The organism is Zestosphaera sp. (assembly GCA_038843015.1).
GTDB lineage: Archaea > Thermoproteota > Thermoprotei_A > Sulfolobales > NBVN01 > Zestomicrobium.
In genome coordinates this window covers 1-57,671 of the sequence record JAWBSH010000003.1, presented here as the reverse complement: position 1 = coordinate 57,671, position 57,671 = coordinate 1, and the positions used below count along the sequence as shown (strand labels likewise).

Here is a 57,671-nt window from a genome sequence, read left to right as displayed (position 1 = left end):
CCTCAACAATGTCTCAACACCTTCCTCAATAAAATACCTCAAGAATTAAGAGAACTCCTTGGAGCGCCAGTAACCCTGAGTGAGGTGCTCGTTAGCGGAGAGTGCTTGCCTCTCACAGGCATAGTAGTTCACGGCACCACACCGACAGGCGAGCAAGGAACGTATGTCGAGGTTTATAAGGGCTTCTTACCCCCTCTACCTTCCTTTACCCCCGCACAGTGCGTCATTAGTCTTGAGGGAAGCATAGTAGGTTGCAGATATCTACTTCAGAAGAAGTATGTGGGCACCTCATGCGTCGAGCAAGACCTGCACGACCAAATTACTAGAGAAGAGCTTAGTGATCACGTAATGAGAGTGTTTGAGTCATTAAGTAGTGAGGGTCTGTGGCTATACTTGGTTGACTGCAGGAAGAAAATAACTCTCGTCAAGATTCGTGAGAAACTCACTTAATTTAATATGTTAGTGAGGAACAAAAAACACCTGACTCAAGCTCACGTTGAAATGACTGGTATGGTGCCGAACCTATCTATGTGTACTTCCTTATTATCGAAGGACGGTATAACCCTAACACCAACAGGTTTTTTCTTCACCTCGTACGCTGCTAGCACGTCCTTCAAGACGTGCTCAACTGTTTCTACACCTCCTGGCAAAGCTACCATGTCAACTCCTACTAGGCAGTAAGCAGTCAAGAACGTTAAATGAGGCAATCTTAGAGAGCCCTCCCTAACTAACTTCATGAGGTTGTTATCTTCTCCTACAGGCAGCATTACTTCGTTAAACCCTATAGACTTAACTTCTCTGCTTAGTTCCTGAAGCAAATTATTCAATTTCTTTATCCCCCAAGCACTGCCGGCGTTAGGGAAAGGAACGCCGCTTAAGTGTTCTATTATTGGTACTACGGACTCATCCATCCAGGGAGAAAGAGAAACGTCTATTCCTAAATACGGTATCCCAATATTCTTAAACGCAGAATCCAGTATCTTGTCTAATCTCTTAAGACTCTCACCTACTTCACTGTAAGCATTCTCAAGAGTCTTGTGCGCTCTAAGAGATCTCAGGAAGTCGTTCACGTACCTCAAAGCGACAGAAGCTCCATACCTCCTAGAAGTTGAGAGAGGGTAGTAGGGAGTTTCTACGTAATCACCTATGGTGAAGCCTAGTCTAGTAGCTGCGTCAGCGCCTAACTCGCTAACTATACTCACGAGTAGTTCTGAAGCTTTAGGTATTTCGTCGGAGCTTGAGATTAGGAGGGTCGCGAACGCGTTACTACATTCCAAGATCTTTCTTAAAGACTCCCTACTCACGTCACTAACTCTAGAATGATATGCAGAGAACAAGTACCTACTACCACACAACTTCTTAATCACGTCTTGAGAGACCTCGTTAGGCAACGTAACTCTGACAGTCCATGGAGTAAAGCCAATACCAGCTAAAGCTTTCTCACTCAATTCTAGGTCTTTTCTTAACTCGTTCAAGTCTTGAACCTCGTCATACATTAAGGTTAAGGCACGTATTATCAACGCTCATCAACCTCCTCTTTACTGGTGCGGGGGGTGGGATTCGAACCCACGCAGGCCTACGCCAGCGGGTCTCCCGCTCTTGCTGCCGGAGGACTTGAGCCCGCCCCCTTTGACCTGGCTCGGGCACCCCCGCACCAAGTAAGAATTAAGAAACAAATCAAATAAACTTTTACTACCGAGAATACAGTCTCTCAATAGCTACTTTAAAACGATACTTTCAGTGACCTCTCTCTAAGGAAAAATTCTACTCCTCAGCTTATCTAAACCTACAGAGAATTACTTAGTAGTGAACTAAATGAAGACTGTTACCGTCAGGCTACCTGAAGAATTGATTGAGTGCATAGACATCTACTCTCTAAGGAGTGGTAAAAATAGGTCTGAAATTATAAGAGACGCTCTAAATCACTACATAAACCCTAACAACAAAAACAAAAGTAGGAGGTCTAGACCAAGAAAAGTCTGCCTATACTAGAATACGGTAGTTACTCACAACTGTTTAATTACGTTGTTTTAGATACTCATTCCCTCTCTCTATAGAAGCTTCTGCGAAAATGACGTGAGTACGCCAAGCTACTCATGCGTCAGTCGGGGGTTCTCTCTTCATTAATTCTGTAGCACCTAGCTTTCCTCATCCACAAAAATAAACTAACACTACTTTAAAATACTTACCTTAACTTAAAGTTATTTCTTCTATGAACTCACGTATTCTTTTAACTCCCTCTACTATCCTCTCTTCGCTTACCGCATAACTAAACCTAATAAAATCTTTGCCGAATTCTTTAGGGAAAGCTGTTCCAGGAAGCACTACAACGTGTTTTTTCTCCATTAAGTTAGTCACGAAAGTCTCTACGTCTAATCCAGTAGCTTCCAAGATTTTCGAGATTCTCGGAAATAGGTAGAAAGCCCCCTTACCACACCACACTTCAAATCCTTTAACTTGCCTTAACTCTCTACATATGGTCTTCCTCCTTCTATCAAATAACGACACCATTTCCTGAACGGAGCTCCAGTCACTTTTTAAAGCCTTAATACCGACTTTCTGAGCTATTGAGGGGGGACAAGACCAAGTATTCACTGCTAGCTTAGTTAGTGCTTTAGTGACTTCCCGCCTAGCAACTAGGTAACCCAGCCTCCACCCAGTCATCGAGAAAGTCTTGGAAAACCCGTTACAGTAGAGTACGTGGTCTCTCCAATCAGGGAAGCTCATGAAAGACTTGAAGTCAGCGTCTTCGTAGAGGAAGTTATCGTATATTTCGTCAGCTATCACGAGTAAGTTATAGTCTCTAGCTAAGTCCATGATTTCCTCGATCTCCTTACTACTAAAGACTGCTCCAGTAGGATTGTGCGGGTTAACTATAGCTATGCCTTTAGTCTTGCTCGTTATCAGCTCATGTATCAAGTCCACGTCTAGAGAGAACCCAGACTCCTCACCTAACCACCTTAATGGGGCGTAAACAGGCCTAGCGTTGAGGAACTTAGGCAATTCAGAATAAACAGGGTAAGTAGGGTCTGTCACAATGATTTCATCGCCAGGTCTCACGTAAGCAGCCATAGCCAAGTATGCCGCACCCTTAGTACCTATAGTTATCACGACTTCTTCAGGTTTTACGTCACTTCCATAACGCGTGTTGAGGTATTCTGCCACCGTGTCTCTCAACTCCTTAATGCCTTCTGTCTCCGTATATCCTGTGAACCTCTCGTCAAGAGCTTTCTTACCCTCATCTACTAAGAACTGAGGTGTAGGTACGTCTGGCTGACCAACCCCAAAAGATATCACGTCAAAACCTTTAGATGCTAACTCACGGGCACGCGAGATGTACTGGAAAGCCTTCTCTCCAGACAATTCGTCCAAGACTACATTATAATCGAGGGTAGGCTTTCTCACCGTTCTCAACCGATAATATCTTAAGCGCAGGAATTAAAGCCGTTGAGACTTGCTTCAGGCAGAATCTTTTAAGACTTGATAATTAACGTATTAATTGGGTTAGGCTCTATGACTGAGAAGATAGTCAAGAAGATTGGCTTAATAGGTAAAGGTTCCTTATCAGTAGTCATACCTAAGAAGTGGGCAGATTCTATAGGCGTAAGACCTGGAGACGAGATCGGTCTAATCTTTGATGGCTCTAAAATAACTATAGTGCCGCATACTCAGGAGGAGCCAGAAAACATCAACATATTAATCGAGATTGAAGAACCAGACCTAGCTCTAAGAAAACTCATAGCATCATATGTTGAGGGAGTCACTAGAGTCAAAGTGAGAGCTGAGTATACTGAACTACTCAAAATTTCTGAAAAACTTAGAGAAAGCATCTCTATGTTCATGCTCAGGGCAGACCCGAACTCAAGAATACACGAGATAATATTCGATGACGTGAAGACAGACATAACCTCCACCCTAAAACTTATAGAGTCTATAACTACTGAAATACTAGAAAGCCTCGTCAACAGAGATTACGAGAAAGCCACAATGTACCACAGAGAGTTTATGAGAATTTACCTGCACTTCTTAAGAAGCCTGAAACTCAATTTAGCCGAGAATAGCGTCGAGCCTTATGAAGCCATAGACCTGCTACTCTCTATAGAGTATGTGAAAGAATTAGTTAACACGTTCATCAACGCCCGAGAACTTACTTCTTCAGAGGTTAAATGCGTTGAGAAGCTCATTGAATTGACTGAAGGATCTATAAATGCTTTACTAGTGCAAGACATAGACACGGCAGTCAATACGGCTAGTAACGTACTCAAGCTACTTAAAAACGTGGACGTAGAGTCTGATTTCTGTGAGAGGTGTTCATACCTGATATCAAAGATTTCAGAACTTGTTCTAGGACGTTGTATAAGAAATAAAGCGTGTAGATGTAAGCACTTCTACCCTAAAGTGTAGAAAACCAGTAGCTGAAAACCTAGATTGCCTTTTAAGACGGAAGCAACAGAAATAAGAACACTATAAGGAGTCCCCCTCAAGCAGACCCTCTTAATTAAATTTACTTACCTGAAAGTATGTTTAATTAAATTCTCCTTATATAGAATGTGTCCCCAGTATAAGTTGGAGGTTAGGCATGCGTGCTGTGAGTGAACAAAAGACTCGTCTGTTATCACGCGCCGACATTACGTTAGATTCTGAGAGGTACCTTAGTACAGTAGACAGAGTCATTCATAAGTATGGCGTTGATAGAAGTAAGTTAATTAACATGCTTCAAGAAATACAGAGAGAGTTTCATTATTTGCCTAGACAGTCTCTTGAAGCACTATCTAACAAGCTAGGTATACCACTGTCTGAAATTCTTAACGTAGCTACTTTCTATCATCAGTTTAGGCTAGAACCCCTCGGAACATACGTAATTCACGTGTGTTTTGGCACAGCATGCTATCTTAAGGGGTCTCCGGAGATCTACGAATCTATAAAGAAAGCACTCAACTTGAAAGAGAGAGAAAACACTACAAGAGACGGCGCGATAACCGTAGAGAAAGCTAGGTGTTTCGGTTGTTGTAGTCTGGCTCCGGTAATAATGGTCACCTCGTCAGACGAGAGTGAGAGGTACGTGCACGGCAGGCTAAACATAGCTGAGAGCAAGAAAGTAGCTCTAGGTTATAGGACGAGAGCGCTGTCAAATATAGACAAGGCTTAGAAGTGATGAAGGTCTTGACGGTTGACGCAGGTCTTCAAAGAGCTGATGTGCTTACTGTTAAGGTACCTCTAGCTAGTTGCACTCTAGCAGCCGGCGCTAGCAGAGTGCTTGAGTCTGTTAAGAAAACTTTAGAGAAGTTAGGTCTTGAAGCTACAATTAAGAAAGTTGGGTGCATGGGTCTCTGTTACTTGGATCCATGGATAGAACTAGAAATGAGGGGGGCTCCGCCAGCTATATATGCTAACGTTAAGCCAGAAGAAGTTGAGAAGATAGTGAGAGAATATGTCAAGGGGAATTTGAGTAGTGCTTTGGTAATCAGAGGAGGAACTCACGACTTCAAGAATGTACCGACGCTTGATTCTCTCCCTGAGTGGAAACTTCAGGTCAGGTTCGTTTCCAGGAATTGTGGTCTAGTAGATCCTGAGTCAATAGAAGATTACATAAGAACTGGCGGTTACTCAGGTCTTAAGAAGGCACTTAAGCTAAGCAGAGAAGACGTGATTGAAGTAGTGAGAAAGTCCGGTCTTAGGGGTCGTGGAGGGGCTGGCTTCCCCACTTGGTATAAGTGGAGAGTAGCGTACGAGCAGAAGAGTGATGTCAAGTACGTGATCTGTAATGGTGATGAGGGAGACCCGGGAGCGTTCATGAATAGGTTGCTGGCCGAGTCAGACCCTCATAGAGTTTTAGAAGGGTTAATCATAGCAGGATACGCTATAGGGGCTTCTAGAGGCTACATATTCGTGAGGGCTGAGAAGCCTCTAATGGCTGAGAGGCTAGAGATGGCTGCTAGCCAAGCCAGAGACTATGGCTTCCTAGGCGAGAAGATACTAGGCACTGACTTCAGTTTTGATGTGGAGGTTTATAGGAGTGCCGGCGCTTTCGTATGCGGTGAGGAGACTGCTCTTATAGCAGCGATAGAAGGTAGGTCAAGACCTAGACAGAGACCCCCGTACCCAGCAACAAGCGGTTTGTGGGGTAAGCCTACAGTCATAAATAATGTCGAGACACTAGCTCACGTAGCGACTATCTTCCAGGTCGGTTTAGAGGAATTCACTAAGTATGGTACTGAGAAATCTAAAGGAACTAAAATGTTTTGCGTGACTGGGTCGGTCAAGAAGACCGGCGTGTATGAGGTCCCTATAGGCACTAAGATCAAGACATTAGTATATGAGTTGGCTGGAGGGCCACCAGACGGGAGAGCTATTAAGGCAGTCCAAATAGGTGGTCCAAGCGGCGGGTGCATACCGGCTGACTTGCTAGACCTAGAACTAGATTATGAAACTCTGCAGTCTTATGGCGCTATAATGGGTTCCGGAGGATTAGTCATAATAGACGACTCTAATTGCATGGTTGATGTAGCTAAATACTTCACTTCCTTCACTTTAGCGGAATCCTGCGGTAAGTGCTTACCCTGCAGAATAGGAATGAAGGTCATTAGTGAAGTGCTTGAGAAGATTACGTCAGGGGACGCGTCCTTAGAAGACCTTGAGGTCTTGAAAGAGCTTGGAGAAAGCATTGCGAAATCATCTCTATGCGCATTAGGGGGAACAGCACCTAACCCCATACTATCTACGCTAAGATATTTCAGAAGCGAGTACGAAGACCACGTAATTAAGAAGAAGTGCCCTGCTAAAGTATGTTCTAAGCTAGTGAGGTATGAGATAGACCCCTCTAAATGTAGAGGGTGTACGCAATGTGCTAAGAACTGCCCTGCAAACGCGATCAGCGGTTCCCCCGGCAAAACACACGTAATAAACTATAATCGCTGCATCAAGTGTGGTCAGTGCTTAATAGCTTGCCCCTTCGGGGCCGTGACGAAGGTGTGATTTCTATGGTTAAGATTTACGTGAATAATTACGAAGTTGACGTACCTCCCGGCACCCTAGTTATTGATGCCATAGAGAAAGCTGGGTATGAAGTCCCTACCCTATGTTACCTTAAAGGACTTTTTAACGAGGCTACTTGCAGAATATGTGTCGTGAAAGTTAACGGGAGGGTTGTGCCAGCATGTAAGTTCCCTGTATCTGAAAACGCTAAAATCATAGTCGATGATAGTGATTTAAGAAAATTAAGGAAGATCAACTTAGAATTACTTCTAGCTACGCACGAAATTAAGTGCTGGTCTTGCGTGAGGAAAGGAGCGTGTGAGTTGCTTGACCTCAGTAAAAAACTAGGAGTAGAAGGTATTCCGGTATGTAGTGAGTGCTCACTACGTGAGCACTCTTGCTTGGTGCTGAAGGGTATTCCGTGTCTAGGTCCGTTAACGGTGGCTGGCTGCGAGGCTGAATGCCCTAGGAGGGGTTCTCCATGTATTGGGTGCAGAGGCTATATTGTAAGTGAGGACGTATGGGCCTGGGCTCTTAAAAACCTCTATAACGGCAACATAGACTTAAGTGAACTTAAGTCATTAGTAAGTTTCTTCTGGACTTACTTACCGCAAAATCTTCGGAGACTTATAGAGGAGGTGAGTAGCAATAACTACTAAATTCTTCTCTTCAGAGATTGTTAGAGTTGCTGGAGAATCAGAAGTCGTCATCGAGATCGAGGGAGAGAATGTTAGAGTAGAGTACAACAGCTTAGCTAGTCCCAGGTCCTTCGAATCATTAGTTGAGGGACGCAAATACTGGGAAGTACCTTACGTAGTTTCTAGAGTGTGCGGGGTCTGCAGTCACGCCCACTTCTGGGCATCTAACCTGGCGATTGAGTCAGCCCTGGGAATTAAGGTAGACGAAACTACGGCAACACTCAGGGACGCATGTAATAAGCTACAGATTCTCCAGAATCACATAATGCATCTCGGCTTCCTGGTCCTACCGGATTATGAGCACTTAGTCAGGAGCGATAAGTACGTGAGTACGTTGCTCAGGGTAAACAGAGTAGTCACCGAAGCTTTGAATTTGTTGGGAGGCAGACTAACTAACCCGAATACCTACCTACCAGGGGGTTTCACTATAGACGTAAAGCCCACGGTAATTGAGAAAATCTTAAGTCTCTTGAGGAGCTTGAATAATGATTTGAGAGAACTAGCTAACGTGGTTTTAAGTGTTGAATTGCCTGAACTCACAGATCCCTCTCCAGAATACGCTTCCTTAAGAGAGTCTCCAAACGTGACAGTGCCTGTGGGAGGACCTTACGTCATAGACACACTCAGAAACACTTACGTTATTCACGGAAATTATCGTGAAATCTTCGTCGAGCAATACCTAGACTCATCAACAAGCAAGAAGTGCTTAATGTCAGGTAAGAAAGTCTTCTATACTGGTGCTAGAGCTAGGCTACTCAATTATCTAAGAAGAGGTAGACTCAACACAACTAACGAGCTTAGGTACTTAATAACTAATTATGAGGCGTTCTTCAAGGAGAACCCCTTCTCTAACATATATGCTAAGATAATCGAGTCACTACTCATATACGAGAGCTTGTTGCAGGCTCTAACTTCTCTAGAAATGGAAAAGATTAAGAGAGTAAAACATGACAACAACTTTAGAGGCGGTTTCGGGGTCGGAGTCATCGAGGCTCCCAGGGGTCTTCTAATACACTACTACGAGTTAAGTCCTGAGTTGAGAGTAGTTAAGGCAGACATAATAACGCCTACCGTAATGTTCTCGAAACACCTGGAAGTTAGTAGTGAGGCCTTAATAAGGGGCTTAATAGATAATGAGAGAGATTATGATGACACCTTAGTTAAGAAGCTTGTTGAGGCGCTGATTAGAGCCTACGACCCGTGTATCCCGTGTGCGGTACACGTAATTAAGAAGAGGTGAGTTGAGTGCCTCTCAAGCTAGCCGTAGTGCCTCTCGCAGGTTGTGACGGGTGTCAGTATAATCTCTTAAGTGAGGGATTCTTAGACTTCTTGAAGAAACTCGACGTTGAGTTGGTTTTCTGGCCATTACTGGGTCTAAAGAAACAAGTAGAAGCATATGATGTTGCGTTAATTGAAGGCTCCGTAGTGTCAAGCAGAGACCTAGAAATACTCTCCAGGACAAGAATGAAATCTAAGATTTTGATAGCTGTGGGTGCTTGCGCGATACTGGGAGGCGTTCAGGCAGGCATAAAAAAGCCGGGAGCTGAAGCAAGCTTCTCTAAACCAGTAAGTCACTACGTCAAGGTAGATTATCACGTTAGGGGGTGTCCAATAAACACTAGCGAGTTAATTAAGTTACTGAAAGAGCTGGCTGACGGTAACTTAATCAGCGTTAGTAGTAGAAGGTTTAGCAAAGTCGGTAGAGATAGCTTTAGAATTGACGGCTCACTTATTGAGATAGACACTTCTAAGTGTGTTGTTTGTGGTAGATGTGTTGAAGCGTGTTCGTTAGTAGGCGCTAGAGTGTTAAACTATGTTTTCAAAGGAGTGCAAACAACGATTTCTACACCATATCAAGAACCACTAGAAAATGCTGGGTGTATTAATTGCGGACTCTGTTTTGCTTACTGTCCCGTGGGAGCCATAAGCCTTAAGACTAAAACAAAAGATTTGTTAGATAAGGTCCGTGAGGGTTTCTTGAGAATAGCTTATATAGAGCCTGAAGCACTAGCATCACTTATGGAGTCAGACAATCTCGAGTTAGAGCAGGTAATTTCTGCTCTCAAGATTATTGGGTTTTCAAGGGTGTTCGTATACTCAAGTCTGTGTGAAGTTAAAAACAATGCAGAAAATGATGTTCTGGCTAGATCACCCGTGGAGTACTCAATACTTAGTAAGCACGTCCCTGAATATCGTGTCCGTTTACTCACGCCGAGAATACCTCAAGACGCTGTCTACATAACTCAGTGTCTCTCATGGAGAAATATAGTAAATTCACTAACTACGCGCGAACTTCAGTCACTCATAAGAGAACTAGGCGTGGAGAGGTTAGGTGCAGAGAGACCTGACGAAATACTAGATTTTAGGGAAGGTGTAGTAGTAGTTAGCGAACTTAAGAATCTAAAACAGATTCTTTCAGATCGTGCTAAACATGCTGAGAAAGTAGTTTTTGAGGCGTGTCCAGGGGGCTGCCTCTTAGGTGGGGGACAGCCGGTTAGTAAGAATAGAGATTTAACGAAGGTGTGGGTGAACAGGAGAGACTTGCTTGAAAGACTGTACACTAAGAAGGACTGAGACTCTGAAAGTCTACTGATTGTCTAGGTCTTTAAGGATTTTCGATCCTTTTTGTGTCAATCTATATATAGACTTGCCTCTAGAATAGCCTTTCTCAACATATCCCAATTCTCTAAGCCTCTCTAACCTCCTCCAAACAACAGACTTGTTTAGTCTTACTGCCTTGCTCAAGTCTGATAGAGTAGCCTCGCCACTACTCAACGTTTTAAGAATCGCCTTGTCACGTTCGTCAAAACCATGCTCTAGTAGAGGCTCTATTTCAGACGTTTTCTCAAGTCTTCTCCTTATAATAAAGTATCCTAGCAAAGCCGTTACCGCCACACCTACCAAAATGAAAATAAGAGTATCGAATGCTCCGGCCTCGCTAGAGGGGGGAGTTGTTTGAGAGCTGAGTGTTTCGGTGGGGAGCTCTGTCCGAGGGAGTAGTAGGAAACTAACTTCATACGTGCCTGCGCTATCATAACTAAGAACTAAATAAAACTGCTTACCTGTTGAGTCGCTAACTGTAGTTATTTGTGGTGAGCCACTAAAGTATAAGAGAGCAGAATTAGGTGGTAGTATTACGTCGGCAGGACCTAACGGATTTATAAGTACGTTAACCTGAACTTCAGTGAATACGCTCCCTACTACTGCCTCATACTCTATAGTCACGCTACTCAGGTTACTGACATCAACAACTATCTTCCCGTCAGGACTTAATATGTAAGGCAGGGGCATCCCACTATCGGAGAAAGCCATAATTGTCTCGTTCACGTATCCTCTCTCAAGTTTAAGTTCTAGAAACTCTTTCCCAGACACGTTACACACCACCTTGACATGAGCGTGTCCGTCAGGATAGAGAATGTACGTATATCTTAGACCGTCAGAAGCTTTTAAAGCTAGGCCTCCAAACAACAACAAACCAATTGTTAAGATAATTAAGCAATGTCTTCCACCAAGCAATCGTAAACCCTCCTCACACTATAAGAATTCTCAGAAAATCAGTATAAATATTTAATCACACTAATTAACCGGGGTTTGGGTTTCATGTTGTTTGTTATTTATCCTTGGCTTCACAGACCTCGAGACGACCTCGACTCACAGCCCCTTACTGAGTTCATTGCTGTGGGGGACCCCACATCCTGGCGTTGAATGTCCTGCCCGCCCAAGTCTTCACTACTTACTCACATTGTAGGCAGGCTCAACCCACAATAAAGTATCAACTCTTGCAAGCCTTCAAGAAACCCGAAACAGCTATATTCTGCAGTGAGGAGTTCTGGGGGATCGTTGAGAGGCGGATGGTTGGGAGGCTGGATACGAAGAAACGTGAAAGCTTATGAGCAGTCATCTGCTGAGAAACGATGTGGCCTCAAACCCTTATTTTGGGGACTCTTGTCTCCCGGGACTGGAAGGGGGTCAGTTGTCAGGAAGTGTTTTTAAGTGTGGTTAGAAAATATGTTGGTGTATAGTGTTGTCCGCACACAGGATTTTGAGAGATAGTGAGAGAACTATAGTGCTCGCAGTAAATTACCCGCCTCCAGACATAGTTAGATTAGATGCGTTACTTGACAGAATCTATGATTATGTGTCCGGCGTTAAGATTGGCTTGCCTTATATGCTTAGGTACGGCCTCAAAAACATAAGTAACTTGATTAGCAGTCGTAGAGATAAGTACTACTTCATTGCGGACCTGAAGCTAGCTGATATCGCCGACGTCATGTTACCAGTTGTAGATGAGCTTTCTGTGGCGGGCTTTCAGGGTGTTGTGTCTCACGCTTTTGTTGGGTATAAGGGGGCCCTAGAACCTCTCTCTTCGCGAGTTAAGGAGTTGGGGATGGAACTATTCCTTCAGGTGTCTCTACCTCATGAGGGAGCTGGGGAAGTTATTGACCAGTCTTACCATTTAATTAAGAATGTAGTGAATTTGACTGACGCTTCAGGACTAATAATACCTGCTAGTAAGGGCTTCATGATTAGGGAGATTAGGTCTAGCTTTGGAAAGAGGCACGTGATTCTAGCTTCAGGTATATTGAGGATGGGTGCGAAACCTGGTGAGGGCATCTGTTCTGGCGCTGACGCGGAAGTAGTTGGGAGGGCAATAACTCTCTCAACGAATCCTGAGAGTGCTACTAGGGAGATAATTTCGTCTCAGAGGGTGTACGTAGAGAGCAGGAGAGGTGAGTGCGTGTCGCTACGAGAGTATCCTTTATAACTTAGCAAAACAACTTGAAATAGAGGTAATAAGATGGTAACTAAGGTGAAAGTATTAAAAGAGTATGAGAGTAAGGATAAGCACTTACTCATTGGCTTGCCGGGAATGGGCAGAGTCGGTTATGCCTCAGTAAACTACATACTAGAGAAGATAGGGGGCGACTTAGTTGCTGAGCTCTACTCAACAACGTTTCCTTCGCAACTAGTCGTTAATAGGAGGGGAATTTCAACGCTTTTTACGGGTCGCTTATATGAAGTCAATAATTTTCTAGTGTTTACTGGAGAGACACAGCCTCAAAACCCGGACGGACAGCATGAGATATGTGTTGAGTTGTTAAACCACATAATGAGTAGGGGGAAGCCCGCCTCACTCATCGCTACTGCTGCTTACGTGGTTCCTGAATACAGCGACTCAAGGAGGGTTTTCATAGCAGGAAATGATGAGGGCTTGTTAGCTGAGTTAAGTAGTTTAGGCGGTAATATTCTTGAGGAAGGAGTCATAACAGGAGTTAACGGCATAATAGTTGGGTGGGCTTCCTATTATGGCATTAGGAGTGCTGTCATGTTAGGCGAGACTTGGTCAACTATAGTAGAGTTTAATGAAGTTGACTTCAGGGCTGTTAAGTCCGTCGTAGACTTGCTTAAGAACTACCTAAAAATCAGAGTATCTACTGAGGACTTGTTAAGTCACGCGGAGGTAGTTGAGTCGAGAATTAAAGCAACGCTCTCGCAAGTGAGTAAGCTTATGGGTAAAGGCGCTGAGAGGAGAGAGTCTAGAGAGATAATGTAAGACTCTTAAACTTACTTAACGTATGTCCTCAGTTATAAGAGTTTAGTTCAAAGTATTTTAGGTGAGTCTTTCATGAGGGTCTGCGCCGGTACTAAGAATCCTTCGAAGCTAGAAGGCATAAAACAGGCCTTCAGAGAAGCATTCAATATTGGAGACATAGAGTTAGTTAGTGTCGAGTCTAGAGACTTAAGACCTCAACCTGTAGGTCTTAACGAGATTCTTGAAGGAGCTTTAAGGAGAGTTCATACTTCATTATCGCGCAAGGACTGTGACTTCTACGTAGGTGTTGAGGCGGGAATAATAGAAGTAATGCCTAATACTTATGTGGACGTGCAGGTAACTATAGTCAGAGACTTAAGAGGGCGTCAAGCGATAGGCTTCTCACCCGGATTTCAAATACCAGATAAGTTAATGAGGTTAATTGTGAGGAATGAGGTTAGAGAATTAGAAGAAGCTGTTGCTAAAACTTACAACATCGAAGATATTGGTGAACGTGAGGGAGTTATCCACTTACTCTCTAAGGGATTATTAAACAGGACTCACTTGACTCGACTATCTGTTTTGATGGCTTTGCTGAGATGGGTGAATGAAGAGGCATACAATAATAGCTTAGAATCTCTTGAAGCTTGAGACGCGCGAGAATTTTGAGAAACTTAGGAGTCGTGAGTGTGGCTAAAGTCTTTTATATGGTTATGAAGTACAGAGTTGTTATGTGAGTAAAATGTTAGAAAGTAAGTTACCCCTTTTGTGGTTGTTAAGGATAATTAAAGAAAACGAGAACTTGAGTGGCTTGCTGGAGCTTCATAAGATAGTCTATAAATTGCAGAGCGAGAGAGGAGTTAGGTTCGGTTACGACTTCGTGAAGTATTCTTTCGGCCCCTACTCTAAAGACTTAGAGAATGACCTAACGCTATTGGCTCAAGTAGGGCTAATTGTAGTGGAGAATAAAGAGAAAGAAACGCGAGTAAGACTAAGTAGTAAGGGTCTAGCCCTACTATCTTCTCTAGATAACGCACGTAGTAGTAATGCTATGAAATAATATTTAAGGGAACTTGCTGAGAATTGCTAGTCGTTTATGGGCTTGTAACTCATATCTTATTGTTGTTCTGTTCTCAGCTAGTTTTCTTAAGTAGTTAAGGCGTACCTCCTTAATACTTCGTAAAGTCTCTCAGGATTTTTCGTGTAGAATCTAAGCTTAACAGATGTTTTGCTACTGGAAGTCTGAATCAGGTCTACGTACATTCTTTTCGTGTTGTACTCTACTCTATATTGGTCAGTTTTTAGAGGGAATTTCAAAGTGATTCCGGCCCCCACGATCCCCTTATCGTAGACCTCATATTCTGAGACGACTTGCACGAAAGATTTGACAGCTCTCCTCCCAGCTAGATTCATGATTTGAACGAGGCCATAAGGCACTTCATAGCCTATCAGATATGCTAAAAACCTATGTTCGGTTGCTTCTATAGCTAGTGTTCTGATGAAGTCGAAATACCACCAGTACCATATCATAAATACTGGGAATATCGCTAGATTGAGTAGCGAGACTTTAAGCATAGGCTTCAGCTCAGAAACTAGTTCTGTGTCCTTGCCTTGAAGTTCTAATACGTCATTTCTTGATGCTTTGAAGAGTAGTCTGCCAGTCTTAACCTCGCTCGGTGATATACCGCTACCTATTCTCGACTTTCTTACACTCCAGCTAGTGAAGAGTATCGCTACTATGAAGAACACTATGAAGGTGTACTGATAGTATTGAGGGTAGAACACGTTTATTATGGCTAGACTGAGGATAAGTACTTGAGAGTATACGAGCGAGAAAACTAGTTGTTTCTTACTTTGGTAGTATGCCACTGCACTCACCCTAAGGAAACTTAATTACGTGGTAATAAATTACTATGTTAGGTTGAGTGAGGTGAATAGGTTAGGACTGATTGCTTTGCTAGATAAGATGGTTTCACAGTCTGAGATTATTGAGAGGTCTGGTGTGAAGTACGTGCTCAAAAGCTTCACAGGAGAGAAGTCGTCATTCAAGTGGTTTCCTCTAAGCACTTTCTTAAGTTTTGTTTACCCCTTCACGTACGACCCTGCCGAGAGGCTGGAGAGAGAACTTGCTTTCTTCAGTAAGGAATGGAGATTCTTTAAGACACCTAAGATAGTTGAAGTTGATAAAGAGAACCATAAAATATTGCGTGAGTACGTGGAGGGCAGGATGCTAGATATAGACATTGATGCAAATAACTTAGGTAGAGTTTTAGGAGAGATCCATAGAGAAGGGTGGGCTTTAGGAGACGTCAAACTAACTAATTTTCTGGTAGGCACTAACGACTTAATTTACGTTATAGACGCGGAACAGGCACTATCTGAGGCAGAACCTCCGCACATGGGTTGGGACTTGTATCTAGTCCTCTTAATAGCTAGTTACATGTATATAAAATCGCCTAACATGTTCGAGGAGTTTCTTAAGGATTTCTTATCTGGTCATGATAGCGTATGCGATTGCAGAAAGGTTTATGAAGTATTTAATACGCCAAAACTCCAAGGCTTCCTGATCTTACTTCCTCCATCACATCTTCTTAAGCTGGCTAAGGTACTCTAAAAACTTGGTTGTTTGAAGCCTCGTGTAGCTGTTTCGGGTTTCTTGAAGGCTTGCAAGAGTTGATACTTTATTGTGGGTTGAGCCTGCCTACAATGTGAGTAAGTAGTGAAGACTTGGGCGGGCAGGACATTCAACGCCAGGATGTGGGGTCCCCCACAGCAATGAACTCAGTAAGGGGCTGTGAGTCGAGGTCGTCTCGAGGTCTGTGAAGCCAAGGATAAATAACAAACAACATGAAACCCAAACCCCTTTAACCAGGCATTCCATAGCTTATGAATTAGTTTAGACCACCACAAAAACATAAAAACAGCCTACTCCTTGATTATTTAGTCTCGCGCCAGATCTTGGGCGCGTTAATCCTATCCTGCGTAGTACTGGACTCGAGATATATCATCAATTACTGATAATACGTTGGGTGCTTCTGTTTAAGTCTCTCACCCCATACGTCAGGTATGTTGTTGATATATTCTCCTAGTTAATTGAATTCATCAACTATACTATCCTCCTGAGACTTGATGAGAGGTGTTTAAATATTACCTATGAACTTTAAACCAGTTTAGGTGTTAACAGAATCTTTTTTAATTCTAATTAAAGTATTATAGGGTGATGAGATTACCTACGTATGCCTCAACCACCACGAAATTAGTGAGTGCTTCTAATGCGCGATTTCGTGTCAGTATAGTAACGAGTAGGTGTAAGGAATGCGGTATATGTATAGGTGTTTGCCCTACTAAAGTCTTAGTGAGAGGTAGCAAATATAATGAGTATGGTTTCAGATATCCTCTCCCAGCAAATATCGAGAAATGTATTGGTTGCAGACTCTGCGAATATAGTTGTCCCGACTTCGCAGTTTTTGTGGAGGTTCTCAGGAAATGAAAAAATCCTTTATTTCAGGTAATATAGCTATAGCTGAAGGCGCTATAACTGCTGGCATGAGATTTTACGCTGGTTATCCAATAACACCTGCTTCCGAGATTATGGAGTACCTGGCTGAGAAGCTGTCTAGAATTGGGGGAGTAACTATGCAGTTTGAAGATGAGATCGCATCAATAAATGCCGCAATAGGCGCATCATGGGCCGGAGTTAAGTCTATGACAGCTACGTCAGGTCCTGGATTCTCACTCATGCTTGAGGCGCTGGGTCTCGCCGTAATAACTGAGACGCCTGTAGTCATTGCGGACATCATGAGAGCGGGACCCTCTACGGGGGTCCCTACAAAGACTTCTCAGAGTGACGTCATGCAAGTGAGATACGGCGCTCACGGAGATTACGTGATTCCGGTTCTCGCGCCATGGTCTGCACAGGAGGCTTATGACCTAACTATAAAAGCGTTCAACATAGCTGAGTCTCTGAGAACTCCAGTAATATTGCTCTCAGACGCTGTAATCGCGCATTTATGGGAGTCTGTACTCATTTCAGAGCCTGATGAAATAGAGATAATCAACAGGAAAAAGCCTAGTGTTCCGCCAGACACATACTTACCTTACAAGCCAGACGATGACTTAGTACCGCCTATGGCGACTTTTGGCGAAGGTTATAGCGTATTAGTTGAGTCATTAGTACATGATGAGAGAGGTTTTTACAGGCAAGATAAAGCAACATATCGTAGTCTCATCAACAGGATTACCAACAAGATTTTAAATAAGGTTGACTCAATATTTGAGATAGAAGCTTATTATAGCGACGACTATAAATACCTCTTAGTTTCATTTGGGTCTACAGCCAGATCAGCATTAGCAGCTGTTAGGATCCTTAGGAAGTCAGGCATCAAGGCTGGCTTACTTAGACTCAAGACTTTATGGCCTCTTAAACTTGAAACTCTTAAGAAGTACTGTGACAAGGCTGAGAAAGTATTTGTTGTAGAGAATAATACGGGTAAGTTATTATATGACGTCGAGAGAGTAGCTGAAGATAATAAGGTCATTCCTCTATCGTTGTTAGATTTAGAAATACCTGAGCCAAAAGATATTGTAGAGGGTGTTAAGAAGTGGTTGTGAGTGACGTAGAGAACTCCCACCCACTGGACCGGTACTTAAGGACTACGAGACTACCGCATATATGGTGTCCCGGATGCGGGATTGGAATAGCTTTAGGAGGCGTGATGAGAGCAATAGATAAGAGAATTAAAGAGGGTACTCTTAAAAAAGAGAACGTAGTCTTCGTCACAGGCATCGGTTGCTCCGCAAGAACTTCCTTCTACGTCAATTTTGACGCTGCGCACACCCTACACGGTAGAGCCATAGCTTTTGCCACGGGCGCTAAGCTAGCAAAGCCCGAACTAGAAGTGATAGTTATCGGGGGCGACGGCGACATAGCCGGTATAGGAGGTAATCACTTACTCCATGCCGCTAAGAGAAACATGGACTTGATAGTCGTAATGATAACTAACTTTGTTTATGCAATGACTGGAGGTCAAGTAGCTCCTACAACACCGCTCGGTCTATACACTACCACGACCCCCCACGGGAACCCTGAACCACCTTTAAATGTAATCAGAGTAGTCTCCTCTCTTAACGCTAACTACGTAGCTAGGGCTTCAGTTACGCATCCCATACTAGTAGAGCAGTACGTGTATAAAGCTCTAGGTATGAGAGGCTTTAGGTTTATAGAAATACTTTCAACATGTCCTGAAGTGTTCGGTAGACACATAGGTATAAGAGACCCCCTCACTCTATATAACTCTCTAAAGAGTAAGATAGTTGTTAAGCAATCACCCAGCGTTGATGAGTCAGACCCTGATTGGGAGAAAGGCTTAGTTGTAGGAGAGTATTTAATTCGTGATAATCCAAGTTATTTAGACAGGGTTAAGGGGATATCGAAATGAAAGTAGAGATGCTCATCGTTGGTAGAGGAGGTCAGGGAATTCTATTACTTGGTCGCGTGATAGGAGTTGCAGCATCCAAATATGCTGGTCTATACGTAACTAGTGTGGAAGCATACGCTTCCGAAACTAGAGGAGGGGAGTCACGCGTAGACCTAGTAATATCTGACAACCCTGAAGAAATAGATTATGTGAGAGTATTAAATGCTGACATAGCACTCTTCATGTACCCCTACAACCTAACGAAATATTCAGAAATTTTGAAAGAGAATGCCTACGTATTCATTAACTCTTCATTCGGTGAGGAACACCCCTACAAAACTCAAAAAGTTTTCTTAAAACCATATAACGAGATAGCTGAGAAAAACGTAGGAACTTCTAGAGTGGCTAATATAGTGGCTCTAGGACATCTAATAGCTAAAACAGGAGTGCAGAAAGTTGAGCATGTAGAGAAAGCGTTAAAAGAAATTATTTCTGAGAACCTACATGAGATAAATATTAAAGCTTTGAAGACTGGCCTCACACTAGATTAGATTTTCGTAATTATCGGGAACTCCTCATAAAAATATATTTATGTAATGAACTTATTTACTCATTAAATCAAATACTATTTTGAAGAACTGAGGACTAGCAACAGGGTGACAACAGTGACGCTAAGCAGCACTAACGGAGCAAGATGCCCTACTTGCGGCAAACCTATGACCTACTACGGGGAGGTCGAATTGAGTAATGGGTATAAGGTAGCTAGGTACGTCATTAAGTGTAGAGCCTGTGGCTATAGAGAGGTACTACAAGAAGTCACACTTAAGAAGAGAGAAGACGGGATTGCTGTTGAGGTAGTTAAACTACCAAAGATTAAAGAAAACAGAAACACCTCCAAGCACGCGAGAGGGATTTAAGAATTAAAATATTTTGATTTTTGTAACTACACTACCAGTACTTGAGAGCACCAGCTTTCTTGAATTCGCCTAAGTTGAGGTTATTAAGGCAACTCTAATATCGTTATCTTCAGGTATTATCAAGAGCATCCCATTATTAAAACTCACGTTAATCTCCTCAATCCTCTGAGAATTAACGTAGTTAAGTAAATTCCTGGCGAGAACACTCATTATAAGCGATATCTTAGCTACTATTTCAGGATCCACAACTTTCGTAGGGGCGTTGACTATCACGTCGGCTACACGACCCTTACTATCCACCTTCATCACTAGACCGAACCTATCAACAACTTCCTCAGGAGTCTCTTTTTCTTCGTGTACGAACTCGCTAACTTCATTCTTACTTGACACACTATATGTCAAGTAACTCCCTAAAACATCTAGAGCACTTCATTACCTTATAAAGAGTCAGGCATTTTGCCAGCTTCATCACGACAAATGCGACATACATTGATTGCTGTTAAGGCACTCAGGAAACCTAGAGAAATATGTAATTACGCTAATCCCCTAAAGTAATTATTTCCTTAAGTATCTTCTTAAAACTCATCGGAGGTGAGGTTGGTTTATGGAACTCTATTATCACGTGCTTTACTTCTGGCAGTCCCTCACGGATTCTCTCGCTTAATTCTCTCCTTATGCTATCTACCTCCTCCACGCTAGTAGTTTCTGAAACCTCAACCTGCAAGACAATAAGGTACTCGTCAGGACCTATAAATAAGGACTTCACGTCATTAACGTCAACTATTCTAGGATCTGACAAAACAATCTTGACTGCCCTACCAACCACGTTTCTGGGTGCTGACTTACCTACTAGAACCTCAAAATACCTGTAACTAAGGAGGGCAGAAGACGAGAGTAAGATAGCTGAAACTATTAGAGCTCCCACCCCGTCAATCCAGGGATTGCCGGTAGTTAGTGATATGAGGGCCGCGAGTTCACCAACCGAGTCAGAGAGGTTCTCGACTAGCGCGCCCCTGGATGCAGGGTCTTTCGGCATCTTCCTAAGCTCTATTAAACTCCAAGAAAGCACTGCCAGGTCCAGTATAAACGCGAGCGTAAGAGATGTGACGGAAAGCGTGGAAGAAGACACTTCCTCCATTAAGATAAGTTGCTGGACGCCGGAAGTAGACGTTATTGCGAAGAGAAACCCTCCTAGAATAGCTGACGTTATTAAACCGAAAACATATATAGCTCTACCAAAGCCAAAGGGATACCTTGCAGAAGGGCTTTTCTTACTTATAGAGAGCCCAAAAACTAAAAGTCCTGAGCCTATAGTATCGCCTAGAGAGTGAAGAAACTCTGCATTGACAGCTACTGAGGTAGCGTTAAGTGCACTAGCTAATTTCAGCATAAGTGATGCCAGATTAAGAGTGAAAGAGGCATGGACCGCTCTCATAAACTCAAACACCTATTCTCTGAATACAGTTTCGGCACCAACAAATATGAATGTAACCATTAATTAAGCTTATTCTAGATACCATAAATCCTCAACAGGGCCCTCAAAACCGTATTCTCTAGCTAGCTCAAAAGCCCTCTTGAGTTCCTCAGTACTAACACGCCTCCTTATCTCACCCCACTTATCAGGCTGTCTAACAACTAAGTACTCAGGCCTATACTGATCCATTATATTAGTTAAGGCCCTTCTAACACTTTCTGAGATCCACTTAAGCACATTCCTAGTGCAGCACTCCACATGGTTAGGTAGTACTAGGTGTCTTATTATGACATCACCCGAGTCATGAGCTATTTTTATGTTCCTGGACGCTACTTCAAAATAGTTCTTGACTATAGAGTATTTGAGAGCGCAAGAATCGTTACCATATTTGAGGTCTGGCAACCATATGTCTATTACGTCTCTCACGAGTTCCATAGCCACACTACTTAAGTACATATTACTATTCCATAATTGAGGAGTCCTAATATCTAGATACTTAAGTGACTTCAGTATAGCCGGTATGTTTGGAGTAGGATCTCCGCCCACATGGTTTATGTTTATAGCGCCGTTTAACGCAAGCCACTTTTGAATATCTGCTAATTCTTCAGGAGTTTTTTCTTCTGAGGGCAGTCCTTCTCGCTGACTTATACTCCAGTTCTGGCAGTACACACACCTGAAGTTGCAACCTACATAGAATATAGTGCCTGAAGGAACTAAGGGGGCCTCCTCCCCCATGTGATGAAAGAATGTGTCGACGTACGCGTTAAGTCCTGTAACTCTACAGTATCCCATCCTACCCTCACTCCTTAAAGCACTACACTTCCACTCACAGAGTCTGCACGGGCTTGCAAGCCTATCAGCTAATTCTATCTTCAAGTCCAGAAATGAAGGTCTCTCAACCACCTTATTCCTCACATACTTCCAAGAGTCTTTAGACTCCTTAACCTCATTCCATAACTCATCAAAAACTCTCTGCAGTCTTGAATGCTCCTTCAATAATTCATCAATACTCAACATGGTTAATTCATCTTTCTTGAAATCTATTGATATACTCTTAACTATCAAGTACTTAGGAGGCGATGCCCCCCGCATCACAGAATAATACCATGAGAGCCTTTCTCTAACTTTATCGCTTCTCCAAACTCTTACCGAGTCAGGTCTTACAAACTCGACGTATCTCAAATACTCCCTCATATGAGACCAACAAGAATATTTTTTCAAGACTTATAAGACGCTACAAGCACCACACTAAAATTGCCGAGATAGTGCGTGAAAGCTTAAAAACTACCTATACAGGCGAGCCCTCGACTCACGAATTAGTAAGAATATTTGAGGACTGTTTCCTTTTTGATGCTCGTTTGGGTTGTTTGCGTGGTTTGTAAGGTTTTTAAGCTTCAAAAACTTGAGTGGCTAATAGTGCTCTCAGGGTTCTGAGAACCGTAGAGCTATGAACCGCGGGCAACTGTAGGGGGCCTCTGCGGTGAGGGGCTCTGAAGAGACCGTTGAGAAGTAGATGGCTAGGAGGCCAAACATAAAAAGCAAGAAAGCCTATGAATAGCCACCTACTGAGAAACAGTCACTCTAACCCCTTCATACTGTATGCTGGTTTTGAAGACGTGTGGAGTGACTAGTTTTAGTACGTTAGTCAATACGTTTATGTTGTCTGGGAGTGTCAAAGCTATTGAAGCTCCTCCACCACCACCGCCTGTCAGTTTAGATCCTAGAGCACCGGCTACTCTAGCAGTATATACTACTTCATTGAGCCTTCTTGAGGAGACTCCTAGAGCTTCTAAGAGACCGTGATTTATGTTCATCAAGGTACCTACTTCTTGCAGGTTGCCTTCAGCCAACGCTTTCTCCGCTTCTAGTGTTGTCTTGCCTATGTGCTCTAGTATACCATTAATCAGGTCGGGATGCTTCTCTCTCAAATTCCTTACCAACATAACCATATCTTTAGTGCTTTTTTCTCTTTCTACGTAGGCCACGACTAGAGGTAATTCGTTACTCACTTTTAGCGGGACCCTATATACAGTACTTCCCTCAAACCATATCTTGAGGACTCCCCCAAACGTAGCTATCGAGGTATCCATGGGTGACGCAATGCCTTGTACGCTCTTCTCGACTTCCCATCCAAGTTTCGCTATCTCATCCTTGCTTAACTCATAACCTAAGCAAGTACTGTAAGCGGCTATCGTAGCTACTGACACCGCAGCCGAAGTTCCTAGTCCAGCACCTACAGGCATCTCAGACCTTACTTCTAGGCTTACCCCCTTCCTAACACCTAAGTACTCAGAAGTTAACTCAATTGATCTGTTTAGGTATCCTATGGCTGAGAGAGTTTTCCCGTAATCAGTCGTTATTTGAATTTCGCCGTTACTTATAGATACTATCACACCTGAAGTCCTTAAGTCCTGAGCGTTTATTCTGATCTTGTCATCTTCACGTAACTCTGCACTGACATAGATCCGCTTATCTATAGAGGCTACTATGGCTGGATACCCGTAGACAACGGCGTGCTCGCCGAAGAGCGTGACCTTGCCTGGCGCAGAAGCTACCACCCTCTTCAACTAAACACCCATAAGCATCTCGAATAGGGGATTTAATTGTTTAACACTCTAGTTAGCGAGGAGCTCAACTTTTAATTCCCACACGCTTCTATTATTCACGGTGTGACTTAATGCTACCTCCGCACCTAAGTGTAGACTTCCGCAAAGCCGAAGACGTCATCACTAACTTCATCAGAGCTAGAGTTAAGGAAGCAGGTGCTTCAGGAGTTGTTATAGGTCTTTCAGGAGGGGGAGATTCCTCAGTATGTGTCGCTCTTTCTGTCAAGGCCTTAGGAGCTTCATCAGTTAAGGCTATTCACATGCCTGAAGCAGAAAGCAATCCCATCTCAACTCTAATAGCTAATAAAGTAGCTGGTAATTTGGGGCTAGAACTAGAAGTCATAAATATAACTGATGTAGTCAGTGCTTTTCTCAAATCTTTGGGGATGAGCTACGAGTCTTCTAACAAGCTAGTTAGGGGTAATATAAAAGCTAGGAGTAGGATGGTCGTACTCTACGCTATAGCTAATAAAGAAAACATGTTGGTAGTTGGTACTAGCGACCGCTCAGAGTTCTTGATAGGTTTCTTTACTAAGTGGGGTGATGGAGCCGGTGACTTACACCCCATAATAGGACTATATAAAACTCAAGTAAGAGAATTTGCTAAGTATCTCAACTTACCTACTGAGGTAATCTCTAGACCCCCATCACCTGATTTATGGCCTGGACACACGGCTGAGGGAGAACTAGGCTTAACTTACGATGAAATAGATGAAGTGCTTTACAGGCTGTTTGATGAGAGGCGTGAACCTCATGAGATACCCAGGATTTCCGGAGTTCCTAAAGAATCTGTAGATAAAGTGATAAAACTCTATGAGAAGACTAAACATAAGAGAGTTTTTGTAGACGGACCTTTCTACTCATTCAAAGATCTCGCTCAAAGATAGCTAACTAAAACGTAGACAACTACTTCTTGAATTATTTTAGCGACAGACAAGCCTAAAATTCTTAATAATAATTCCGCCGCTAATTAATGTGGTTGATGAGAATTGAGGTATGATGTTGTTGTTCTTGGTGGTGGTCCTGCAGGGTATGTTGCAGCTATAACAGCTCTTCAGAGAGGACTTAAAGTAGCTCTAATAGAGAGAAAGTATTTAGGCGGTGAATGCAGTAACTGGGGTTGTATACCCTCTAAAGCCTTAATCGAGCTAGGAAACGCTGTAGGACTCGCCAAGTCTCTGAGTAAGTACGGCGTGTCCTTAAGTGTGGGGAGTGTTGACAGAAGTAAAGTACTGAAGCATGTTTCTAGAGCTGTAATTAAGGCTAGAGAGGGGGTCAAGTATCTTCTCAGCGGCGCTGAAATCATTCAAGGATATGGCAGGCTTAAAGACCCGCATACAGTCAAAGTAGAAGGCGAAACAAACACAGAGCTGGAAGCTACTAACATAATAGTTGCTACCGGAACAGAACCTAGGAGTGTACCTACCTTCAGTTTTGATGGTGAGAAAATAATTCATAACAGGCATTTCTTCGAACTAGATTCATTACCTAATTCTATACTCATAGTAGGTGCTGGCGCCATAGGATGCGAGATTTCCGAGGCACTAGCTCAGTTAGGTACAGAAGTCCACCTAGTAGAGATAATGGATAAGATACTGCCTGAAGTAGATCAAGACGTAAGTGACGTGATCCATAAGTACTTGCTGAAATCTGGTGTTAAGATATACACGTCTTCTCAGGCGCAGTTCGGGGGTTACGTTAATGACGAGGTGCTGGTTAGGATAGTAAGTAAAGGAGGGACTACAGAAGTTAAAGTAGAGAAGGTTCTTATAGCAGCTGGGAGAAGCTATAACACCTCAAACATGGGCTTAAACGAGGTCGGCGTAGAGTTAGATAATAAGGGCGCTATAATAGTTAATGACTTCATGAGAACCACGGTTCCCAGTGTCTACGCGGCAGGAGACGTGACGGGGCCTCCTCTCCTAGCGCATAAAGCTTTTAGGGAGGGCTTAATTGCGGCAGAAGCTATTGTGGGGGTAGAGGAGCCTCTCCCGAGAGGTCCTGTACCTATGGTGATATATACACATCCAGAGATAGGGTTTGTTGGTCTGAACGAGTCGCAAGCTTCTAAGGCCGGCATAGACTATAAAGTCTCTAAGTTTCCTTACGTGGCCTTAGGCAGGGACTCAGCTTCTGTCAGAGCTACCCCAGAAGGTTTCGCTAAACTAATCGTGGAGAAAAACACGGGCAAGATTTTAGGGGCTGCTGTAGTAGGCAATGGCGCTGCTGACGTAATACATTTATTCACTCTAGCGGTTAGCCATCGGTTAAGCGTTAATGAGTTAAGGAAGACTATAATCTCACACCCAACCTACTCAGAAGTCTTTAGCGAGATAGTATCAGAGGCTTCAGGAAAACCCTTGCACGCACCTAAACACTTATGATGAGAGGCAACCTATTCAAGACCTCGGCTTTACTCTTCCTTACAACAACAAGGTTTTCTAACCTGATGCCGAACCTATTGTGTATGTAGATACCCGGCTCAACAGTCACTACCATACCCTCAACTAGAGTATCTTCTATTCCTTGAGCTAGCCTAGGTCTTTCGTGTATTTCAAGCCCGACTCCATGACCTAGCGAGTGTATGAAGTAGTTTTCTAGCCCGTGCCTTCTGAGAACTTCTCTCGCGGCAGAGTCTGGCTCGCTCGACTTAACACCCTCTCTAATAGTGTCAGTAGCAACATTCAGCGCATCACCAACCGCTTCTAAAGCTTTCTTAGCTTCCTCATTAGCTCCCGGAACTAGAGTTCTGGTAGTATCTGAGCAGTAATTCATGAATCTAGCGCCGAAATCAAAAACCACAACATCATCTCTACTTACTTTCTTGTTAGTTGGGTAGGCATGAGGGTACGCTGAGTTAGGTCCTGAAGCAACTATAGTTTCAAAGGCTACCCCGTCAGCACCGCTTAATCTCATATAACTGTCTAGTTTGGCAGCAACCTCCTTCTCACTTAATTCTCTTACTCCCTCATTAAGCAACTTATTAAAACTACTCTCGGAAATCCTTAAAGCCTGATTAATCAACTCTATTTCTTCAGGTTCTTTAATAGATCTCTGCATACTTATCTGCGAACTTATGTCTTCTACTGATGCGTGATTTCTCAACCTCTCACTAACTTCTCTAGCTAGTGGTGTTGAGTGGCTTAAGTCAAGCCCTACCCTGCCATACCTAGAGTCACTCAAATATTTAATTATCCAGTCAGAGAGCTTCCCCTTAACTAGCTTAGGAAATCCAGGTAATTCGTACGTTGTGTACGGGATTACCTCAATACTCTCTCCCACCTCGTCAGTCAATCTCCAGAAGTCTAGTGCTGGAGTAAGAATCTTAGGAGTTCCTCCCTTCTCATACAGTATGAAGCTCCCACTAGGTCTCGGCACACTAACATAGTAAAACACATTCCACTCGTAAGTTATCAATACTGCATCTAGATTAAGTTCATCAACTATTTTAACAAGCTTACTCAGCCTCATGAGGAGACCCTACCTAAAATTATAGGAAACTTATTAAACTATAACTCAGTATGGAGTGCTTAACTTACTTACACGTAAAAAATATTGTTGCAGATTAGCAATTTTTTTAAGGTTCAGCACACTATATTCTTGGGTGCTTGTCTTGGTTAGAAGAACGAGAGTAGTTATAGTTGGTGCGGGAGGAAGAGACTTCCATAATTTTAACGTGGTATTCAGAGATAATCCTGATTACGAGGTAGTAGCCTTCACAGCAGCTCAGATACCTGGTGTAGAGAGGAGGAGATATCCTGCTGAACTAGCAGGGTCTCTATACCCTGACGGAATACCTATAGTCCCAGAAAGTAAGTTGGGTGAGATAATCAGAGAATTCCACGTAGATGAGGTCGTACTGTCCTACAGTGACTTAAGATACGAAGACGTTGGGAGGATAGCGTCTATAGCTTTATCTAACGGAGCTAGCTTCAAGCTACTCTCCCCCAGAGAAACCATGTTAGCATCTCATAAGCCCGTAATAGCAGTTACCGCAGTGAGAACTGGTGCTGGTAAGTCTACAGTTTCTAGAGCAGTGGTTAGGGAGTTAATGAGCAGAGGTATTAAACCTGTGCCCGTCAGGCATCCCATGGCTTACGGAGACTTAAGAGAGATGTCCGTACAAGTGTTCAGGAGTTATGACGACCTGGTGAAGTGGAAAGTAACTATAGAAGAGAGGGAAGAGTACGAACAATACATAAGGCTAGGACTTCCTGTGCTCGCCGGGGTAGATTACGGCAAAGTACTAACAGTCGCTGAAAGCATGGGTGACGTTATATTGTGGGACGGGGGAAACAACGACTTCCCCTTCTACAAGTTCAACTACATGATAACAGTGGCTGACGCTATGAGGCCAGGACAGGAGATTGGTTCTTACCCTGGCGAGGTAAATACCAGGATGGCCAACGCCGTAATAATCAATAAAGTCAGTCAAGCTCCCAAAGATTCTGTAAGTAAAGTAGTCAGTAACGTTAAGAACGTCAACCCACGCGCAAAGATATGCTTAGCTGACATGGAGGTGGTGCTCCCAGAACCTGACTTAGTGAGAGGCAAGAGAGTATTAGTAATAGAAGATTCACCAACAGTTACTCATGGCGGAGTACCTTATGGTGCAGGATACGTTGCTGCTAAGAAATACGGCGCCTCAGAAATAATTGACCCAAGACCCTACGCTGTAGGAATTCTTAAGAAGCTGTATGCGGAATACCCACACATGAAAGAAGTCCTGCCATCCACAGGCTATACACCCGAACAACTAAGAGATTTAGAAGAAACTATAAATAGAACACCTGCAGACGTAGTAGTGTTAGGAACACCTGCAGACATCACTATGTTACTAAAGATAAATAAGCCTATAGTGAAGGCTACTTGGGAACTTAAAATACTAGAAGGTCCTTCAATAAAGGAGTTAATAGATGAGTTTTTAGAGAATCTCTAAGGAATTAATGGTAGCGAGTTATAACTTATCTTTCACGTCAAGCTTAACTCAGTCTTTGTTCAATCAACTCAATCACTTTAAGTGCTCTTAGAGTGTCTTGAAGTGTTGGAGCATCTGGAGACTTATGACCCTCTACAGACCTTATAAAATCTCTTAATTCTGCTTTAAGAGGCTCCTCACCCTCAACTCTCTGCACGTAACTACCGCTAACTCCCTTAACGAGAAGGGTATAATCAGTGAAAGAGACTTCATAGTATGTATCTTCAGTGACTACCTCGACATTACGAACCTTAACCGGGAGAGTGCCGTCAGTTATTAAGTAAGCTACTACATCATCTAGCAATAGCTTGGCGTGAACTTCTTGAGGTACTCCATCTTCTCTCTTAAATCCTAACACACTCACTAGCTCTGTCTTCTCGGGATTAACTAGATTAAGTGCTAAGTCTATATCGTGAATCATTAAGTCTAAAACTACTGAGAAGTTCCTCCTATGTGGCGGTCTAGCAGATAACCTCTTAAAAATCAAGTATTTTATTCTGCCTTTAAGGACTTTCTTGAGGGCCTTGACTCCCGGGTCATACCTAACTATGAAGCCTGGCTGAGCTACAAGCGAGAAAGACTCAGATATCTTAATTAGCTCAGTCACCTCTTCTGACTTTACTGAGACAGGTTTCTCTATAAATACGTGCAATCCTAAACTCAAGGCTTCTCTAGCTACATGAAATAACTCACTGATAGGGACTGATATCGCTACAGCCTCCGCACCTAACTCTGCAAGATCTCTAACATTCCTTACGTAAGCGCTGATATTGTACGTGCTAGCGACTTCAAGAGCTCTGCTCACGTCTAAGTCAGCTACGCCAACTATCTTAACTAAGTCCTCCTTCTCTAAATCTTTAAGTACCCTCACTATATTCCTTCCCCAAACACCAACGCCTACAACACCAACCTTAACACTACCCAATCTCCACACCACAGGCTACTTCAGCATCCTATTTAGTAGACTTAAGTAATTATTATAAACTGCCTCCAACACATCTTCAGAACTCAATTTCTTTATTGTCGCAATCTCATTTATTAAGGCTGGTATTAAGTCAGGCTCTAGTCTGAGCCCCCTGTACTCATAAGGTCCATCAGACTCTGTCAGCATGATGTCTAGGGGGGCCTGCTTGACTACTTCCCTCATCTTAGGTTGTCTTAGTAAGGATACGTTCACACCTATGAAGTACCCCAGCTCTCTAATATCTCTCAAGTATTCTAAAGGACCAGTATACCAGTGAAGTACTGCGGCCTTAACAGGAGTCTTAGACAATACTTCAAGTACTTCCTTCCAAGCTCCCGCGGCGTGAAGAAGCAACACCTTATTACCGCTCGACGCTCGAGAAACAAACTCCTTAAAAATTTTCAGCTGTAAGTCGAAAGTCTCAGGAGTGAATTTCTTATCTAGCCCTACCTCACCCACGAAACCAACACTATCTATTAACTCCATCACTTTAGCTAGCTCGTCAGCCGCTACTTTATCAGCATTCCACGGGTGAACTCCTACAGCAGCTCTCACGTTAGAACATTCCCTCTCAAGCGATAAGTTAATTAACGATGAATGCAGATCTTCAGAGACAGCGACTAACTCCATATCGTCTTTCCCACATAAATCAAGGATCTTCTCTCTTGTGTAGTCGTTGAGATGTATATGTGAATCAACATACTTCCTTCTCATACACGTTGCCCTCACTCACCTTAATACACCTGTACTCTAAACCAAAATCACTTAATAGTTTTCGGGCCGTCGGGGTTAAAGATTGCGCTACTATGATTCCCCTAACATTGCTTACGCCCAGGCTTGTGTAGTATTCCACATACCTCCTCAGCTGAAAAACCGCTTCCACATCAGCTACGTCTCTTTTGATCTCGACTAGTATTAATGTGTTGTCTCTCCCTCGGAGAACTAGGTCTATACGTCCGTGAGGTGTTGGCACCTCTCTGGAAACAAGTTCGGCTTTCTCATCGATTATTTTTGGGTTATTTGCTAGGAACTCGATCACGTCTTTCTCAGTCCCTGACATGATGAACTTGCCTGTCCCTAACTTAGCTATGAGTGCCTCACACTCACCCCTCAACCTAATCACTAGCTCTTCACGCGGTCTCAACCTTAAGGCCCTAATGATTAGAGTGTCCTCCTTGAGTTCCGTCGTCACGTATGAGTTAGGTTGCCAGTTGATAGGTTCTCTACCTACTGATTCATGTATTAGTACCGTCCCGTCTTCCTTAATTATTATGAGTCTCCATGAGTTGCTAGCCCTAGAAGAAGCCCTCCCAGTATAATCTACCTCACACTCTCCAATTATTAGTATCGTTGCGTGCCTAAACCACTTCCTCACTAGCTGGTGGAGTTCATCAAATTTTATGCTTCCTCTGTAATATATCTTCTCTCCCACCCACAACACCAACAATTAAATCTGTGACTTCCTGAAGGCTTAACTCAGGTAATGTAGCTGAAGCCGCCTCCGCATGACCCCCGAACCTCCCCTTACCCAACTTAGCTATGTCTCTACATAATTTAAGCGCTTTATCATCTAAGGTTCTCACAGTAACTACTACCTTGTTCTCCTCACTCCTCACCAAAACTATATCAGATTTATACATTCTGGCTAGTTCTGTAGTCCCAACACCCAGCAAACCAGCGAAAATCCTGGACTCAGGCAACGAGAGCGTAGAGATCTTCACTACGTTCCTGTAGGATATCGAGTTCTCACTCATTATCTTAAGTAGCCGGCTTAAGACAAACTTAGCTGTCTTATACCTCCTACTAACTATGTCGTCAGACTCTACACTCCTATTTTTCATGAGCAGAGCAAGCAAGTAGTTCATGAAGTCGTAATCTCCCGGGTCTCTAGCAATAGATAATTTTATGATGTCAGCCAACTTAGTCACTTCAGCAGATGAGGCTTCACCACCTTCACACACGTCCGCCACATCAACCAATAACTTCTCGTAAGGGTTAGGAGAGATTTTAAGTGAGGTGATCATTAATCTAGGGCATGACTGTGCCTTCTCGCACACTACCTTCACGTTCTTAAGCAGGTTGTTGGCGGTGATTTGGTTAATGAACTCTAGAGAGCTTACATGATGATCTATAATCGTAATTTTCCTTAGGTTGCTCCCAACTCTGAGTATCTCTTTAACTAGTTCACTACTGAGTGCTAGGTCTAGAAGAACTACCTCATCAACTCCTTCACGATATCCCCTCAAAAAGTCTAAGTTAGCTCTCCAAGGCTGAGTAAAAATGACCGATATATTTGAGGGCCACATATCTTTCATGAAGTGCTTTATGTAGAGGTAGGCAGAGATTACCCCATCACAGTCCCCATGAGTTATTACTATACTACCAGCCAATCCACATCACTATTAAGAATTTAAAGGCACACTTTTTAAAGAAAATCCTCTGGAAATTACATTGTTGATTAAATTAGTTTTCCTAACTCGAAATATATGGTTTCAAAGACCATAATATTTATTTCGTGTCACAAAATATTAGCTGGGTGTAGTGTCTGGATAAAGAACTAGTCCAGATTAAGGACCCCATACATGGCTATTTGAGACTCGTAAAACACGAGATATGCTTAGTTTCGTCCTCGCCTATGCAGAGGCTGAGAAGGCTTAAGCAACTAGGTACGTCACACCTGGTTTATCCGGGGGCAGTTCATAATAGGTTTTCACACTCTCTGGGTTCTATGCACGTGGCCGGAGTATTCGCTGAGTACACGTACTCAAGACTTGGGTTGAATTCTCCTGAAGTTAACAGGCTAAAACAGATAGCGAGACTTATAGGCTTACTGCATGACTTAGGTCATGGACCATTCTCACACACATTCGAAGATCATGTTCTCGTAAACTACGAAGTAAATCATGAAGTCTTAGGAAGTAAAATAATTAAGGAACACCCAGAAATATCTAAGTGTTTCGATAACTACATAGAGAAAGAGATAGGCATTTCCGCGGAGATCATGGCCAAGCTTATAGAAGCTGTCTCGCTAGAGACGTGGCCGCTAACCTCAAGCATAGGTAGCGGAGTTAGTGAGAAGTCACTATACTACATAATTAAGGGGGCCTATAGCGCCGACATAGTAGATTATCTGCTCAGAGACTCGTACTTTACGGGAGCTAACTACGGCTTCGGGCTTGACTGGGAGCGACTAGCCTTCCACTCAAAGCCTGTTAAAGACAAGATAGTGCTGGAGTATAAAGCTAAAGACGTGTTAGACCATCTACTTATAGCCAGAATATTTATGTTTAAGACAGTGTATTACCATAAGACCGTACGAGCGTTTGATAAGATAGCTGGCGAGATGTTGCTTAAGGCAGACAAGATACTGAATTACGGTGAGAGATTCGACAACATCATCAAGTATGTTGAGTTAGACGACGAGTACGTATTATCACACCCGGAGATTAGACAACTAGAAGAGAGTAAGTACTTACTTGATAGGAGAGTACCTTACAAGAACGTCTACCAGACTGTCTTGCCAGTAGACCAAACATTAAAAGGATTCTTAGCGATAAGTAAGGAAGCTATTAAGAGGAGTCTTGAAGATAAGTTGAAGAACCTCCACCCAGAAGTTGCTGATAAAGACAACTTAGTTTTTGTAGATACGCCGAAACTCCCTACAAACCCCATGTTTGAGGAGGCCGTAATCTACATAGAGAATGAGGAAGGAGAAGTAGAAGCAAAACCTGTTAGAGAGACTATAGCCGGCTCTATGCCGGCTGAGTTAGCGTTCCTCAGGATATATGTGAGAGACAAGTACATGCAGTACTCAAGCGAGGTTAAGGAGATCGCCAGAAGCTTGTTGTCAGGGAAGGAAATACGTAGTTTCTACTAGTTAATAGTTTCTTAATGAAGACAAACCCTAATGAGTAAGCCACTTATTACAATCCCGAAAGCCTCGTTCTTTAGGGCGGGGATGATGTGGTAAGGTTTATAAGCTCTGTATTCTTTAGAACTCTTAAATTACCTCATATATTATACATATTTTCTTCGGGAGCAACACATGGAGTCAGTTAAGGTGTTAGGTCTTAACGCGTCTCCGAGAAAGTATGGAAACACGTATAAGCTCCTGGAAGTAGCTCTTGAGACAGCCTCTATCTACGGGGCTGAGACGAAACTTATTCACATATACGACTACGACATAAAGCCTTGTGAGGGGTGCTTAAGTGATGAGCAACTCGCTTGTAGACCTCCCTGCATAAACAACGACGATAGTTGGGCTCTAATGAAAGAAGTGCTGGGTAGTGACGCACTAATAATAGCGACTCCCGTATTTTGGTACGGGCCCTCAGGACATCTAAAGAACTTAATAGACAAACTAACAATATTTGAGAACATGATCTTCGTTGACGGTAAGTCATGGGTTGAGGGCAAGGTAGCAGGATTCATAGCTGTCGGCGCTGAGGCAGGAGCTGTAATGACTATAGCATACCTAATGAGTGTCTTCAACTCGTTTGGTTACTTAATACCTCCTTGGGCTCTAGCCTACTATCAAGGAATGGACGACGCCTTAAAGAGTAGGGAAGCGGTAATGGACTCAGCAAACGTGGGCAAAATCGTGGTTGAGGTAGCTAAGCTCCTCAGAAATAATAACTCGTTATGGAAGTGGTATGAGCCAAACATACTCGAGATACTGAAAGAGAAGAACGTGCTGGAACGAATAGCTAATAAAGTCGAGAACCTTAGAAAAGAAACGAGTAGCAAGAGGGCAGAGACCGTGAAGAAGTTGATACAGACTAAGCCAGACGACTACAAGCTGTAGAACGTCCTTAACTCTCGCTTAAACTTATTATTCTTTACCTAACATTTAGGAATTGGTGCACGACGATGAAGCTCGTTTATTTAGTTTTAGATGGTGTGGCTGATAGGCTTTCAGACACTTCAACTTCATTGTCTATGGCTAAGAAGCCTTACTTAGACCTCCTAGCGAGAGCGGGTGCGTGCGGCGCCGTATATACTGTTGGGAAGGGAGTAGCTCCAGAATCTGATGCCGCAGTAATGAGTATTCTTGGTTACGACCCACACACAAGCTATACTGGCAGAGGCCCCCTCGAGGCTGTAGGAGCCGGAGTCTCTTTTGTTGAGGGCCGTGAAGTAGCTTTCAGAGCTAACTTCGCTACAGTCGATCCAAGCAGCAAGAAACTCGTAGATAGGAGAGTTGGTAGGTCGTTGAGTACCGAGGAAGCTCGTGAGTTAGCTGAAGCTCTAGATGGGTTAAAGCTAAGCACTCACGGCGGCTATGTTAAGGTTAAAGCAACAGTAGGGCATAGAGCTGTCGTAGTGATAGGCAGTGACGTGATGCCGTTAAGTGATGAGGTAGACAACACTGACCCTGCCTATAAGAAAGTCGGTGCTATCTCAGTAGCTGAGAAGAGCTTTCAGCCATACATAAAGAAGTCAACTCCTTTGAGTCCTACGCTAAGCGCTCAGGTCACTGCAGATTTAGTTAATGAGTTTACTCTGAGGTCTATTGAGATCCTTGATAAGCACCCGATTAATAGAGCAAGAGAAGAAAGAGGATTACTTAAAGCAAACGTCATACTAGTTAGAGATGCTGGCTCGAAATTACCTAAACTAACTCCCATAAGTAAGCTATTCAACGCTTCTTTTGGTTCTATAACGGAAATGCCAGTAGAGAATGGCATAGCTAGACTCTTGGGGATGCGTGCTGCAGAGATGCCGCCCCCTACAGAAGATAAAGCCTCAGACTACTCTATTAGGTTAAGTGCTACGCTGAAATTACTTAAGGAAGTAGACGTGGTGTATGTCCATCTAAAAGGACCTGACGAGCCAGGACATGATGGCGACTTACACGGCAAGATAAAGTCAATAGAAGACATAGATAAGTTCTACGTTAAGGAATTAATAGACAGTATTGATTTAAGAGAAGTTGCGATACTAGTGACAGCAGATCATGCGACACCTCCTTCAATAAGAGCGCATACAGACGACCCTGTACCCCTACTACTAGTAGGGGGTAGGATAAAACCTGACGAAGTCTTGAGACTAGAAGAAAAGACATGCTACGAACTCGGCTCCATAGGCGTTCTAAGCCATGGGTGGGAGATACTTCCGAAAATCCTAGACATGATTAGAACGTAAGCATGCGAGCTCTTTAATAAAAAGTACTCAAAACACGGCTTACGTGAGCTACACTAATTACTCTCTACGTATAGAGGTTAGTAAGTAGCTTCAAACCTCTTAGTAGGGACCTCATTTTAAGGCAGGAGGTACTAGTTCTTAAGACTTGTTGTTTATGAGACTATGTTACTTAGGTTTAGTTCGTGGCTCGCCTTCCAGGACTTTAATTCGTGGTAGAAGGCGTTCTCATAGGATTTTCTTATGTCTTCCTTGAGTAAGTGAACGTATATTTGTGTTGTTTTTATATCTTTGTGTCCTAAGATATTCTGCAAAGCTATTAAGTCCATGCCCCTCTTCAAAGCTTCAGTAGCGAACGTATGCCTTAGTACGTGTGGTCTTACCCTGCTAGGGTCTATTCCAGCTCTCGAAGCGAGGGTCTTTAGTCTCTTATATAAGCCACTGTAGGTTAAGTCGAAGAGTCTTCCCCCCTTCTTATTGTTTAGGTATATGTAAATCTTCAGAGTCTCATAGCTTAAGGGACCAAAGAAAACTACTCTCTCATCACCAAATTTAGCATTTCTAACTATTATTTCGCGTGACTCAAGATTAACATCCTCTACACTCAACGATAGCAGTTCTTGAGCTCTAAGACCAGTCTCAAAAAGTAACGCTACTATAGTTTTGTCGAGAATGTCTCTCGCGGTTTCAAACATTTTCTTCACGTCTTCTACTTTGAGAGTCGCTATGTTCTTTCTCCCCCTAGGTCTAGCGACCGCAGGTATCTTATCAGCTATACCTAACCATTTAATGAAGGACCTCACATAGAGTGAGTAGTAATGAAGAGTAGCTTGAGTTCTCCTCTTATCGTTAGAGCCTTCCGGGAAACCTCTCCTCAACCTCTCCAGCCTCCACCTATTGTAGTCATCAATACTCAGTTCTTTCACGTAGTGCTTGTTCGCGAATTTAAGGAAGTCCTTGATTCCGTACTTATAAGCACGAACGGTTTTTTGTGAAGCTCCTGCCGCCTCAAGCTCTGTCAGAAACGCTTCTAGAGCTTGCCAAACATCACCTTCGAGAACTTCTTTCGTGGCTTCGGCTACGTCAAATTTAACCAATTGCTCCCCACATAAAGACTCAAAACTATCTTTTCTTAAAAAGACTCCTCTACTATCTACACTATTATATGAAGACTTTACATATGTCTAGGGTAGCCCCAGCTTTCTCTATAGATATGTCAAAGAGCGCTTCAGAAACAGACTCTAGAGACCTGCCCGCCTCTACCAACCTATCGATAAATTCTCTAACTAGAACATAGCTCTTATCGAATAACTTGTTCGGCTCTTCTTGTTTAAGCGATCTGAAGAAAAGCTCATCGTATTTTCTTATCAGAGTGTAGTACTCGGTAACCATATTAATGACTTCATTAGCTACGTAGAGGTCTAGAGTTTTAAATACTTTATCTATCCTCTCAACAGTCATGAGAAGGTAGTCAAGACTCTCTCTAAGAATGTTTGATTCGTAATTAAATAAGGCTAGCTGACCCAGCTCATCCAATTCTTTAAGTACTTGTGCCGCCGAACTCAGCGCGTCAGCAACTTCCTCAAGTCCTTTAACTATCCCTCTGTACTCTGGTATCAGAGACGTCTTAATCCCCAAGTACTTGCTGAGAGACCTGTCGTTCTGTGCCTGGAGGAATTGCCTAATAGCTAGGGCGTGAAGCCTGTCAACTTCTCTCTCTATTTCCTCTATCTCGTGAAGTAGGTATGGCTTATTATCTATTACTGCTATCTGCAGATGTTGTATCATGAACTTAACACGGTTAAGTAGTCTGTTAAGTAGGTTGAGTGCCGAGTACTTACTCGCGTCTATCAAGATCTGTATTGAGACTTTACTCGGGGTGTGCTCAAGTATTTCAGCACCTAAAAGCTCTCTAACCACGTCTCTCACCGTTTTCAAGTGTGTTTCTGAGAGTACCCCGTCCATAGCTTCCACAATTATGACGTCAGCGCCGAGAAGATATCCGGCGACAACACTTCTAGCAAGCAAGACTTCAGAAGAATTCTTGCTCACTTTTATCTGTAATAACTTCTCTTCTCTTTTTTGAGACATATAGAGGGGTACTATTCTTAACGACCCGTCCTCCATCAAGTCTATCGAAACACTATCACCAGGCAGTAATTTCATTGATTTAACCCAGCTTGCCGGTAATGAAACCATTAGAGTTGACTTACCAAATCTTTGAATTCTTCTTACTTCCGGCATTGGCTCACCCTAAATTAATAGCTACTACAATACTTAAAAAGTTTAATAATGTTTTGACAAATACGTATTAATCCATACCTGCTTAAACTTCACAACAACTGTTAAAAACTTAATCTAGAGCATGGCGCCGGGATAACTAACTCTACGTCCTCTACACACCTTAAATCTAGTCTGGGAGCTTCTAGGTAATAATGTATTGGGGCCACGCGCTTAGGCCTGGATGACCTCACCACACGCTCAAAATCTGTGACTGCGGTATGACCTAAAACGTCTGTTATGTCCTGCATCTCTCGAGGAACCGAGAACTCATGAATTAGTAATTCCGCGTGTTTAGCTATACTTAAGAACTCAGGGTTATAGGAAGTATCACCACTGTAAGCTATCTTAACACCATCTATCTCTAACACTACAGAAACAGAAGGTATTACGTGCTTAGCTCTAACCCACTCGAGTCTAACTCCACTCTCTAACTCTTTGCGACCTTCAGACGGGATCTCAACAAAAATTAGTTGCTGGAGCTTGTTCTCCACATGCAGAGCCTCGAAAATCTTCCTCAAGTCTTCTAGCGTCTCTCTCAGTCCAACAACTCTTACTGAGCGTCTTAAATGTTGTGCTATAGTAGGTAGTCCCAACACATGATCCCCGTGTGAGTGAGTTAAGATAATGTAGTCAAGGTCGTTCACATCCATCTTGACACACTTATGTAGTTTCTCTAAAGTTCCTTCACCAACGTCTAGTAAGACAGTTCTGCTAGAGCCTGACACTAGAATGCCTGACTGACCGTATGAGGGATTCGATAACCAGCCACCCACCCCAAGAAACACTACCTCAACCAAGTAAACCCCTTAATACACTCATTGAATAGCATATTATTTATTACTTAAGAATTCATTAAAAGGGAATTAGATGAAGCTCAAGCCTGAGAGCCTAAAGAAACATGTGTTAGATAAATTTAAGACTCACGACCCTTCAATAGTTCTTCAAGCAGACATCGGGATAGACGCAGCAGCAGTTAAGGCTTGTGACGAAGTTCTTATAGGTGTGCATCCAGACCCGATCTCAGGAGCAGTCAAGCATCTCGGAACTCTCTCTATAGTTATACCAGCTAACGACGTCGCGATGATAGGTGCTTACCCAAAGTTCTTCACGTCAGTCATCTTACTTCCTGAAGGGTCAAGCGAAGACTTAGTGAACACAATAACAGATTCTATGAAGAGAACGCTAGACAGATACGGGGCCTTAATGGTGGGAGGTCACACAGAGTTTACTGATAGTGTTAAGAGACCTGTAGCTATAACTACGGCTTTCGGCATACTCAAACTAAGTAACTTAGTAGATGTCAGGAACATCAAAGAAGGAGACCTAATCATTGTGAGTAAGTATGCAGGTATCGAAGGAACTGCCGTGCTATCATCTGATTTTAGAGAGACGCTCGTAACTAGAGGAGTCAGTGAAGAGACCTTAAACAAAGGTGAGGAAATGATAAACTTAATTAGCGTCGTAGAAGAAGCAACCCTATTGAGCAGGGAAGGCTTAGTGAGCGGCATGCATGACCCAACAGAAGGAGGATTGTTAGGAGGTCTTGCTGAAATGGCTTACGCGTCAGGAAAGCTCATAAGAGTGTATGCTGATAAAATACCTATTCATGAAGTAACGATAGAAATTACTAAGGCTTTAGGTCTAGACCCACTGAAAATACTCTCATCAGGCGCTTTACTAGCTTCTGTACCGAGAGAGCGGGTCGAAGAGGCTGTAGACTTACTCAAGAAAAATAGTATAGAAGCATCGGTGATTGGTGAGGTGCTTCCCAGAAATCATGAAGGACCTCTCTTAGAAGTACTTAGAGGAAGTTCAAGAGAGTATGTCTACGACCCTTACGTGGAAGATGAGGTAATGAAGTTATGGTCTATGAAGTAAGTGAGTGTATAGTGAGGAATGCTTCCCTGAGAGATATGGAAAAAATAGTTAAGATAGAAAGAAGATCTTTTGAATACCCGTACCCCATTACAGTGTTTATTTCGGCACTGTTTCTCCATCCAGAACTGTTCTTAGTTATTGAGTGTGGCGGACTCGTTAAAGGTTACATAACCGGGTTCGTAACAACTAGTAATTGTTGCCACATAGCTTCTATAGCTGTAGACCCTGAATCACGCGGGGTAGGGTTAGGCAAAAAGTTGCTGACGTCTTTTGAGGAGAGATGTTCAGAACTTAAGATTAAGTGCCTAGAGCTTGAAGTCTCTGTAAAAAACGAGAGAGCTTTAAACCTCTACAGGAAGCTAGGCTACAAGATAATTGAGAGGCTACCCAACTACTACCCCGACTCAGACGCTTACTTAATGCGTAAAGAAGTTAGCTGAACTCTTAAACAACAAGAATTTAAGTGTTCTCTTTAAGCGATTTATCTAGTTTCACCTAGATAAGGTCTTTAATTACTTCCTCGAGCGCGGGTAGAGCATAGATTCTAACGATCTCCATATATCTAGGAAGACTCTTAATTATAGAATCTTCTAGCTCAGATATCTTGACAGACTTAGCGTTACTTAGTACTCTAACTTCCTTCTCACTAGAAATTATGGGAACAGACTCTGTGTAAGTCCTGAAGGTGTAGGCGTTGACTCCTCTAGCTAAGAGTGCCTTACTAATTCTGTTTAGCTTATCCATCTCTGAGGGGGTTATGCCTTGTTCTAGCTTAAAGCTTATATGGTTATAGAATGTCTTATAACCTCTCCTGTTAACGTAAGACTTAATAAGTTCTCTGAGTATCTCACTACCCAGCTTCTTGGCCAACACAACGTTCAGCACACCGCCTATTAAGAAGTCGTCCCACGCACAGATACTCCCTTCTCTCACCGACTTCCTAATACCTTCTAGAGACGTGAAGGGCTCTAAGAAACTCTTAACTTCTCTCTCAGCCAGGATCATCTCGTATATAGCGGCTAGCAGTAATTGATACCCTGTTATCGTTTTGTGATAATAGACAGACCTATACATATGAAGTCTTGAGACGTAAAAGGACTCTACTGCGTGAACTGCCTTAGGATGTACTGCTACGTAACCCTCATCATCTAGAGTTATTGTCTGGATTATTCTCTCAAGATCTATTAAGCCATACCTAACGCCTGTGTGTAGGGCGTCTCTAGGTAGGTAATCAAGCCTGTCAACATCTAAGTCGCCATTTAAGAGATTATTAAATGCTGGTTCTTCATGCGTACCCGTAACTATTTTAGCTACCTCATTAGATGAAAGACCGTAATTAGAGAGAACTTCCCTAATGTGCGGCTCTTCATTAATCATCATATAGCTCAACTCTTCATGGTTTATCCCGTAACTAGAGTAGAAGACATATTCGAGAGCATGTGAATAGGGTGTGTGACCTACGTCGTGGAGTAACGCTGCACACCTAAGTAAGTCCCTATCGTCCTTGCTGAGTATGCCGTCATTTATGAGTTTATCTGTGATTTTCTCGGCTAGCTTCATAACACCTAGCGAGTGAGAAAACCTGGTGTGAACAGCGCCTGGAAACACGTACCAAGCTTGAGATAATTGCTTGACTCTCCTCAACCTCTGAACGGGTGGGGTATCGACTAAGTCTCTCATTAGAGGGTCTAAGACTATGTAGCCGTGGATCTCGTCAAACACGTACTTCCTAGTATTCTCACTACTCAACTAAATCACCACACTAATCAATACAAGTTAAGACACATTAAAATAAAAACTCTTCCTTAATTTTGTTTCTTACCTTATTAAGAAGATTGACGTATTTGAGTTTATGATTACTGACAAGGCTATCGAACCCATAACTAAGTCTGGGTTGAGAGTCCGGCCACGCGCAGTCAATATAACCAGGTCATAGTGTTCTTCAAACAGTTCCTCTACCACGGCCGTAGCTACTGAAGTGTCTGGATAGTTAGGCTTCTTTACCTTGACTTCAATACTAATCCCTCTCTTGCTAGATATCTCAGTAACTCTCTTCTTAACCTCATTGACGTCAGGGATTGACGGGTCTTCAACTACCAACACTTTTATCTTAGAGCCGTACCTAGACGCGAAGTCAAGTCCTACTTCAAGAGCTTTATAACTCATTGCTGACCCGTCAACAGGTATTAGTATTCTTCTAAAGAGGTAACTCACTATATATGTTGGTTCAGGGTAATAACTCACTGCAACCACCTCTTGATACCTAAGCTCTCATCAGTTATCTTAATGGAATCTTCAGCTTTCTCCTTAAGCCTCATTACAGCACGTATAGCGTCTATATTCTCTGGAACTACTATGGCTTCTTGATGCACTGCGTACGTTAACATTACTTCATCGCCTCTCACGAGGACACTATCAGACCACACAACATTCTCAAAGATATCTCCCTGTGGTCTCCCTAAATCTCTAGCGAGCTCTCTTAACTCGGCAGTAGACTTAATTAGCCCCCCATCAACTAGCAGTATGCGGGGAGTGTTAGATAACGCGTCAAGAACCTCATCACTGGTAACAGACCTTTCAAGAACGAAGTGGAGTGTGTGTATATGTGCTAAAGTAGTGGGCACTACCACAGCGTACGTGACTATATCTAAGTCTTTAAGCACGGTATTCACGTCTAGTGCATGGTGTGAGGGCGGCTTAGGAGGGTCAAGAACTACACCCTCAACAGGACCCTTCTTAATTTCTTTCAAGTCAGCAGCTCTCCTGACTATAAAGCCTCTTACGCTCCTTATCTTACTTAGTTTTGAGACTGCATATATTACTCTCAGTAAGCCAGTAGTATTGCATGACACTACCCTCACATAATTCTTGCCTAGTGCTTCACCATAATTTACTAAGGCGTTGAAACTGACCTCAGCTACGTCGGGTTCTTCACCGCCTTGAAAGACTGCCTTACGTGCGAAGCTCTCATAGATTTTCTTGTAAGTCGCCCCCACATCACCTGGTGTAGCGTCAACTATCACGTCAACTGAGTTAAGCAGGTCTTCTAGAGTACCATGAACTTCTATCCCCCGCGCGTGAAACTCACGTATGTTCTCCTTCAACGTGTAGATCCTCAGACCTCTCTTGACAGCTGAGAGAGTCTCCCAATTAGGCTTCGTTTTCACGACACCTACTAACTCCATGTCTGGTTGTAATGATATCGCCCAAGCAACTCTCTTACCTATAGTTCCGTATCCGTTTACTCCTACTCTCACTTTCATGAAGAACCACCAGCAAAAAATTTTTTGTACGAGATTTCTAAGGCCTTCAGGGCTGGGAGCGTTTCTCCGGAAAGTGCTATGAGGAGAGCACCACCGCCCGTAGATACGTGAAGTCTTTTCTCTCTCCTTACACCTACCTCGCTAAGCATAGAGCCTAGGTGACCACCACCAATTATTACGTAAGCGTTGCTTTCGAGAGCAGCCTTTAGTATGTCTAGGGTACCAGACCTAAATCTAGGGTCTTCAACATATCCGGCTGGCCCCCTCAACACTACTATAGAAGCCTCCCTAATCATTTCTGAGAACATCAAGGAAGTGTAAGACCCTATGTCTACTGGTACTCCGTCGGCAGTGTTTATAGGTTCTTCAGCGATACTCCCGTCCTCTTTGATTACCTTAACGTCGTAGGGTGTGTCTACAGGGGCTCCAGAAAGAATTACTCTTCGAGCTAAAGGTATTAAGGTTGTGAGGCCCTTCTCTTCAAGGAACTTCAAGAGCGACTTGCCTGATCTGCCACCCTTAGCTACGTGGAAAGTTAAGCCCACGAGACCTGTAGTGAGTATTCTGTCGGCGACTCTCTTCCTCGTTAAGAATTCTATTACTTTTATTGTGTCTCTGACCTTAGCACCGCCTAAAACAAAGAGTCTCGGGGACTCGCTACTGAGTATCGATTTACTCAATGCTTCAAGCTCGCTCTTCATGACGTAACCAACTAGTGTGGGAAGAACCACTGGAAACCCTACTATAGAGGGTTGAGACCTGTGTGCTGTTGCGAAAGCGTCGAATACGAAGTAATCAAATAAAGGTGAAAGTTTTCTAACTAAGTATGTCTTAGCATGCTTCTCAGGTTCTGCTTCAATCAACTCTTCCGAAACTAACCTAACGTTATCGAGTAGCAGGACCTCACCCTCACTTAAGTTTCGTATGGCTTCAGTAGCCGCAGGACCTATAACATCACTAACAAACTTCACCTTAGCACCGAGAACTTCCTCAAGTTTCTGTGCGTGCGGCTCTAAAGTTATGAAGTCGTCATCGCCTGGTCTGCCCTGATGAGTAATTACTACCACAGCTGCTCCGCGATCGATTAAAGTCAAGAGAGTTTGTCGATGTGCCTTTATCCTGGAGTCATCTATTATCTTGCCATCTTTGTCAATGGGCGAGTTAAAATCAACTCGGACGAGAACTCTCTTCTTACTCAAGACAACATCATCTATTGTTGGGAACCTAACAAGTTCCAAAACTATGTATCCCTCATGTGATTTCTTAAGATAACTTTATAAACGTTATTGTTTTCTAGGCAGGTAGCTGCCTCACAAGCTTTCGCATCTGTTGGTATCTAGTGGTTGCCCGTGTCCGTTAGCTAGGTTTTTTGGTTGTTTTAGTTGTTTTGGTTTTTCTGAGTAGGGGTTCACCCCCACCTGGTTATCTCCTTTTCCCCCACTTACGGCTCTAGGAGGTTGCTGTGCTTCCCGGAGCCATCGGTGAAGAGCGGTTTACAGAGTCTCGTCCCTCGCCAACGACTCATCAGCTCATCGGCTCCCAGTCACTAAAACACTCAGTTATTTATATACCTTAATATGTCGATTCCTGAAACCCGCGGAAATAACCCAAACAACCAGAAAAACCAAAACTAAACAACATACAGACAGTCCCCCAACTATTCGCTCTTTAACAGTCTCCTTAGGACCTCTCACCACGGCGGTTCTGATTCTTTTGTCAAGACTTCACAACTTTAAGGTCTTAAGGCCTTAAGGCCTTGAAAGTGCTAGCCATCATATCATTTAAGTTAAGTTCTTCTGATTTCCCAACCTTAAGTTATTTCCTTAATCATTAATTCATCGTCGCTTAAACTAAGCATTTCCTCTATCGTTAGAGTATAGAGTTTGACTGGGAACGCGTACTTCTTTAATCTAGTGTTGTCTAGGTATAAGTTCCTCCAAGACTTTATGATTTCACTCGACTTTAGCTTCTCAAAGAATAAACTCAAGTCGAAGATCAGCCTCGGCGGTATCAGGGCTTGTGTTATTAATATGTTGTCAGATAGACTAATGTAGGAGTCAAGGAAGTATACGTGTGTGCTCAAAATTTTAGAAACTCTCAGCAAGTCTATAGGGTTTCCAGCAACTATACTTAAGGTTTTTATAGGAGGGTCTAAGAGTAAACGCTCAAACCTCAGTCTAACACCCCTCATGACACCCCTGTTCTTCACGTGGTTGTTGTAGTGCCTCAAAACTAACACGTAATTAAGTGTTCTACCCATGCTCGACTCATCACTAAGTTTTTTAGCTATATTCTTGATAGAAGTGAAAGGATTAAGTTCGAGTTCCCTTACTATGTGTAAGTCTATCTCGTCATACCTTATTTTCTCTCCTGGGCTCTCTCTTGGGAGAGACTCTCTAGGTGACGACTTAATACGTGCTAGTAGCTTATCCCAGCTTAACAGGAGCCTCCTAGTCGTTATGTCGTAATATTCTTTTAAGCTAGGTTTGCTGTATATCGTCGTAGGCAGTACGTAAACTTCTCTAGCCTCAACACCTAGCTTAACATACAAGGAAGTCAAGAAAGTCTCGACAGCATTTCTCGGCACTACGTACCTGAGGTAAGAACCCCAAGGCAGTACTGGCGCGTACTCTCTAAGCAAGCATTTAGGTAGCTCAGAAATTTCAAGAAATTTATCAAATATTAAGACGACCTCAACCATGCCTAAACGACTTATGTCTATGAGACCCTGAAGTTCGAGTCCTCTCTGCTTTAAAGTTTTCATCATTTTCCACACGGTAGAAGTGTGTAGGTCCATTAAATCAGCTACTTCTGAAATTTCCGGGACATACTCAAAGCTTTGTAGGTGGTCAATAAAGTCAATAAGTGATGGGTTGAGGTGTCTGCTTGGCTGAAGAAGATGAACTTCTTGAGACCATAATGTCTCGTCGTCGCTCTGCCTACTCAAACTACTTACCCCTGAAGTATTGTATCAACGAAGATTAAAATGCTGGGCCCACTAATGTGCTCTGTCTTAAGTAGTGTGAAGTTATACTGACCTCTCTTCACTAAAGAATATTTTCCCTAGATGCTTGGGTGGCGCAAACCTCCGACGTAGTTGCGGGATTGCAGTAACTGCGAGAGGTATTAGTACTGCTGCTATGAACGGTAAGGCAATAACTATGAAGTTAGATATGCTTATCCCATACCTCACTAAAGCGTCTTGAAGAACGTATGCGTACCTAATGAGAACAGCGAAGATCACTGAAGTGACTATTCCCACGATTGGGTGCCTGCCGGACGAGAGTGATATAGCGAAGGAAATCCAGCCGTAACCCATGCCTAGACCTTCTTGCCAGTTTTTCGTGTAGAGTAAGAGGAAAAGCGAGGAAGCAGTCCCTATCAAAACGTACCCTAAGAAAGTAGCTATGACTCTTACTTTAAGGACATTAATTCCTAGAGCTGAAGCTCCTGCAGGGTTCTCGCCCACAGCTCTTATCGCTGACCCTAACTTAGTCTTGAAAATAAGTAAATGTATTAGTACACCGATCAGTATAGATAGAGTTAAGAAAGCTAAAACGACCTCAGGTACTGCGGGGTACGTATTAAGGCTTATCCTCTCAGCCCTAACCTTCAGCGACACCGGGTATGCGAGAAACGACGCGAGACCGTAACCCACGAACTGTATTGAAAGTCCTATAGCACCGTGAGATATGGGGAGCTTCGTAGTCAAGAAAGCTACCAAAACTCCTAACAACCCAATCAAGAATGAAGTAATCAGTAGAGCTAGTGTGGGGTCGCCTACAAACACCAGCAACGTAAAGACTAGCGCTATACCTAGCGTGTACGCTCCGTCAATAGCTAGATTAAGTATACCAGACTTCTCGACAACAGAATTACCTAAACTAGCTAAGTATAAGTAAACAAATATAGGTGACATAGCAAGCACTATATTAGGTATCTCTGCTAATGACGCCATTATTGTAGTAAGTATGTCTTCCAGCAACATCATCTACCTCCTTATCCTTATTGAGTAATCTGTTAATACTCTTAGAACTACGTAGACTATCAATATAGAGCCTATAGGAATGTAAGTTAAAGCCGCGCCTGTTAAGGACAACTCAGGAAATAGTAGGTTAATCTCTGACTGGAGTATGCTACTCCCCTGAAACAATGAAGCTACTACGTAAGCGTATATGGGGATAAGACGAGTGTCAAGCATTGAAAGCCACGATACGAGTATAGCGGTGTAGCCTAAGTTCATGGTGGGTGGGCTAACCACGTTAGCTATCTTTTCTAACTTACCTACGCCTAGGTTAGCAAATATAGAGACTCCTGCAGCGCCTGCTAACATCCCGCTTAAGAACATTGCTAGCAGTATGTATCTCCTCTCATCTACTCCTACAGACCTAAGGAGTTGCGGGTTTGACCCAATTATTTTCAGTCTCAGACCTATCGTTGTGTACTTATACATTAAGATGACGCCAACAAAGAATATCGCGGCCATAACTACCTCCTGTATAGTGACTGACGTGCCGGGGATGAGGTTGAAGAAGAGTGCCGAGTTTATTCTGTCTGTCCTGAAAAACTGTTTTGCTTGAACGCTTAAACCTCTTAAATTATAGGAAACTAAGTGATTAAAGAGCTGGTACGCAACGTAATTTAAGATAAGAGTAGTTGCGACCTCATCTACGTCTAAGTACGCCTTAAGTACTGCAGGTATTAAAGCCCATAATCCCCCTGCTAGCATACCAAAAAGAATCATTAATAACTTTCCTAATGAGGGATCCATCAAAAGAACTGAGATGACAGGTGCGTAAGGACTCGCGTCAATAATTTCCACACCAGGCATGCTAGCGTAGTTAGGTAGCTCACTAGGACTCACATACATTGATTGGGCAGCAACAAAGAGTGCTATGTAGCCTCCCGCAAGCATCCCCCATATCATCTGCCCTTCAGCACCTACGTTCCAGATAGAAGCTCTGAAACTTAATGTTAACGCTACACCCAGCATAACAAGTAAGGCGAAATACCTCAAAGTCTGAGGACTTTGAAAGCCTGAGATAATCCCCCCAACGAATAAGTCGGGCGGCACACCTATAGAAGCAAATATGAGTATAGATATTGCAAGACCTACTAATATGGAGAGTATTGGTATTCCAATGTAGTACATGTTAGAAGTCTTTACTCGCTTGACTACTATCAAGCGCATCTTAACTCACCATAACTCTCTCAATCTCCTCTCTATTCGCTCCAGACTTGAAAATACCGACTACCGAGCCAGAATTCATAACTGCGATCACGTCGCTTATCTCAATGATCTCGTCGAGGTCTTCAGAAGCAATCACAGCACACATACCTTCATTTGCTGCCTTATTCACTATCAGTTTCCTAACGTAACGAGTCGAGACCTCATCTAGACCTCTAGTCGGGTTATAAGCGACTAAAGCTAGTTTAGAGACTGTTAATTCTCTGGCTACTAAAACCTTCATTAAATTACCTCCAGACAAAACTTTAGCTCTAGTACTCGTTGAGGGCGTCACTATATTGAATTCCTTAACTAGGTTAGAGGCTAAATTCTTGATGCCTCTCCAGTTTATCAAGAACTTCGAAAGTTTTGGATGTACCGCTATGTTCTCCTCGATAGTGTTGTCTAGGGAAACACCTTTTTTAACGGGTTCGTCTGGTATGTACCCTATTCCTAAGCGTCTGATTAGCATAGAGCCTTTGTTAGTGACGTTTATTTCGTTCCCATTATAACGTAAATATATGCTACCTTTCTCAACTCTTCTTAGCCCAGCTAAAGCCTGAATAAGTTCTAGCTGACCGTTACCAGCTACGCCAGCTATCCCGAAAATCTCGCCTCTACGAACGCTAAAAGACACTCCCCTTACTGCGTACACGCCATAATCACTTCTAACCCAAAGATCCTTCACGACCAGGACTTCTGAATCCTTCTTATACAATCTCTCATACTCACCAGAATTGAGTTGAGTAAGTCTCTCACCAAACATCATATACCTGACTTGATCTATGGTAGTCTCACCAGTTTTCACAGTACCTACCACCTCTCCTCTCCTCAGAATAGTTATCCTGTCTGAGACTTCCATGGCCTCAGGAATCTTGTGAGTTACGAGCAGGATCGTGCCTCCCTTACTCTTAAACAGTTTCATAAACTCATAAAGTCTTTCTTTCTCAGCATGCGGCAAAAGTGTAGTTGCTTCGTCGAAGGCTATCACTCTCGCGTTAAGTAGCAAAGCCCTCAAAATCTCGACTAACTGTTTTTGAGTATAGCTTAACTTCCAGGCCTCTATGTCTGGGTCTATTCTCACGCCATATTCTCTTCCCTTCTCTAAGAGAAACTTAGAGACTTTCTTCACACTACTCACGTAACTAAACTGCCTTAAAGACAAAGACAGGTTCTCAGCGATGGTCAGTGAATCTACGAGCTGAGGAACTTGAGAAACGAGTACTAAGCCGTTCTTAACCGCGTCTTGGGGGGACGTCAACACTACTTTCTTACCTTCAAAGAATAATTCTCCCTTATCTGGCACGTAAATACCGTATAGTATCTTTAGGAGTGTAGACTTACCGGCCCCATTCTCGCCTAGAATAGCGTGTATCTCTCCAGGAAATATATCGAGGCTCACGTTCTTTAAAGCCACTACACCCGGGAAGCTCTTCCATAAATTACGGACGGAAATAATAGGACTTAAAACTGAGAGTTCATCTCTTTTTGAAGGAAAAAAAGACTGAATACTCATTTAAGACACCTAAATTTTACCGATTATTCTTACGAAATCAGGGACCCAATCCATACTCCAGAGGTCAGCATGCCCTAATCTAGCGCCGGGAGCTACTGTGACTTTCTGTGATGGATTGTCTATCTTGTACCCGCTTAAAGGACCCATGAATGGGTCGAAGACCGGTGCTATCGGGTAAGTAGTAGGCGTGCCTCCTATAGTTATAGTAATAGACGTTACATTTTCGTAGATGTGGCTAGTAGCTATCTGCTGGAAAGACATTAGCATTGGCGCGTTCCTCATCTGCTCGTACCTAAGCCATATCAAGTCATAAACACTCATAGTCTTGCCAGATATCTTGTCAGTCACAGTAACCCCCTTAAGAGGCTCTACGAACTTCGGGTTAATGTACATGACACTACCGTTAGGGAATACGTGTGCGGCCATCTCAACAGCTCCTGTGTTGAGGAGGTACCAGTAATCAACGTTTTGCAGGTTAGTTGGCGTGTATATACCCGCCTTAATCTTGCCTAGTATGTCAGCATATATTATCTCCCACCTAACTAGCTGACCACTGACTACCACATCTTCACCGTAAACATACATGGGGCTATAGTGGCTGAAGACGTATATCTCTTTGCCTAGACTAAACTGCTCCTGCGCATACTCTACAATCGCTGTTGAGTCTTCAGTGAAAGCTATTACGTCAACACCATACTGGTTAACGAGAGTCTCGGCAGCTGACCTAGCTTTAGCAGGATCATACCACGCGCCGATCTCTATCACGTATAGAGTTAGGTTAAGTCCTCTCTGCTGAGCAACTTCTCTAGCACCTATCGCGAAAGCACTTAAGTGCCTTACTACTTCAGGAATCAAGAAAGCTGCTACATAACCTACCTTACCTGTCTTAGTTAAAGCACCGGCGGCTAAACCGTTAAGATAGTAGATTTGATAGAAATCAGCAAAGTAAGTACCCATATTCTTGTCTCGCAAATAACCGCTACAGTGCCAGAAAATTAAGTTGGGGTACTGCTGAGCTACTGCGTGGGTACCCTCCATGAAACCGAAGGAGGTAGTAAAGAAAACATTGTATCCCGCTCTTATTAAGTCTCTTAATCTATCAGCCACAGCACCTTCGGGAACACTTTCGTAATACGTAGTTTCAAGCCAATCTTTATAGAGTTCAGCAACAACTTTCCTACCAAGGTCGTGCATGAAGGTCCAGCCAAAATCTCCTATAGGACCTACGTATATGAAGCCTGCTCTAATCTTCTCGGGAGGTGTATAAACAGGCGTCACAGTTTCTGTCCTAGTAGTAGTGACAGTAAGTGTTTGTGCTGCTTGAGTGACTGTGGTTGTCTGTGTTGGGGCTGTCATACTTCCTATATAATAACCTAGGACTCCAACAACTATTATAGCTATGGCTAAACCAACTAGTAACATGCTTGATCTAGGTGCTGAACTCAAGTTACACACCACGTGTGAATATATTCTAGAAAGCTTTTAAAAAACTATTTGATGGGTATACGTGAAATGAGAGAGAACGTTTAGAAAAATCAATTAATTAAGTATAGTAAGAAGTTCTATATTAGATATCCCTCTAAGAGAATGTATTTACGTTAAATAAGTTCTTAGAAGATTTCTGTTTTTTAACATAAACATTATAAATAAGGTTAAAAGATGAAAGACCTAGTATCGTTACGATAAAAGCCCGCCCTCTAGAACAGGAGAGAGGCTGTTTAGCACTTCATTAAGGTTCTCTCTGTAGAAAACTAAAGAAAACTAAATATAGGAAATCTCGTTAATGTGTCTGGTGCAGGTATGTGCGTGTGCTGGTAGTGTTGCTGAATAAGGATAATGCTGGGGGGTTGAAGAATGCTCTTGAGTCCTTGAGCAAGCAGTCTGGCGTGAGTATCTGTGTTGATTTCGACGTTTTAGTTGTTGATGGTTGGTCTACAGACGATTCCGAACAGGTTGCTGAAGAATTCAAGAGTAGGTTTAAGTGTATTAACTTTATTAAGCAGAGGTTTAAGGGGGGTGTCGGGCAGGCTAGAGTAGAGGCAGTCAAGTATGGTATGGACTTAGGTTACGACTTAATTATTTGGGGCGACTCTGAGAACGAGTATTCTGAGAACTACGTGAGTAGTTTTCTGAAGTGTTTTAACAGTGAGAGGTCATGTGATGTGTGTTCCGGGTCTACGTATGTGAGAGATAGTTTTTGGGGTATGCTCTTCTACTGGTACCATACATACCACCACCTCTTCAAGTTTGTTTCTAGGAGACACGCTCCAGGAAATAATAAGGCAGTTAAGACTAGCCTCTACAAGAAACACACGTACCCGGCTATCTCCAGAAGCGATGACTTCTTCTTCAGTCTCTCACTACACGGCAATGCCGAGTTCTGCTACTGTGAGGAGGCTTCCCTAGTAACGACAGTGCCTAAGTCTCTTAAGGAGGTTATTGCTTGGCAGCGTAACAGGGTTAAAGGCTTGGTTGAGGGTTCTTTACTTACCGGGAAGAAACTCCCGCCTGATTTTACTCCTTGGTTTCTCTTTATGTTATCGCCACTTATGGTGTTGATCGCTTACTTAGCTATAATGTCGGCCGGACTAGCTTCCTTGACTTCAGTGCCTGCGGAGGTTGTGTTCTTAGCGTGTTTAGCTGGCTTGACGTACCTCATCATAAAGTTAGAGCTTCTCGCTAGAGAGAGGTACTTGCGGTACAGACCTCTTCAAGGATTTCTCGGTCTTTTAGGGATGTACCTACACTCAATATTTACAGTGTATTATACGCTTAAGTTCGCGAAAACGCTTAAGCATCACCTTAATGAAATTAAGGAACGCGATAAGCAAGTTAAGGAATACTTTGGTTTTACGGCTTGAGTTTCTAGGAGCGTGTTTCCTTTTCGTGATAAGAAGTTATTTTATTTGTTAATGAACTAGGTTTTGGGGGCTTAGGTTGGAGTATTGCGAGTTTGAGAGTAGCTTGAGCAACGAATTACTTAAATATGTTAGAGCCGTCGTCAATATTGTTAAACTAAGTAACGAAGGTATTAAGCTCCTCGAAGAATTCAGGACTGCTGAAGCTATGGAGTCTTTCACTAAAGGCATACATGAAGACACCGTAGCTGACGAAATTAGGCGTAACCTGCTGATTAAGTTGCAGGACCTGCATCCAGGCTTTATGAGGGAGAGAATATCTACACTTCTTAGAAGACTTGACTTAATAGCTGAACAGTCTAAAGAAGTTGCTAGAAACATGACTCTATTTCCTTACTTGGAGTTACCTGGTGAGATAAAGAATGCTGTCGACGAGCTTTCTGGGAAAGCTTACGAGTCCGTTTCGAAACTCTATGAGATAACTTCCTTATTAATCAATCATAAATATAATGAGGTTGTTGAAGAAGCATACAGGATTGAGGTAACTGAGGAAGACGCTGATAAGATACTCATTAGGGGACGTCAGCTACTAGTTAAGTATGGGTCTATGATAAAGAATCCCGCGATAATACTAATGGTTGATAAGCTTATTGAGTCCCTCGAGGGAATAACAGACTTCGCTGAAGACGCGAGTGATTACCTGAGAACACTCGCTCTATACTGTAGAGGGCTTAAGTGACTAACATTATGAGCCAGTATAGAACGCAAGATATCGTCACGCAAGCCGGTGTTGTTAAAGCCCACATCGTCAGTATCTTTCTTACAACTCTCATATTGACGGCACTGTAGCCTTCTGCTAAGCTAGCTCCGATAATGCTTCCAGTTACTGCCATGGTAGTTGCTGCCGGCACCCCCAATTCCGCTAACACTAGCGTAGTTAATGATGCAGAGAAATACGTTACTACGGCCGTAGAGTAATTAAGTGTAGCTAGTTCCTCACCCAGAGTCCCTACAACCCTCCTCCCCCAAGAAATTATCCCTAAAGAAATGAGGAGACCGCTGAAAGCTAGTAGAGCCGGTAAAGCGCTCTCGTTAGCGAGTCTTAACTCACTTGTTACGATCTTGAGTAGTGGTCCGGCAGTAATACCAGCGTTGCTTGCACCATAAGCCAGCGACATTAGAGCTATTATTAAGACTGAGAAAACGTTTCTGTAGAGGTAGATTCTCTCATACCGGTCAATTGATTTCTCATCTACGTACACCTTACTCACTACAAGCAATGACGTGCTTAAAACTAGTGCTGTTAGCAGACCTAGTACGACACCTAACAACTTACTTACTGTAAGGTACGTAGTGAAAGCTGATATCAAGAATAGCGAGAGCAGTGTAGCTGATGAGGTAGTCTCAGGGTCTTCTAAGTAGTCAGCTAAGAATTTCTTGATTAAGAAGGAGATGAGACCTGAGAGAGGCACTGTAGAGAATCTAAGAACGTATATTATGATGACTTGCCCCCACATAACCGAACTTGGGTCAACTAAGATGCCGAAGCCTATGATACCTGCTAAGACAGTCTCATTTACTGAGACAGGCACTTTAAGTAAAGAAGCGGTTAAGACCCAAGAACCAGCAGCCAACATAGCTACTAACATGCCTACAATGAGTGAAGACGTAGGTACTGAACCTACGTCAACTATTCCTGCGCTGAGGACCCAAGCCACGCTAGACCCTAGCATGAGGGACCCAAGTACCACAAAGACCGAGGTAATTAAGAGTGCTTTATTCAACTTAATGGTTCTAGCCCCTACTACAGCCGCTACTATGTTGGCAGCGTTGTTAGAGCCAGCACTCCAAGCGAGAAATACTGCAGCAGCCAGCGAGCACGTCAACAAGATCACGTTCGTCTCAAGCACCTTAGAAGTTATCTCTTACAGTCGTTATTTAAGTTTTTGCGAATCTCTCGAGGTCCTCACATGCTCTCCCTTAAAACAAGTTCTGCGATATCATTTTGGGGTGCTGTGACGTGGTAGTTACTTCGCGCTTGCCAGGCTTTCATAAACTAACTCTCAATGAGAGAGTTGAGAAGCTTAAAGAGTTAGCAAACTTAAGTGATGAGGACGTGAGGCTCTTGCTTAAGGAAGGCACTCTACCTCTCGAAATAGCTGATAAGATGATAGAGAACGTTGTTGGCACTCTCTCTTTGCCGTTAGGCATAGCTACTAACTTCTTAATCAACGGTAAGGAGTACTTAGTTCCTATGGCTATAGAAGAACCCTCAGTAGTTGCTGCGGCTTCTAACGCTGCTAAGATGCTTAGGGAGGGTGGCGGCATAAAAGCACAAGCTACTGAGTCGCTCATGATAGCTCAGATACAGTTAGTAGGTGTTGCGGCACCGCATAGCGCGAAATACGTAATATACGAACACAGAGAAGAGATAAAAGAAATAGCTGACGCGACAAACCCACTACTAATTAGTTTAGGAGGGGGAGTAAGAGACGTTGAGGTCTACGTGATTGAGTCTCCTGCAGGACCCATGGTGATAACGAACCTCATAGTAGACGTTAAAGACGCTATGGGGGCTAACACGGTCAACACCATGGCTGAGAAAGTTGCTCCATACATAGAGAAGTGGACTGGAGGTAAGGTCTACTTGAGGATTGTGTCTAACTTAGCTGACAGAAGATTAGTTCGTGTTTGGGGTAGGGTACCTAAAGACGTTCTAGGAGGAGAAGAAGTAGTTGACGGGATAGTATATGCTTGGGCTTTCGCTTCCGCAGATCCCTACAGAGCCGCAACACACAATAAAGGGATAATGAACGGCGTGATTGCTGTCGCTCTCGCGACAGGACAAGATACTAGGGCTTTAGAGGCTGGAGCTCACGCGTACGCTGCTAGGTCCGGGAAATACACATCATTGAGTGTTTGGGAGAAGGATGAGAACGGCGACTTAGTAGGTTTTCTAGAGATGCCTATGGCTGTAGGTCTTATAGGGGGTGCTGTCAAGGTAAACCCGATAGCTCAGTTAAGTCTAAAGATCTTGGGTATTAAGACTGCCAAGGAACTAGCTGAGATAATGGGTGCTGTCGGGCTAGCTCAAAACCTTGCAGCACTGAGGGCGCTGGCTACTGAAGGCATACAGAAGGGTCACATGAAGCTACACGCGAGGAATATCGCCATAACCGCGGGTGCTAGAGGCTCAGAAATAGACGTAGTAGTTGAGGAGATGATTAAGAGAAACGCTATAAGGCTAGATGTAGCTAAAGAAATACTGGAGTCTATTAGGAAGAAGAAGTAAGAACTAAAATAAGTTATTTTGTTGACTAGCAATATTTTTATTCCTTGATAAGAGCTAGACATAATTGCTCGCACGTCTTTATTAACCAAGTTAATATAAGAATCTAGGATACAAGAGGTTGATAAGTGGGTGGTATCTGAGGAAGAATTACGTAGAAGGTACGTTGAGGGAGCTATAATATCCGCGCTACGCCTTTACAGGCACTGGAGGAAGAGAGGCTTGACGAAGAATGAGGCTTTTAAGAGGTCAGTTAAGCAAGCTCTAGGCATGATGGAAGTCAGCGGTCTTTCTAAGGAAGAAGTAATTGATGTCTTAGAAGATTTTAGGAGAATACTTGACGAGATCAAGAATGAGTTAACGAACCAGACAATCAGCTATAAAAATGAGAAGTCAGAAGTAAGTAGTAGGTGATTACCAGATCATGGTATTACCCCCTATTAAGGGGCTACTCTTAAGAGTTTTCTTTGAGTCAGCTGACGGAGGCTATTATTCTCCCTTCTTCGAGAAATGCTATGAGGTCTTGCCCGTCCCCGAACCTGTAAGGAGTGATGCAGATATGTCAGTAATTCAGAAATTTCAGTATTCAAACATAATGAGTAGGTGCGGAGACCACCCACTAAGTAAGTACATACCCTACGACTACATCTTAATAGGTGGGTCAAGCCACCACGTGAGTAAGGTTGTCGCGCACTGGGACCCGAGATTCGATATAGGGATTTACGCTGATTACTGGAGGACTATCGGCGGGAGGATACCTAAAGACTTTAAAGATTGCGAAGACTGTTACATATTCTTTGCAGCAGGCTTAGCCAAGTACCCTCCAGGCTTCTTTGACGTGAAGAAAGGCTTCACAGAAATCAGGAAGACTTTCCTCAAGTCTGACAGGGGAATATACGTAGTGGGTTACATGAAAGTAGACGAAGTCGCTGACTTAACAGAAATATCAGCTGAGTTGAGTTCGAGGAAAAGTAAATACAGTTTGAGGGAAGTGTGGGAAGAGGCCGCAGCAAGGTATGGTAGCAAAGTAAAAGAGATACCACACTTTATAAGACCGGCAGACCTCCCGACAATAGTGTTAAGTAATGAAGGCAATTACAGACTATTTAAAGAACCTATTCCATTGATAGAGTGGGTAGAAGGCTACAAACTATTAAGTAACGCTTCATTCACTTTCGGGATCAAAACGTTTGAAGACCGCATTAAGTACAAAGTTTATACAGAGGAGGAACTGAGAGAAATCCTAAAAACTTTAGAAGAAGAGAAACTTATATGATAACAAGTGCGAGTCTAGTCCTTTAGGGTTGAGAGATGAGAGACCAGGTGGTTGCCCGTGTCCGTTAGCTAGGTTTTTTGGTTGTTTTAGTTGTTTTTGGTTTTCGGACACGGGTTCATCCCACCTGTTTATCTTCTTTCTCCCCGCTTACGGCTCCAGGGAGTTGCCGGATCCCAGTCACTAAAACACTCAGTTATTTATATACCTTAATATGTCGATTCCTGAAACCCGCGGAAATAACCCAAACAACCGAAAAACCAAAACTAAACAACATACAGACAGTCTCCCAACTATTCGCTCTTTAACAGTCTCCTTAGGACCTCTCACCACGGCGGTTCTGATTCTTTTGTCAAGACTTCACAACTTTAAGGTCTTAAG

At 43.1% G+C, this 57,671-nt stretch carries 57 protein-coding genes and 1 tRNA gene (1 of these 58 running past the window's edge); 31 read left to right on the top strand and 27 right to left on the bottom strand.

The features are described 5' to 3' along the window. A protein-coding gene (locus QXL29_03010) for a hypothetical protein (GenBank protein MEM2283564.1) crosses the window boundary here: on the top strand, positions 1–450 show its 3' portion. It extends 69 nt beyond the left edge of the window; the window shows 450 of its 519 coding nt (coding positions 70–519); its start codon lies beyond the left edge, outside the window; the stop codon is at positions 448–450. A 41-nt stretch (positions 451–491) separates the two neighbouring features. Here the strand turns inward: QXL29_03010 and QXL29_03005 are convergent, their stop codons facing one another. Together QXL29_03005 and QXL29_03000 are read right to left on the bottom strand one after the other, a co-directional pair. After that, the gene (locus QXL29_03005; protein MEM2283563.1) at positions 492–1,520 is read right to left on the bottom strand and encodes a DUF711 family protein; all 1,029 of its coding nucleotides are present in this window, start codon (positions 1,518–1,520) and stop codon (positions 492–494) included. 22 nt (positions 1,521–1,542) lie between these two features. Then, a tRNA-Leu gene (locus QXL29_03000) sits at positions 1,543–1,653 on the bottom strand. Positions 1,654–1,815: 162 nt separating this feature from the next. Between QXL29_03000 and QXL29_02995 the strand changes: the two genes are divergently transcribed. Beyond that, entirely contained in the window at positions 1,816–1,992 is a 177-nt protein-coding gene (locus tag QXL29_02995) for a ribbon-helix-helix domain-containing protein (GenBank protein MEM2283562.1), read from the top strand. A 198-nt stretch (positions 1,993–2,190) separates the two neighbouring features. On the opposite strand, the gene QXL29_02990 is transcribed toward QXL29_02995, so the two are convergent. Further along, entirely contained in the window at positions 2,191–3,405 is a 1,215-nt protein-coding gene (locus tag QXL29_02990) for a pyridoxal phosphate-dependent aminotransferase (GenBank protein MEM2283561.1), read from the bottom strand. A 108-nt stretch (positions 3,406–3,513) separates the two neighbouring features. On the opposite strand from QXL29_02990, the gene QXL29_02985 reads away from it, so the two are divergent. The 6 genes from QXL29_02985 to QXL29_02960 all read left to right on the top strand — a co-directional run bounded on the left by QXL29_02985 (position 3,514) and on the right by QXL29_02960 (position 10,247). Further along, positions 3,514–4,404, top strand: a complete 891-nt coding sequence (locus QXL29_02985; protein ID MEM2283560.1) for an AbrB/MazE/SpoVT family DNA-binding domain-containing protein — start codon at positions 3,514–3,516, stop codon at positions 4,402–4,404. A 175-nt stretch (positions 4,405–4,579) separates the two neighbouring features. Then, complete coding sequence (locus tag QXL29_02980; GenBank protein MEM2283559.1) at positions 4,580–5,149, top strand: NAD(P)H-dependent oxidoreductase subunit E; 570 nt, start codon at positions 4,580–4,582, stop codon at positions 5,147–5,149. Positions 5,150–5,154: 5 nt separating this feature from the next. Next, entirely contained in the window at positions 5,155–6,975 is a 1,821-nt protein-coding gene (locus QXL29_02975) for an NADH-ubiquinone oxidoreductase-F iron-sulfur binding region domain-containing protein (protein ID MEM2283558.1), read from the top strand. Positions 6,976–6,980: 5 nt separating this feature from the next. Further along, entirely contained in the window at positions 6,981–7,634 is a 654-nt protein-coding gene (locus tag QXL29_02970; GenBank protein MEM2283557.1) for a 2Fe-2S iron-sulfur cluster-binding protein, read from the top strand. Beyond that, positions 7,624–8,913 (top strand): nickel-dependent hydrogenase large subunit, encoded by a 1,290-nt coding sequence (locus QXL29_02965; protein MEM2283556.1) that lies wholly within the window; start codon positions 7,624–7,626, stop codon positions 8,911–8,913. The genes QXL29_02970 and QXL29_02965 overlap by 11 nt, the downstream gene beginning before the upstream one ends. A 5-nt stretch (positions 8,914–8,918) precedes the next feature. Next, a complete protein-coding gene (locus QXL29_02960) occupies positions 8,919–10,247 on the top strand; it encodes a 4Fe-4S binding protein (GenBank protein ID MEM2283555.1) in 1,329 nt (442 codons plus the stop codon). A 12-nt stretch (positions 10,248–10,259) separates the two neighbouring features. Here the strand turns inward: QXL29_02960 and QXL29_02955 are convergent, their stop codons facing one another. After that, complete coding sequence (locus QXL29_02955; GenBank protein ID MEM2283554.1) at positions 10,260–11,189, bottom strand: winged helix-turn-helix transcriptional regulator; 930 nt, start codon at positions 11,187–11,189, stop codon at positions 10,260–10,262. 505 nt (positions 11,190–11,694) lie between these two features. On the opposite strand from QXL29_02955, the gene QXL29_02950 reads away from it, so the two are divergent. The 4 genes from QXL29_02950 to QXL29_02935 all read left to right on the top strand — a co-directional run bounded on the left by QXL29_02950 (position 11,695) and on the right by QXL29_02935 (position 14,266). After that, positions 11,695–12,438: an orotidine 5'-phosphate decarboxylase / HUMPS family protein gene (locus QXL29_02950; GenBank protein ID MEM2283553.1), complete on the top strand. Its 744-nt coding sequence runs from the start codon at positions 11,695–11,697 to the stop codon at positions 12,436–12,438. A 33-nt stretch (positions 12,439–12,471) separates the two neighbouring features. Further along, complete coding sequence (locus tag QXL29_02945) at positions 12,472–13,227, top strand: PAC2 family protein (GenBank protein MEM2283552.1); 756 nt, start codon at positions 12,472–12,474, stop codon at positions 13,225–13,227. A gap of 72 nt (positions 13,228–13,299) precedes the next feature. Beyond that, entirely contained in the window at positions 13,300–13,857 is a 558-nt protein-coding gene (gene yjjX, locus QXL29_02940; protein ID MEM2283551.1) for an inosine/xanthosine triphosphatase, read from the top strand. 82 nt (positions 13,858–13,939) lie between these two features. Continuing rightward, complete coding sequence (locus QXL29_02935; protein ID MEM2283550.1) at positions 13,940–14,266, top strand: hypothetical protein; 327 nt, start codon at positions 13,940–13,942, stop codon at positions 14,264–14,266. An 86-nt stretch (positions 14,267–14,352) separates the two neighbouring features. Here QXL29_02935 and QXL29_02930 read toward each other — a convergent pair whose 3' ends face one another. Continuing rightward, entirely contained in the window at positions 14,353–15,075 is a 723-nt protein-coding gene (locus tag QXL29_02930) for a DUF2208 family protein (GenBank protein MEM2283549.1), read from the bottom strand. Between the two features lie 52 nt (positions 15,076–15,127). On the opposite strand from QXL29_02930, the gene QXL29_02925 reads away from it, so the two are divergent. The 6 genes from QXL29_02925 (at position 15,128) to QXL29_02900 (ending at position 19,540) form a co-directional block, all read left to right on the top strand. Further along, positions 15,128–15,820: a hypothetical protein gene (locus QXL29_02925; GenBank protein MEM2283548.1), complete on the top strand. Its 693-nt coding sequence runs from the start codon at positions 15,128–15,130 to the stop codon at positions 15,818–15,820. 606 nt (positions 15,821–16,426) lie between these two features. Next, positions 16,427–16,696 (top strand): 4Fe-4S binding protein, encoded by a 270-nt coding sequence (locus QXL29_02920; GenBank protein ID MEM2283547.1) that lies wholly within the window; start codon positions 16,427–16,429, stop codon positions 16,694–16,696. Continuing rightward, positions 16,693–17,817 carry a 2-oxoacid:acceptor oxidoreductase subunit alpha gene (locus QXL29_02915; protein ID MEM2283546.1) on the top strand — a complete coding sequence of 375 codons (1,125 nt, stop codon included), beginning with the start codon at positions 16,693–16,695 and terminating at the stop codon, positions 17,815–17,817. The genes QXL29_02920 and QXL29_02915 overlap by 4 nt, the downstream gene beginning before the upstream one ends. Further along, positions 17,808–18,644, top strand: coding sequence for a thiamine pyrophosphate-dependent enzyme (locus tag QXL29_02910; GenBank protein MEM2283545.1), 837 nt, complete (start codon positions 17,808–17,810; stop codon positions 18,642–18,644). Before QXL29_02915 ends, QXL29_02910 begins: the two co-directional genes overlap by 10 nt. Continuing rightward, a complete protein-coding gene (locus QXL29_02905) occupies positions 18,641–19,174 on the top strand; it encodes a 2-oxoacid:acceptor oxidoreductase family protein (protein ID MEM2283544.1) in 534 nt (177 codons plus the stop codon). Before QXL29_02910 ends, QXL29_02905 begins: the two co-directional genes overlap by 4 nt. A gap of 114 nt (positions 19,175–19,288) precedes the next feature. Further along, entirely contained in the window at positions 19,289–19,540 is a 252-nt protein-coding gene (locus QXL29_02900; protein ID MEM2283543.1) for a hypothetical protein, read from the top strand. Between the two features lie 69 nt (positions 19,541–19,609). Here the strand turns inward: QXL29_02900 and QXL29_02895 are convergent, their stop codons facing one another. From QXL29_02895 to mvk, 4 genes are all read right to left on the bottom strand, one after another. Continuing rightward, complete coding sequence (locus QXL29_02895; GenBank protein ID MEM2283542.1) at positions 19,610–19,930, bottom strand: hypothetical protein; 321 nt, start codon at positions 19,928–19,930, stop codon at positions 19,610–19,612. A gap of 148 nt (positions 19,931–20,078) precedes the next feature. Beyond that, entirely contained in the window at positions 20,079–20,975 is an 897-nt protein-coding gene (locus QXL29_02890; GenBank protein MEM2283541.1) for a cation diffusion facilitator family transporter, read from the bottom strand. Positions 20,976–21,044: 69 nt separating this feature from the next. Continuing rightward, positions 21,045–22,208 (bottom strand): radical SAM protein, encoded by a 1,164-nt coding sequence (locus QXL29_02885; protein ID MEM2283540.1) that lies wholly within the window; start codon positions 22,206–22,208, stop codon positions 21,045–21,047. 368 nt (positions 22,209–22,576) lie between these two features. Continuing rightward, a complete protein-coding gene (mvk, locus tag QXL29_02880) occupies positions 22,577–23,572 on the bottom strand; it encodes a mevalonate kinase (GenBank protein ID MEM2283539.1) in 996 nt (331 codons plus the stop codon). A 119-nt stretch (positions 23,573–23,691) separates the two neighbouring features. Here mvk and QXL29_02875 point away from each other — a divergent pair, with 119 nt between their 5' ends. Next, complete coding sequence (locus tag QXL29_02875; GenBank protein MEM2283538.1) at positions 23,692–24,507, top strand: NAD+ synthase; 816 nt, start codon at positions 23,692–23,694, stop codon at positions 24,505–24,507. A 102-nt stretch (positions 24,508–24,609) separates the two neighbouring features. Beyond that, positions 24,610–26,004: a dihydrolipoyl dehydrogenase gene (gene lpdA / locus QXL29_02870; GenBank protein MEM2283537.1), complete on the top strand. Its 1,395-nt coding sequence runs from the start codon at positions 24,610–24,612 to the stop codon at positions 26,002–26,004. Here the strand turns inward: lpdA and QXL29_02865 are convergent. Beyond that, the gene (locus tag QXL29_02865) at positions 25,991–27,091 is read right to left on the bottom strand and encodes an aminopeptidase P family protein (protein ID MEM2283536.1); all 1,101 of its coding nucleotides are present in this window, start codon (positions 27,089–27,091) and stop codon (positions 25,991–25,993) included. The two genes, lpdA and QXL29_02865, sit on opposite strands and share 14 nt — an antisense overlap. Positions 27,092–27,233: 142 nt before the next feature. Between QXL29_02865 and QXL29_02860 the strand changes: the two genes are divergently transcribed. Continuing rightward, positions 27,234–28,559, top strand: coding sequence for a cyclic 2,3-diphosphoglycerate synthase (locus tag QXL29_02860; protein MEM2283535.1), 1,326 nt, complete (start codon positions 27,234–27,236; stop codon positions 28,557–28,559). Positions 28,560–28,602: 43 nt separating this feature from the next. Here the strand turns inward: QXL29_02860 and QXL29_02855 are convergent, their stop codons facing one another. From QXL29_02855 to QXL29_02840, 4 genes are read right to left on the bottom strand one after another with little or no spacing between them, the layout of a single operon-like run. Next, positions 28,603–29,523, bottom strand: a complete 921-nt coding sequence (locus QXL29_02855; GenBank protein MEM2283534.1) for a Gfo/Idh/MocA family oxidoreductase — start codon at positions 29,521–29,523, stop codon at positions 28,603–28,605. 15 nt (positions 29,524–29,538) lie between these two features. Then, entirely contained in the window at positions 29,539–30,291 is a 753-nt protein-coding gene (locus QXL29_02850) for a TatD family hydrolase (GenBank protein ID MEM2283533.1), read from the bottom strand. Then, positions 30,257–30,994 carry an endonuclease NucS gene (locus tag QXL29_02845; GenBank protein ID MEM2283532.1) on the bottom strand — a complete coding sequence of 246 codons (738 nt, stop codon included), beginning with the start codon at positions 30,992–30,994 and terminating at the stop codon, positions 30,257–30,259. Before QXL29_02845 ends, QXL29_02850 begins: the two co-directional genes overlap by 35 nt. Next, complete coding sequence (locus QXL29_02840; protein ID MEM2283531.1) at positions 30,954–31,952, bottom strand: hypothetical protein; 999 nt, start codon at positions 31,950–31,952, stop codon at positions 30,954–30,956. Before QXL29_02840 ends, QXL29_02845 begins: the two co-directional genes overlap by 41 nt. A 245-nt stretch (positions 31,953–32,197) precedes the next feature. Between QXL29_02840 and QXL29_02835 the strand changes: the two genes are divergently transcribed. The 3 genes from QXL29_02835 to QXL29_02825 all read left to right on the top strand — a co-directional run bounded on the left by QXL29_02835 (position 32,198) and on the right by QXL29_02825 (position 35,706). After that, positions 32,198–33,439, top strand: a complete 1,242-nt coding sequence (locus tag QXL29_02835; GenBank protein MEM2283530.1) for an HD domain-containing protein — start codon at positions 32,198–32,200, stop codon at positions 33,437–33,439. 168 nt (positions 33,440–33,607) lie between these two features. Then, entirely contained in the window at positions 33,608–34,366 is a 759-nt protein-coding gene (locus QXL29_02830; protein ID MEM2283529.1) for a flavodoxin family protein, read from the top strand. Positions 34,367–34,431: 65 nt separating this feature from the next. Beyond that, entirely contained in the window at positions 34,432–35,706 is a 1,275-nt protein-coding gene (locus tag QXL29_02825) for an alkaline phosphatase family protein (protein ID MEM2283528.1), read from the top strand. A 152-nt stretch (positions 35,707–35,858) separates the two neighbouring features. Here the strand turns inward: QXL29_02825 and QXL29_02820 are convergent, their stop codons facing one another. From QXL29_02820 to QXL29_02810, 3 genes are all read right to left on the bottom strand, one after another. Continuing rightward, complete coding sequence (locus QXL29_02820) at positions 35,859–36,800, bottom strand: tyrosine-type recombinase/integrase (GenBank protein ID MEM2283527.1); 942 nt, start codon at positions 36,798–36,800, stop codon at positions 35,859–35,861. Positions 36,801–36,864: 64 nt separating this feature from the next. Beyond that, a complete protein-coding gene (locus QXL29_02815; protein MEM2283526.1) occupies positions 36,865–37,947 on the bottom strand; it encodes a phosphate uptake regulator PhoU in 1,083 nt (360 codons plus the stop codon). Between the two features lie 101 nt (positions 37,948–38,048). After that, on the bottom strand, positions 38,049–38,783 hold the full coding sequence (locus QXL29_02810; protein MEM2283525.1) for a ribonuclease Z: 735 nt from the start codon (positions 38,781–38,783) through the stop codon (positions 38,049–38,051). 70 nt (positions 38,784–38,853) lie between these two features. Between QXL29_02810 and QXL29_02805 the strand changes: the two genes are divergently transcribed. Continuing rightward, the gene (locus QXL29_02805; protein ID MEM2283524.1) at positions 38,854–39,864 is read left to right on the top strand and encodes an AIR synthase family protein; all 1,011 of its coding nucleotides are present in this window, start codon (positions 38,854–38,856) and stop codon (positions 39,862–39,864) included. Then, positions 39,849–40,304, top strand: coding sequence for a ribosomal protein S18-alanine N-acetyltransferase (rimI, locus tag QXL29_02800; GenBank protein MEM2283523.1), 456 nt, complete (start codon positions 39,849–39,851; stop codon positions 40,302–40,304). The genes QXL29_02805 and rimI overlap by 16 nt, the downstream gene beginning before the upstream one ends. 55 nt (positions 40,305–40,359) lie before the next feature. On the opposite strand, the gene QXL29_02795 is transcribed toward rimI, so the two are convergent. The 9 genes from QXL29_02795 to QXL29_02755 form a co-directional block, all read right to left on the bottom strand. After that, positions 40,360–41,613 carry an HD domain-containing protein gene (locus QXL29_02795; GenBank protein ID MEM2283522.1) on the bottom strand — a complete coding sequence of 418 codons (1,254 nt, stop codon included), beginning with the start codon at positions 41,611–41,613 and terminating at the stop codon, positions 40,360–40,362. 69 nt (positions 41,614–41,682) lie between these two features. Then, positions 41,683–42,108, bottom strand: a complete 426-nt coding sequence (locus tag QXL29_02790; GenBank protein MEM2283521.1) for a universal stress protein — start codon at positions 42,106–42,108, stop codon at positions 41,683–41,685. After that, on the bottom strand, positions 42,105–43,127 hold the full coding sequence (locus QXL29_02785; GenBank protein ID MEM2283520.1) for a type II glyceraldehyde-3-phosphate dehydrogenase: 1,023 nt from the start codon (positions 43,125–43,127) through the stop codon (positions 42,105–42,107). The genes QXL29_02790 and QXL29_02785 overlap by 4 nt, the downstream gene beginning before the upstream one ends. Further along, positions 43,124–44,365 (bottom strand): phosphoglycerate kinase, encoded by a 1,242-nt coding sequence (locus QXL29_02780; protein ID MEM2283519.1) that lies wholly within the window; start codon positions 44,363–44,365, stop codon positions 43,124–43,126. Before QXL29_02780 ends, QXL29_02785 begins: the two co-directional genes overlap by 4 nt. A 572-nt stretch (positions 44,366–44,937) precedes the next feature. Next, positions 44,938–46,074, bottom strand: a complete 1,137-nt coding sequence (locus QXL29_02775) for a hypothetical protein (protein ID MEM2283518.1) — start codon at positions 46,072–46,074, stop codon at positions 44,938–44,940. An 81-nt stretch (positions 46,075–46,155) separates the two neighbouring features. Next, entirely contained in the window at positions 46,156–47,118 is a 963-nt protein-coding gene (locus tag QXL29_02770) for an ABC transporter permease (GenBank protein MEM2283517.1), read from the bottom strand. After that, positions 47,119–48,318, bottom strand: coding sequence for a hypothetical protein (locus QXL29_02765; GenBank protein MEM2283516.1), 1,200 nt, complete (start codon positions 48,316–48,318; stop codon positions 47,119–47,121). Between the two features lies 1 nt (position 48,319). After that, positions 48,320–49,870, bottom strand: coding sequence for an ABC transporter ATP-binding protein (locus QXL29_02760; protein ID MEM2283515.1), 1,551 nt, complete (start codon positions 49,868–49,870; stop codon positions 48,320–48,322). A gap of 9 nt (positions 49,871–49,879) precedes the next feature. Then, positions 49,880–51,316 (bottom strand): BMP family ABC transporter substrate-binding protein, encoded by a 1,437-nt coding sequence (locus tag QXL29_02755; GenBank protein ID MEM2283514.1) that lies wholly within the window; start codon positions 51,314–51,316, stop codon positions 49,880–49,882. Between the two features lie 356 nt (positions 51,317–51,672). Here QXL29_02755 and QXL29_02750 point away from each other — a divergent pair, with 356 nt between their 5' ends. Both QXL29_02750 and QXL29_02745 read left to right on the top strand, forming a co-directional pair. Continuing rightward, the gene (locus tag QXL29_02750) at positions 51,673–52,731 is read left to right on the top strand and encodes a glycosyltransferase family 2 protein (GenBank protein ID MEM2283513.1); all 1,059 of its coding nucleotides are present in this window, start codon (positions 51,673–51,675) and stop codon (positions 52,729–52,731) included. Between the two features lie 76 nt (positions 52,732–52,807). After that, entirely contained in the window at positions 52,808–53,467 is a 660-nt protein-coding gene (locus QXL29_02745; protein MEM2283512.1) for a DUF47 family protein, read from the top strand. On the opposite strand, the gene QXL29_02740 is transcribed toward QXL29_02745, so the two are convergent. Beyond that, complete coding sequence (locus QXL29_02740; protein MEM2283511.1) at positions 53,460–54,614, bottom strand: inorganic phosphate transporter; 1,155 nt, start codon at positions 54,612–54,614, stop codon at positions 53,460–53,462. The genes QXL29_02745 and QXL29_02740 overlap by 8 nt on opposite strands. A 134-nt stretch (positions 54,615–54,748) precedes the next feature. Between QXL29_02740 and QXL29_02735 the strand changes: the two genes are divergently transcribed. The 3 genes from QXL29_02735 to QXL29_02725 all read left to right on the top strand — a co-directional run bounded on the left by QXL29_02735 (position 54,749) and on the right by QXL29_02725 (position 57,293). Next, positions 54,749–56,020: a hydroxymethylglutaryl-CoA reductase, degradative gene (locus QXL29_02735; GenBank protein ID MEM2283510.1), complete on the top strand. Its 1,272-nt coding sequence runs from the start codon at positions 54,749–54,751 to the stop codon at positions 56,018–56,020. 129 nt (positions 56,021–56,149) lie between these two features. After that, positions 56,150–56,431 carry a hypothetical protein gene (locus tag QXL29_02730; protein ID MEM2283509.1) on the top strand — a complete coding sequence of 94 codons (282 nt, stop codon included), beginning with the start codon at positions 56,150–56,152 and terminating at the stop codon, positions 56,429–56,431. Between the two features lie 10 nt (positions 56,432–56,441). Beyond that, complete coding sequence (locus tag QXL29_02725) at positions 56,442–57,293, top strand: hypothetical protein (protein ID MEM2283508.1); 852 nt, start codon at positions 56,442–56,444, stop codon at positions 57,291–57,293. The last annotated feature ends 378 nt before the right edge of the window (positions 57,294–57,671 follow it).

Excerpts from the sequence above, each read along its gene's own strand:
- QXL29_02995 (MEM2283562.1), top strand. The coding sequence starts at position 1,816 with ATGAAGACTGTTACCGTCAGGCTACCTGAAGAATTGATTGAGTGCATA.
- QXL29_02985 (MEM2283560.1), top strand. The coding sequence starts at position 3,514 with ATGACTGAGAAGATAGTCAAGAAGATTGGCTTAATAGGTAAAGGTTCC.
- QXL29_02980 (MEM2283559.1), top strand. The coding sequence starts at position 4,580 with ATGCGTGCTGTGAGTGAACAAAAGACTCGTCTGTTATCACGCGCCGAC.
- QXL29_02975 (MEM2283558.1), top strand. The coding sequence starts at position 5,155 with ATGAAGGTCTTGACGGTTGACGCAGGTCTTCAAAGAGCTGATGTGCTT.
- QXL29_02970 (MEM2283557.1), top strand. The coding sequence starts at position 6,981 with ATGGTTAAGATTTACGTGAATAATTACGAAGTTGACGTACCTCCCGGC.
- QXL29_02945 (MEM2283552.1), top strand. The coding sequence starts at position 12,472 with ATGGTAACTAAGGTGAAAGTATTAAAAGAGTATGAGAGTAAGGATAAG.
- yjjX (MEM2283551.1), top strand. The coding sequence starts at position 13,300 with ATGAGGGTCTGCGCCGGTACTAAGAATCCTTCGAAGCTAGAAGGCATA.
- QXL29_02920 (MEM2283547.1), top strand. The coding sequence starts at position 16,427 with ATGAGATTACCTACGTATGCCTCAACCACCACGAAATTAGTGAGTGCT.
- QXL29_02915 (MEM2283546.1), top strand. The coding sequence starts at position 16,693 with ATGAAAAAATCCTTTATTTCAGGTAATATAGCTATAGCTGAAGGCGCT.
- QXL29_02905 (MEM2283544.1), top strand. The coding sequence starts at position 18,641 with ATGAAAGTAGAGATGCTCATCGTTGGTAGAGGAGGTCAGGGAATTCTA.
- QXL29_02890 (MEM2283541.1), bottom strand. The coding sequence starts at position 20,975 with ATGAGAGCGGTCCATGCCTCTTTCACTCTTAATCTGGCATCACTTATG.
- QXL29_02885 (MEM2283540.1), bottom strand. The coding sequence starts at position 22,208 with ATGAGGGAGTATTTGAGATACGTCGAGTTTGTAAGACCTGACTCGGTA.
- QXL29_02875 (MEM2283538.1), top strand. The coding sequence starts at position 23,692 with ATGCTACCTCCGCACCTAAGTGTAGACTTCCGCAAAGCCGAAGACGTC.
- QXL29_02865 (MEM2283536.1), bottom strand. The coding sequence starts at position 27,091 with ATGAGGCTGAGTAAGCTTGTTAAAATAGTTGATGAACTTAATCTAGAT.
- QXL29_02835 (MEM2283530.1), top strand. The coding sequence starts at position 32,198 with ATGCAGAGGCTGAGAAGGCTTAAGCAACTAGGTACGTCACACCTGGTT.
- QXL29_02830 (MEM2283529.1), top strand. The coding sequence starts at position 33,608 with ATGGAGTCAGTTAAGGTGTTAGGTCTTAACGCGTCTCCGAGAAAGTAT.
- QXL29_02825 (MEM2283528.1), top strand. The coding sequence starts at position 34,432 with ATGAAGCTCGTTTATTTAGTTTTAGATGGTGTGGCTGATAGGCTTTCA.
- QXL29_02815 (MEM2283526.1), bottom strand. The coding sequence starts at position 37,947 with ATGCCGGAAGTAAGAAGAATTCAAAGATTTGGTAAGTCAACTCTAATG.
- QXL29_02805 (MEM2283524.1), top strand. The coding sequence starts at position 38,854 with ATGAAGCTCAAGCCTGAGAGCCTAAAGAAACATGTGTTAGATAAATTT.
- rimI (MEM2283523.1), top strand. The coding sequence starts at position 39,849 with ATGGTCTATGAAGTAAGTGAGTGTATAGTGAGGAATGCTTCCCTGAGA.
- QXL29_02785 (MEM2283520.1), bottom strand. The coding sequence starts at position 43,127 with ATGAAAGTGAGAGTAGGAGTAAACGGATACGGAACTATAGGTAAGAGA.
- QXL29_02770 (MEM2283517.1), bottom strand. The coding sequence starts at position 47,118 with ATGATGTTGCTGGAAGACATACTTACTACAATAATGGCGTCATTAGCA.
- QXL29_02765 (MEM2283516.1), bottom strand. The coding sequence starts at position 48,318 with ATGCGCTTGATAGTAGTCAAGCGAGTAAAGACTTCTAACATGTACTAC.
- QXL29_02760 (MEM2283515.1), bottom strand. The coding sequence starts at position 49,870 with ATGAGTATTCAGTCTTTTTTTCCTTCAAAAAGAGATGAACTCTCAGTT.
- QXL29_02725 (MEM2283508.1), top strand. The coding sequence starts at position 56,442 with ATGGTATTACCCCCTATTAAGGGGCTACTCTTAAGAGTTTTCTTTGAG.